This is a genomic window from Geodermatophilus sp. CPCC 205761, from assembly GCF_051383655.1.
Classification (GTDB): Bacteria; Actinomycetota; Actinomycetes; order Mycobacteriales; family Geodermatophilaceae; genus Geodermatophilus.
In genome coordinates this window covers 1-52,633 of the sequence record NZ_JALPKQ010000040.1, presented here as the reverse complement: position 1 = coordinate 52,633, position 52,633 = coordinate 1, and the positions used below count along the sequence as shown (strand labels likewise).

Annotated in this window: 54 protein-coding genes and 3 pseudogenes; 25 read left to right on the top strand and 32 right to left on the bottom strand. The window is 73.9% G+C overall.

The window, feature by feature from the left end:
* The 10 genes and pseudogenes from MY526_RS20790 to flgB form a co-directional block, all read right to left on the bottom strand.
* Nucleotides 1–421 (bottom strand): annotated as a pseudogene (locus MY526_RS20790) (hypothetical protein); the annotation flags it as partial.
* Nucleotides 418–1,362, bottom strand: a complete 945-nt coding sequence (locus MY526_RS20785; protein WP_436695551.1) for a transglycosylase SLT domain-containing protein — start codon at nt 1,360–1,362, stop codon at nt 418–420. The gene MY526_RS20785 and the pseudogene MY526_RS20790, both read right to left, overlap by 4 nt.
* On the bottom strand, nt 1,350–1,802 hold the full coding sequence (locus MY526_RS20780; protein WP_436704971.1) for a flagellar export protein FliJ: 453 nt from the start codon (nt 1,800–1,802) through the stop codon (nt 1,350–1,352). The genes MY526_RS20785 and MY526_RS20780 overlap by 13 nt, the downstream gene beginning before the upstream one ends.
* Before the next feature lie 31 nt (nt 1,803–1,833).
* Nucleotides 1,834–3,129, bottom strand: coding sequence for a FliI/YscN family ATPase (locus MY526_RS20775; protein ID WP_436704972.1), 1,296 nt, complete (start codon nt 3,127–3,129; stop codon nt 1,834–1,836).
* Between the two features lie 5 nt (nt 3,130–3,134).
* Nucleotides 3,135–3,929: a FliH/SctL family protein gene (locus MY526_RS20770; protein WP_436704970.1), complete on the bottom strand. Its 795-nt coding sequence runs from the start codon at nt 3,927–3,929 to the stop codon at nt 3,135–3,137.
* Nucleotides 3,913–4,995 carry a flagellar motor switch protein FliG gene (fliG, locus tag MY526_RS20765; protein WP_436695548.1) on the bottom strand — a complete coding sequence of 361 codons (1,083 nt, stop codon included), beginning with the start codon at nt 4,993–4,995 and terminating at the stop codon, nt 3,913–3,915. Before fliG ends, MY526_RS20770 begins: the two co-directional genes overlap by 17 nt.
* Complete coding sequence (gene fliF, locus MY526_RS20760) at nt 4,992–6,578, bottom strand: flagellar basal-body MS-ring/collar protein FliF (RefSeq protein ID WP_436695547.1); 1,587 nt, start codon at nt 6,576–6,578, stop codon at nt 4,992–4,994. The genes fliG and fliF overlap by 4 nt, the downstream gene beginning before the upstream one ends.
* On the bottom strand, nt 6,578–6,904 hold the full coding sequence (gene fliE, locus MY526_RS20755; protein ID WP_436695546.1) for a flagellar hook-basal body complex protein FliE: 327 nt from the start codon (nt 6,902–6,904) through the stop codon (nt 6,578–6,580). The genes fliF and fliE overlap by 1 nt, the downstream gene beginning before the upstream one ends.
* 5 nt (nt 6,905–6,909) lie before the next feature.
* Complete coding sequence (gene flgC, locus MY526_RS20750) at nt 6,910–7,308, bottom strand: flagellar basal body rod protein FlgC (RefSeq protein WP_436695545.1); 399 nt, start codon at nt 7,306–7,308, stop codon at nt 6,910–6,912.
* 4 nt (nt 7,309–7,312) lie between these two features.
* Nucleotides 7,313–7,660 (bottom strand): flagellar basal body rod protein FlgB, encoded by a 348-nt coding sequence (gene flgB / locus MY526_RS20745; protein WP_436695544.1) that lies wholly within the window; start codon nt 7,658–7,660, stop codon nt 7,313–7,315.
* 431 nt (nt 7,661–8,091) lie between these two features.
* On the opposite strand from flgB, the gene MY526_RS20740 reads away from it, so the two are divergent.
* Nucleotides 8,092–9,072: a hypothetical protein gene (locus tag MY526_RS20740; RefSeq protein ID WP_436704969.1), complete on the top strand. Its 981-nt coding sequence runs from the start codon at nt 8,092–8,094 to the stop codon at nt 9,070–9,072.
* 37 nt (nt 9,073–9,109) lie between these two features.
* Here MY526_RS20740 and MY526_RS20735 read toward each other — a convergent pair whose 3' ends face one another.
* From MY526_RS20735 to MY526_RS20710, 6 genes are all read right to left on the bottom strand, one after another.
* A complete protein-coding gene (locus tag MY526_RS20735) occupies nt 9,110–9,466 on the bottom strand; it encodes a hypothetical protein (protein WP_436695542.1) in 357 nt (118 codons plus the stop codon).
* Nucleotides 9,463–9,849 (bottom strand): flagellar export chaperone FliS, encoded by a 387-nt coding sequence (gene fliS, locus MY526_RS20730; protein ID WP_436695541.1) that lies wholly within the window; start codon nt 9,847–9,849, stop codon nt 9,463–9,465. The genes MY526_RS20735 and fliS overlap by 4 nt, the downstream gene beginning before the upstream one ends.
* 70 nt (nt 9,850–9,919) lie before the next feature.
* A complete protein-coding gene (gene fliD / locus MY526_RS20725) occupies nt 9,920–11,284 on the bottom strand; it encodes a flagellar filament capping protein FliD (protein WP_436704968.1) in 1,365 nt (454 codons plus the stop codon).
* Nucleotides 11,285–11,381: 97 nt separating this feature from the next.
* Entirely contained in the window at nt 11,382–12,563 is a 1,182-nt protein-coding gene (locus MY526_RS20720; RefSeq protein WP_436695539.1) for a flagellin, read from the bottom strand.
* A 161-nt stretch (nt 12,564–12,724) separates the two neighbouring features.
* Complete coding sequence (locus MY526_RS20715; RefSeq protein ID WP_436695538.1) at nt 12,725–13,798, bottom strand: hypothetical protein; 1,074 nt, start codon at nt 13,796–13,798, stop codon at nt 12,725–12,727.
* A gap of 62 nt (nt 13,799–13,860) precedes the next feature.
* Nucleotides 13,861–14,775: a sigma-70 family RNA polymerase sigma factor gene (locus MY526_RS20710; RefSeq protein ID WP_436695537.1), complete on the bottom strand. Its 915-nt coding sequence runs from the start codon at nt 14,773–14,775 to the stop codon at nt 13,861–13,863.
* A 175-nt stretch (nt 14,776–14,950) separates the two neighbouring features.
* Here MY526_RS20710 and MY526_RS20705 point away from each other — a divergent pair, with 175 nt between their 5' ends.
* From MY526_RS20705 to MY526_RS20665, 9 genes are all read left to right on the top strand, one after another.
* Nucleotides 14,951–15,436 carry a flagellar protein FlgN gene (locus MY526_RS20705; protein WP_436695536.1) on the top strand — a complete coding sequence of 162 codons (486 nt, stop codon included), beginning with the start codon at nt 14,951–14,953 and terminating at the stop codon, nt 15,434–15,436.
* Between the two features lie 73 nt (nt 15,437–15,509).
* On the top strand, nt 15,510–16,913 hold the full coding sequence (gene flgK, locus MY526_RS20700) for a flagellar hook-associated protein FlgK (protein WP_436695535.1): 1,404 nt from the start codon (nt 15,510–15,512) through the stop codon (nt 16,911–16,913).
* A 4-nt stretch (nt 16,914–16,917) separates the two neighbouring features.
* Nucleotides 16,918–17,817 carry a flagellar hook-associated protein FlgL gene (gene flgL / locus MY526_RS20695; RefSeq protein WP_436695534.1) on the top strand — a complete coding sequence of 300 codons (900 nt, stop codon included), beginning with the start codon at nt 16,918–16,920 and terminating at the stop codon, nt 17,815–17,817.
* A 16-nt stretch (nt 17,818–17,833) separates the two neighbouring features.
* Nucleotides 17,834–18,238 carry a flagellar assembly protein FliW gene (fliW, locus tag MY526_RS20690; RefSeq protein ID WP_436695533.1) on the top strand — a complete coding sequence of 135 codons (405 nt, stop codon included), beginning with the start codon at nt 17,834–17,836 and terminating at the stop codon, nt 18,236–18,238.
* An 88-nt stretch (nt 18,239–18,326) separates the two neighbouring features.
* Nucleotides 18,327–18,620 carry a carbon storage regulator CsrA gene (gene csrA / locus MY526_RS20685; RefSeq protein ID WP_436695532.1) on the top strand — a complete coding sequence of 98 codons (294 nt, stop codon included), beginning with the start codon at nt 18,327–18,329 and terminating at the stop codon, nt 18,618–18,620.
* A 201-nt stretch (nt 18,621–18,821) separates the two neighbouring features.
* Nucleotides 18,822–19,313, top strand: coding sequence for a hypothetical protein (locus tag MY526_RS20680; protein WP_436704967.1), 492 nt, complete (start codon nt 18,822–18,824; stop codon nt 19,311–19,313).
* Between the two features lie 112 nt (nt 19,314–19,425).
* A complete protein-coding gene (locus MY526_RS20675) occupies nt 19,426–20,535 on the top strand; it encodes a flagellar biosynthesis protein FliA (RefSeq protein WP_436704966.1) in 1,110 nt (369 codons plus the stop codon).
* Between the two features lie 131 nt (nt 20,536–20,666).
* Complete coding sequence (locus MY526_RS20670) at nt 20,667–21,011, top strand: hypothetical protein (protein WP_436695529.1); 345 nt, start codon at nt 20,667–20,669, stop codon at nt 21,009–21,011.
* Nucleotides 21,008–21,757 carry a hypothetical protein gene (locus MY526_RS20665; protein ID WP_436695528.1) on the top strand — a complete coding sequence of 250 codons (750 nt, stop codon included), beginning with the start codon at nt 21,008–21,010 and terminating at the stop codon, nt 21,755–21,757. The genes MY526_RS20670 and MY526_RS20665 overlap by 4 nt, the downstream gene beginning before the upstream one ends.
* A 79-nt stretch (nt 21,758–21,836) precedes the next feature.
* Here MY526_RS20665 and MY526_RS20660 read toward each other — a convergent pair whose 3' ends face one another.
* The 4 genes from MY526_RS20660 to MY526_RS20645 form a co-directional block, all read right to left on the bottom strand.
* Nucleotides 21,837–23,825 (bottom strand): NlpC/P60 family protein, encoded by a 1,989-nt coding sequence (locus MY526_RS20660; RefSeq protein WP_436704965.1) that lies wholly within the window; start codon nt 23,823–23,825, stop codon nt 21,837–21,839.
* A gap of 111 nt (nt 23,826–23,936) precedes the next feature.
* Nucleotides 23,937–24,188, bottom strand: a complete 252-nt coding sequence (locus MY526_RS20655) for a hypothetical protein (protein WP_436694848.1) — start codon at nt 24,186–24,188, stop codon at nt 23,937–23,939.
* Nucleotides 24,189–24,324: 136 nt separating this feature from the next.
* A complete protein-coding gene (locus MY526_RS20650; protein ID WP_436694847.1) occupies nt 24,325–25,641 on the bottom strand; it encodes a citrate synthase in 1,317 nt (438 codons plus the stop codon).
* A gap of 102 nt (nt 25,642–25,743) precedes the next feature.
* On the bottom strand, nt 25,744–27,162 hold the full coding sequence (locus MY526_RS20645) for a class II fumarate hydratase (protein WP_436694846.1): 1,419 nt from the start codon (nt 27,160–27,162) through the stop codon (nt 25,744–25,746).
* A 182-nt stretch (nt 27,163–27,344) separates the two neighbouring features.
* Here MY526_RS20645 and MY526_RS20640 point away from each other — a divergent pair, with 182 nt between their 5' ends.
* Both MY526_RS20640 and MY526_RS20635 read left to right on the top strand, forming a co-directional pair.
* Nucleotides 27,345–28,670, top strand: a complete 1,326-nt coding sequence (locus MY526_RS20640) for a hypothetical protein (protein ID WP_436704964.1) — start codon at nt 27,345–27,347, stop codon at nt 28,668–28,670.
* Between the two features lie 62 nt (nt 28,671–28,732).
* On the top strand, nt 28,733–29,455 hold the full coding sequence (locus MY526_RS20635; protein WP_436694844.1) for a DUF1707 SHOCT-like domain-containing protein: 723 nt from the start codon (nt 28,733–28,735) through the stop codon (nt 29,453–29,455).
* A 28-nt stretch (nt 29,456–29,483) separates the two neighbouring features.
* Here MY526_RS20635 and glpX read toward each other — a convergent pair whose 3' ends face one another.
* On the bottom strand, nt 29,484–30,530 hold the full coding sequence (gene glpX, locus MY526_RS20630; RefSeq protein WP_436704963.1) for a class II fructose-bisphosphatase: 1,047 nt from the start codon (nt 30,528–30,530) through the stop codon (nt 29,484–29,486).
* A gap of 130 nt (nt 30,531–30,660) precedes the next feature.
* Between glpX and MY526_RS20625 the strand changes: the two genes are divergently transcribed.
* On the top strand, nt 30,661–31,269 hold the full coding sequence (locus MY526_RS20625) for a DUF4245 domain-containing protein (protein WP_436704962.1): 609 nt from the start codon (nt 30,661–30,663) through the stop codon (nt 31,267–31,269).
* Between the two features lie 163 nt (nt 31,270–31,432).
* Nucleotides 31,433–31,672 (top strand): hypothetical protein, encoded by a 240-nt coding sequence (locus MY526_RS20620; RefSeq protein ID WP_436694841.1) that lies wholly within the window; start codon nt 31,433–31,435, stop codon nt 31,670–31,672.
* Between the two features lie 10 nt (nt 31,673–31,682).
* Here MY526_RS20620 and MY526_RS20615 read toward each other — a convergent pair whose 3' ends face one another.
* The 3 genes from MY526_RS20615 to MY526_RS20605 are packed head-to-tail and all read right to left on the bottom strand — an operon-like array spanning nt 31,683 to nt 34,412.
* Nucleotides 31,683–31,904: an exodeoxyribonuclease VII small subunit gene (locus MY526_RS20615; protein ID WP_436694840.1), complete on the bottom strand. Its 222-nt coding sequence runs from the start codon at nt 31,902–31,904 to the stop codon at nt 31,683–31,685.
* The gene (xseA, locus tag MY526_RS20610; RefSeq protein WP_436704961.1) at nt 31,901–33,121 is read right to left on the bottom strand and encodes an exodeoxyribonuclease VII large subunit; all 1,221 of its coding nucleotides are present in this window, start codon (nt 33,119–33,121) and stop codon (nt 31,901–31,903) included. Before xseA ends, MY526_RS20615 begins: the two co-directional genes overlap by 4 nt.
* Before the next feature lie 34 nt (nt 33,122–33,155).
* The gene (locus MY526_RS20605) at nt 33,156–34,412 is read right to left on the bottom strand and encodes a hypothetical protein (RefSeq protein ID WP_436704960.1); all 1,257 of its coding nucleotides are present in this window, start codon (nt 34,410–34,412) and stop codon (nt 33,156–33,158) included.
* A gap of 118 nt (nt 34,413–34,530) precedes the next feature.
* Here MY526_RS20605 and MY526_RS20600 point away from each other — a divergent pair, with 118 nt between their 5' ends.
* Nucleotides 34,531–35,502: a 4-hydroxy-3-methylbut-2-enyl diphosphate reductase gene (locus MY526_RS20600; RefSeq protein WP_436704959.1), complete on the top strand. Its 972-nt coding sequence runs from the start codon at nt 34,531–34,533 to the stop codon at nt 35,500–35,502.
* A 103-nt stretch (nt 35,503–35,605) separates the two neighbouring features.
* Complete coding sequence (locus tag MY526_RS20595; RefSeq protein ID WP_436704958.1) at nt 35,606–36,067, top strand: nuclear transport factor 2 family protein; 462 nt, start codon at nt 35,606–35,608, stop codon at nt 36,065–36,067.
* A 12-nt stretch (nt 36,068–36,079) separates the two neighbouring features.
* Here MY526_RS20595 and MY526_RS20590 read toward each other — a convergent pair whose 3' ends face one another.
* From MY526_RS20590 to MY526_RS20570, 5 genes are all read right to left on the bottom strand, one after another.
* Nucleotides 36,080–36,892: a DUF6542 domain-containing protein gene (locus MY526_RS20590; protein WP_436704957.1), complete on the bottom strand. Its 813-nt coding sequence runs from the start codon at nt 36,890–36,892 to the stop codon at nt 36,080–36,082.
* A 222-nt stretch (nt 36,893–37,114) separates the two neighbouring features.
* Nucleotides 37,115–38,203 (bottom strand): DNA recombination protein RmuC, encoded by a 1,089-nt coding sequence (locus MY526_RS20585; protein WP_436694834.1) that lies wholly within the window; start codon nt 38,201–38,203, stop codon nt 37,115–37,117.
* 119 nt (nt 38,204–38,322) lie between these two features.
* Nucleotides 38,323–38,856 (bottom strand): methylated-DNA--[protein]-cysteine S-methyltransferase, encoded by a 534-nt coding sequence (locus tag MY526_RS20580; protein WP_436694833.1) that lies wholly within the window; start codon nt 38,854–38,856, stop codon nt 38,323–38,325.
* Nucleotides 38,853–40,340: an AlkA N-terminal domain-containing protein gene (locus tag MY526_RS20575; protein WP_436704956.1), complete on the bottom strand. Its 1,488-nt coding sequence runs from the start codon at nt 40,338–40,340 to the stop codon at nt 38,853–38,855. Before MY526_RS20575 ends, MY526_RS20580 begins: the two co-directional genes overlap by 4 nt.
* A gap of 61 nt (nt 40,341–40,401) precedes the next feature.
* On the bottom strand, nt 40,402–40,704 hold the full coding sequence (locus tag MY526_RS20570) for a hypothetical protein (RefSeq protein ID WP_436694831.1): 303 nt from the start codon (nt 40,702–40,704) through the stop codon (nt 40,402–40,404).
* Between MY526_RS20570 and MY526_RS20565 the strand changes: the two genes are divergently transcribed.
* The 6 genes from MY526_RS20565 to MY526_RS20540 all read left to right on the top strand — a co-directional run bounded on the left by MY526_RS20565 (nt 40,694) and on the right by MY526_RS20540 (nt 45,495).
* Nucleotides 40,694–41,299 carry an ABC transporter permease gene (locus MY526_RS20565; protein WP_436704955.1) on the top strand — a complete coding sequence of 202 codons (606 nt, stop codon included), beginning with the start codon at nt 40,694–40,696 and terminating at the stop codon, nt 41,297–41,299. The two genes, MY526_RS20570 and MY526_RS20565, sit on opposite strands and share 11 nt — an antisense overlap.
* A gap of 99 nt (nt 41,300–41,398) precedes the next feature.
* Nucleotides 41,399–42,316: an ABC transporter ATP-binding protein gene (locus MY526_RS20560; protein WP_436704954.1), complete on the top strand. Its 918-nt coding sequence runs from the start codon at nt 41,399–41,401 to the stop codon at nt 42,314–42,316.
* Complete coding sequence (locus tag MY526_RS20555) at nt 42,313–43,143, top strand: ABC transporter permease (protein WP_436694828.1); 831 nt, start codon at nt 42,313–42,315, stop codon at nt 43,141–43,143. The genes MY526_RS20560 and MY526_RS20555 overlap by 4 nt, the downstream gene beginning before the upstream one ends.
* The gene (locus tag MY526_RS20550; protein ID WP_436694827.1) at nt 43,140–44,375 is read left to right on the top strand and encodes a sensor histidine kinase; all 1,236 of its coding nucleotides are present in this window, start codon (nt 43,140–43,142) and stop codon (nt 44,373–44,375) included. Before MY526_RS20555 ends, MY526_RS20550 begins: the two co-directional genes overlap by 4 nt.
* Nucleotides 44,372–45,010: a response regulator gene (locus MY526_RS20545; RefSeq protein ID WP_436694826.1), complete on the top strand. Its 639-nt coding sequence runs from the start codon at nt 44,372–44,374 to the stop codon at nt 45,008–45,010. The genes MY526_RS20550 and MY526_RS20545 overlap by 4 nt, the downstream gene beginning before the upstream one ends.
* Nucleotides 45,007–45,495 (top strand): GNAT family N-acetyltransferase, encoded by a 489-nt coding sequence (locus MY526_RS20540; protein WP_436704953.1) that lies wholly within the window; start codon nt 45,007–45,009, stop codon nt 45,493–45,495. Before MY526_RS20545 ends, MY526_RS20540 begins: the two co-directional genes overlap by 4 nt.
* 12 nt (nt 45,496–45,507) lie before the next feature.
* Here the strand turns inward: MY526_RS20540 and MY526_RS20535 are convergent, their stop codons facing one another.
* Nucleotides 45,508–46,206: a class I SAM-dependent methyltransferase gene (locus tag MY526_RS20535; RefSeq protein WP_436704952.1), complete on the bottom strand. Its 699-nt coding sequence runs from the start codon at nt 46,204–46,206 to the stop codon at nt 45,508–45,510.
* A 112-nt stretch (nt 46,207–46,318) separates the two neighbouring features.
* Between MY526_RS20535 and ychF the strand changes: the two genes are divergently transcribed.
* The 3 genes and pseudogenes from ychF to MY526_RS20520 form a co-directional block, all read left to right on the top strand.
* Entirely contained in the window at nt 46,319–47,392 is a 1,074-nt protein-coding gene (gene ychF, locus MY526_RS20530; protein ID WP_436704951.1) for a redox-regulated ATPase YchF, read from the top strand.
* A gap of 643 nt (nt 47,393–48,035) precedes the next feature.
* Nucleotides 48,036–49,058, top strand: a complete 1,023-nt coding sequence (locus MY526_RS20525) for a hypothetical protein (RefSeq protein ID WP_436704950.1) — start codon at nt 48,036–48,038, stop codon at nt 49,056–49,058.
* Between the two features lie 422 nt (nt 49,059–49,480).
* Nucleotides 49,481–49,892: pseudogene (locus MY526_RS20520) on the top strand (transposase); the annotation flags it as partial.
* A gap of 38 nt (nt 49,893–49,930) precedes the next feature.
* Here the strand turns inward: MY526_RS20520 and MY526_RS20515 are convergent.
* Nucleotides 49,931–51,649 (bottom strand): HNH/ENDO VII family nuclease, encoded by a 1,719-nt coding sequence (locus tag MY526_RS20515; protein ID WP_436704949.1) that lies wholly within the window; start codon nt 51,647–51,649, stop codon nt 49,931–49,933.
* 645 nt (nt 51,650–52,294) lie between these two features.
* Nucleotides 52,295–52,633 (bottom strand): annotated as a pseudogene (locus MY526_RS20510) (IS3 family transposase); the annotation flags it as partial.

Here is a 52,633-nt window from a genome sequence, read left to right as displayed (position 1 = left end):
CCGACTTCGCGCCGCGGGCGGCGGCCACCGGCGCGGTGGCGACCGGCGCCGGGACGACCGCGGCCGCGACCGGCGCACCCTCGACGGCGGGGGTGCCCGCCGCAGCCGGGGTGGTTGCCGCGGTGGGCGCCGTGGGCGTGGCGGCGGCACCGTGCAGGAGCAGCCACAAGCCCGCGGGCATCCCGGCCGCGGTCACGGTGGCGTCCTCGGGCGGGACGTCGTCCGTCGCCGGGGCGGCGTCGGGGGCGGTCTCGTCGGGCGCCTCGGACTCCCCGGCCGGGGAGCGGCCGGTGCGGCCCTGCCCGTCGGCGACGGCGTCGTCGAGCGCGGTGGCGAACTGCTCGCCACCGGCCGCCGGGCCGGTGCTCGCGGGCGTCGCCGGTGCGACCGCCGGCGCGGCCGGCATCACGGGACTGGTCATCGGTAGCTCTCCGCCTTGCTCATCACGGCGCGGACGTAGTTCTGGGTCTCGCTGTAGGGCGGGATGCCGTCGTACCGGCGCACCGTCCCGGGGCCCGCGTTGTAGGCGGCCAGGGCCAGCTCGGTCGAGCCGAACTGCTCGGTGAGCTGGCTCAGGTAGCGCGCGGCGCCGTCGACCGCCGAGGCCGGGTCGAGGGCGTTCACGCCCAGGCCCGCGGCCGTGGCGGGCATGAACTGCATGAGGCCCCGAGCGCCGGCGGAGGAGACCGCCGAGGCGTCGAAGCCGGACTCCTGCGAGGCGACGGCCGCCAGCAGCGCGGGGTCGACGCCGTGCTTCGCGCCGGCCGAGGTGAACAGGTTCGCGTAGGGGACGCCGGCCAGCGAGCCCGTCGCCGCGCTCGCGACGGGAGCCGACTGGGCCGGCAGCACCCGCCGGATGACCGTGGGGCTGCCGACGTCCTGCACCTTGACCGTCTCGCCGGCCTGCGGGGCGGCGATCATCTTGCCGTCGCCGATGTAGATGCCCACGTGGTCGATCCCCGGCCGGGAGGAGTGGTCGAAGAAGACCAGGTCACCCGGACGGGCCTGGGCCAGCGAGGCCACCGCGGTGCCGGCGGTCGCCTGCTGCGACGAGGTGCGGGGCAGCTCGACGCCGAGGTTGCCGTAGACCAGCTGGGTGAAGCCCGAGCAGTCCAGGCCGGTGGCGGGGTCGGTGCCGCCCCACTGGTAGGGCACGCCGAGGTACTTGCGGGCCTCGGCGACGACGGCGCTCTCCGAGGCGGTGCCCGCGGGAGCGGTCGCGGTGGCCGGCGCGGCGGTGGTGCCGGTCAGCCCCGCCGCGGCGGCGGCCGAGGCCCACGTCGACGACGAGGTGCGCGCGGTCGGGAGGAAGCGGGTCTGGATCTCGCTGATCCGGGCCTGCACGGCGATCAGTCCGTCCACGACACCTCCCCCGAGGGGGTGCGCCGGCTCGAGCGGCCGGTGACGAGGTCGTCCACGCTCCTCTCCTCGGCAGCCTGCTCGGCGATCCGCACCGTCTCGAGGTGTCGTTCTCGCAACCGCTCCAGCCCCTTGGTGCGCTGGGCGGCGGCGGTCCAGGAGGAACGGACCAGCTGGGCCTGCTCGGCGGAGGCGGTGGCCAGCGCGCGGGCGGCCGCGGCGTCCTCGGCCGCGACCCGGCCGAGCACCATCGCGGCGCGGAAGGCGCCCGAGGAGGTCGTGCCGGTCGGGACGATGGCGCCGACCGCCGCCTCCGCTGCGGTGGCCCGCGAATCGGCGTCGGCCGCGGCGCGGGCGGCCTCGGCGGCGGCGAGGGCGGCGGTGCGCTCCTGGGTACGGCGCAGCTCGAGGACCGGCTGGAGCCGGAAGGCCGCGTGCTTCACGCCACCTCCCGGCGCGGCTCAGCGAGCCGCGTCACGACCGGACGATGCGGTTCAGCCAGGCCCACGCCTCGGGGGCCGGGGTGAGCTCACCGGTGGACTGCTGCAGGAAGGACTCGATCGCCGGTGCCAGGTGCCGGGCGCGGTCGACCACGGGGTCGGCGCCGTCCTGGTAGGCGCCGATCTCGATGAGCTCCTTGACGTCGCGCAGCGCACCCATCAGCCGCCGGACCTCCCGCGCGTCGGCCATCTGCGCCGGCGGCACGACCGCGCCGGCGACCCGGGAGATCGACTCCAGGACGTCGATAGCGGGGAAGTGGCCGGTGGTGGCCAGCTTGCGGGTCAGCACGATGTGGCCGTCGAGGATGGACCGCGCGGTGTCGGCGATCGGCTCGTTGTGGTCGTCACCCTCGACCAGCACCGTGTAGAGGCCTGTGATCGACCCGGTGGTCGAGGTGCCGGCCTTCTCCAGCAGCCGCGGCATCATCGCGAAGACGCTCGGCGGGTAGCCGCGGGTCGCCGGGGGCTCGCCGGCCGAGAGCCCGACCTCGCGCTGGGCCATGGCGGTGCGGGTGATCGAGTCCATGAGCAGCAGCACGTCGCGGCCCTGGTCGCGGAAGCCCTCGGCGATGCGGGTGGCGACGAACGCCGCCTTGAGCCGCACCAGCGGGGGCTCGTCGGACGTGGCCACCACGACGACCGTGCGGGCCATGCCCTCGGGGCCGAGGTTCTCCTCGAGGAACTCCTTGACCTCGCGGCCACGCTCGCCGATGAGACCGATGACCCGGACGTCGGCGTCGGTGCCCCGGGTGATCTGGGACAGCAGCGTGGACTTGCCCACGCCGGAGCCGGCGAAGATGCCCAGCCGCTGACCCTTGCCGCAGGGGACGAGGGTGTCCAGCGCCCGGACGCCGAAGGTGAGCGGCTCGGCGACCCGGCTGCGGGAGAGCACGTGCGGCGTCTCGCTGGCCAGGTCGACGAACTCCAGGCCGGCGTCCAGCGGGGCGCCGCCGTCCACCGGCCGGCCCAACCCGTCGAGGACCCGGCCGAGCAGCGCTTCCCCGACCGGCACCTGCAGGGGCATGCCGGTGGCCCGCACGGGCGCACCGGAGTGGACGCCGGAGAGCTCGCCCAGCGGCATGCAGGTGAGCCGGTCGCGGGTGACCGCGACCACCTCGGCCAGCAGCCCGCGCGGACCGGGGTTGACCTCCACGAGGTCGCCGACGGCCGCGACGACGCCCTCGACGCTGAGGGTGAGCCCCATGGCGCCGACGACCTGCCCGGTCAGCTGCGGGCGGGCCGCCGCGCGGGCGCGGTCGAGCAGCCCCATCCCGGTCACGGGGCGAGCACCGCGCGCACGCGCTCGAGCGCCGTGCTCAGCTGGGCGTCCACCCGCGTGACACCGGTCTCGGCGACCGCGCCGGCCCGCTCGACCGACGGGTCGGCGACCACGCGCACGGTGCCGGGCAGCCCGGTCAGCGCGTCGGCCGGGATCTCGGCGAGGTCGTCGGGGTGCAGCCGGACGACGGTGGGTGCGTCGGCCGGGCAGAGCGTCAGCGCCCGGCGGACGGCGTCCATCGTGGGGGAGTCGGCCAGGGCGAGCTCGCGGCAGAGGAGGTCCTCGACCAGCGTGAGCACGATCGAGATCACCGAGTCGCGGACGTCCTCGGCGACCGGCAGCGTGGCCTGCTCGAGCTGGGTGACGGCCGAGCCGAGCGCCGCGGTGGCCGAGACCAGCCGCCGCTCCCAGCGCGCCTGCACCTCGGCCAGGCGCGCCTCGGCGGCCCGCTCGGCCTCGGCGACGACGTCGGCGGCGGCCACCAGGCCCTCGGCGTGCCCGGCTGCGTAGCCCTCGCGGTGCGCGTGCTCGCGCAGCCGGGCCAGCTCCTCGGCGTACACGTCGCCGAGCCGGAACGAGGGCCGGTTGGCCGGCACCGGCATGTCGGCGGCGCGGCGGATCGACGTCCGCCGCTCGACGACCGGCTGGTCGGCCGCCCGCGGCCCGGGGACGGCGGCGCGGTAGGGCGCCGCCGCCTCGGCGGACGCGCCGCGCAGCAGCGCGGACACCCGCCGGGGGGCGGCGTCGGGCGGTCTCCTCGCCGATCGGCCGTCGTCAGGCGACGAACTCATCGTCGCCCCCACGCGAGATGGTCAGCGCGCCCTGCTCCTCGAGCGTGCGGATGACGCTGACGACCTTGCCCTGGGCCTCCTCGACCGTCCGCGTGCGGACCGGGCCGAGCAGCTCGATCTCCTCGGCGAGGTTCTCCGCGGCACGCTCGGAGAGGTTCCGGACCACCTTGTCGCGCACGTCGGGGCGCACGCCCTTGAGCGCGGTCGCCAGGTCGTTGGCCTCGACCTCGCGCAGCACCAGCTGCAGCGAGCGGTCGTCGATGGTGACGATGTCCTCGAAGACGAACATCTGCGAGCGGACCTGGTCGGCCAGCTCCGGGTCGGTGTTGTCCAGCCACTCGAGGATGGAGCGCTCGGTCGGCCGCGGGGAGCGGTTGATGATCTCGACCAGGGTCTCGACACCACCGACGGTGCTCATGTCCTGGTGCGCCAGCAGCGAGCCCATGCGGCGGCCCAGCTCCTCCTCGACCAGCCGGACCATCTCCGGGGAGGTGCGGTCCATCGTGGCGATGCGGTGCGCGACCAGCGCCTGCTGCTCCGGGCCGAAGCCGGAGAGCACCTCGGCCGACTGGGCGGCCGTGAGGTGGGCCAGCACGAGCGCGATGACCTGCGGGTGCTCGTCCTTGAGGAACGTCACCAGCTGCCGGACGTCGGCGTTGCGCAGCGAGGAGAACGGCACCTCGGAGTAGACGACGTTCAGCCGGGACAGGATGCCCTCGGCCTTGTCCTCGCCGAGACCGGCGGCCAGGATCTCGCGGGCGAAGTCGATGCCGCCGCGCCCCACGAACCGCTGCGCGGACATGAGGTGGTGGAACTCCTCCAGCACGCCGTCCACGTCGTCGGGTTCGACGGTGCCCAGCCTCATGAGCTCGCGGGTGATCTGCTCGACCTCCCGCGGGCGCATCTGGGCCAGCAGGGCACCGGCCTCCTCCCGGCTGAGCTGGGCGATGAACACCGCGGCCTTGCGGAGGCCGGGCATGGCGGGCCGCTGCCGGATCGCCGGCAGGACGGCGGTCTGCGCGGTCGGGGAGATCCCGACCATCTGCTCCACGCTCGCGAGCGTCATGACTTGGCTCCGCTCTCGGTGAGCCAGCCGCGCAGCATGGCGGCGACCTCGTCGGGCTTCTCACTGACCATCGTGGCGATCTCCCCGCGCACCCGCTGCCGCTCGGCGGCCTCGAGCTCGGCCTGGACGTTGTCGACCTGGATCTCCCGGGTGCTCTCGATCCGGATGCGGTCGAGCTCGGCCATGACGTCCTCGGGCAGCTCGAGCGCCTCGTAGTCGTCCTCGTCCTCCCCGCGGCGGCGCGAGCGCAGCCAGACGACGAGGACGAGCAGCGCGATGCCGAGGGCGATGCCGCCGGTCTTGATCATCGACCAGAGCTGCTCCTGCTGCTCCGCCTCGCGGGCGGCCTCCAGCTCGGCGGCCGCCTGGTCGGCGGCGGTCGTGTCGAAGGCCATGGCGGCGACGGTGATGTCGTCGCCGCGGGCCACGTCGAGGCCGACAGCGTTGCCGATCAGGTCCTGCACCTGGCCCTGGTTGAGGTTGCCGGCCACGGCCTGGTCCATGACCACCGAGACGGTGAGCCGGTTGATCGCACCGGGCGCGCCCTGGACGGTCTCGACGGTCTCCCCGACGGCGTTGTTCGAGGTCGTGGACTCCTTGTTGTACGTGGAGTCCCCGGTGCCCCCCGCGTCGGTCTGGTTCTCCGGCCCGAGGACGCCGCCGACGGCGGCACCGGTGCCGGTGTAGTCCTCGGTGCTGGTGCTCTCCGAGATGGGCGGGGTGCCCTCCTGGTAGGTGTAGGTCGTCGACGTCGTGTCGCGCTGCGACAGGTCGAGGTCGGCGCGCACGGACACCTGGGCGCGGCCGGGGCCGAGGACCCGGTCGAGGATCACCTGGGCGTTGGCGGCCAGCCGGTCCTCGTACTCCTGCTCCAGCTGTGAGCGGGCATCGCCGGCGGCGGCGGTCACGCCCTGGCCGGGGGCCGACAGGACCTTGCCGGTGGAGTCGGCCACGGTGACCTGCTCGGCGTCCATGTCCTGGACGCTCGACGAGACGAGGTTGGTGACCGCCTGCACCTGCTCACCGGAGAGCGTCGTGCCGGGCGCCAGGTCGAGCAGCACCGACGCGGTCGGCTCGGACTCGTCGCTGACGAAGACCTCGTCCTCCGGCAGCGCCACGTGGACGACGGCCGAGCGGACCCCCTCGAGCGACTCCAGCGTCTTGGCGAGCTCGCCCTCGATGGCGCGCTGGTACTGCACCTGCTGCTGGAACTCGCTGGTGGTGATGCCCGACTCCTCGAGCAGCGCGTAGCCGGTCTCGGAGCCGGCGGGCAGGCCCTTGCCGCTCATCGAGAGGCGCAGGTCGTAGACCTGGTCGTTGGCGACCATGATCGTCCCGCCACCGTCGGCGAGCTCGTAGGCGACGCCGGCCGCGTTGAGCTCGTCGACGATCGCCGAGGCGTCGGTCGACGCGAGGTTGGAGAACAGCGGTGCCATCGTCGGGGCGGTGCTCCACCGGACGAAGAAGAACCCGCCGAGGAGCAGCCCGACGGCCAGCAGGCCGATGACGACCTTCTGACCGAGGCTGATCGTGGACAGCGTGGAGCGGATGCGCTCCAGCGGCCCGGCGAGGGCGGCAGGCATCAGACCGGCATCCTCATGATCTCGGTGAAGGCCTCAACGGCCTTGTTCTTGAGGGTCACGACCATCTCGGTGGCGAGCTTCGCCTCGTTCGCCGCGATCATGTAGTCGTGCACGTCGCGCAGGTCGCCGGTGGCGGCCTGGGTGGCCAGGTCGTCGGAGGCCGACTGGGTGGCCTGCAGCTCGTCGAACGACGACGCCAGCACCGAGGCGAAGTCGCCGGAGGCCGGCGACGTCGCCGCGGTGCCGGCTGCCGCGTCGGCCGCGCTGACACCGAAGGTCGGCAGCGTGGGCAGCGCGGCGGAGATGCCGCCGATGGGGGAGGTCATGGGGATCAGCCCTTCCCGAGCTGGAGAGCGGCCTGGTACGCGTTCGTCGCGCGCTCGACCACGGCGAGGTTCGCCTGGTAGCCGCGCTGGGCCATGAGGAGGTTGGTCATCTGCTCCCCGAGGTCGATGTCGGGGTAGCGGACGTAGCCCTCCGCGTCGGCCAGGGGGTGGTCGGGCTGGTGGACCAGCCGGCCCTCGGCGCTGCCGAGCTCCGCACTGGCGACGCGGACGCCGCCCTCGCCGGAGCCGTAGTCCACGGCCTGGGCGACGACGAGGCGCTCCTGGAAGGCGGCCTCGTCGGTGCTGGTGACCGTGTTGATGTTCGAGATGTTGTCCGAGACGGCGTCGAGCCACTTGCGGTGCGCGAGCAGGCCGGAGCCGGAGATGTTGAGGCTGTCGAACACCGCGTCACGCCGTCCGCAGGGCCGTGCGCATGACGGTGTACTTGCCGTCGAGCGCGTTGAGGGCCAGTTGGTAGCGCAGTCCGGTCTCGGTCGCGATCACCGTCTCGGCGTCGAGGTTGACGTTGTTGCCGTTGGTGTTCGTCGGCTCGAGCGAGCGGGCGGTGGTGCCGCCGGTGACGACCGGCGTCTGGCCGCTGGACAGGGCGCCGCGCAGACCCGACTCGAAGTCGACCCGGCCGGCCAGGAAGCCGGGCGTGTTGATGTTCGAGATGTTGTCGGCGGTGACGCGCTGCCGCGAGGCCAGGCCGGCCAGGGCGGCGTGCAGGGTCGTCGAGGTGACGTCGCCGATCATCGGACGGTGGTGCGGGCAGGGCGGCAGGACACGATCGGCCTCCGGGTACGCAGGAGACACTCGCGAGCGAGTGAGGGGTCCGCCGATCCGTGGCGAGGGCTGTGCTGTCCGTGCTCACCCCTCATCGGCGCCCCCGGCGGTCCCCGTGACCGATCTCGGGCACTCGGGTGACGGCAGGGGCGGGAGGGGACCGGCGGGGCGGGACGTGCGGATGTGACAGGTGGGGGCCGCGAGGGCGCCCGGCGTCGGGGCTGGTGCGGATGGGGTCGGTGAGCCCGCGTCTGCCCCTCGACCGGGTGTCGCGCGGGGGCCCCGGCACGCCGAGGGGTGACGCTCAGGGGGAGTCACGTTCGCCGCGGGCGCCCTGCGGGTGCGGCGGCGAACCGGGAGGGACCGGGCCGCGACGGCCGGGTCGGGAGGAAGAGCCCCGTTTGAGCATCAAGTTCGTGAAGCGCGTGACGTTCCTCTGTCCCGCCCTGCTGACGGGCGGCCCGGAGGCCGTCCACCAGGCCGCCCAGGTGCTCAACCAGGAGGGTCTGCCGGCCGACATCGCGTACTACGGCGCGGGCGGCGGCCTGCGCATCGACGGCAGCCGGCTGGAGGTCACGCCGCCGGCGGAGAACCCGTGCCTCACCGAGTTCGCCCACTACGAGCCGGTGGTCTGCCGGCAGGCGCTGCTCCGCCGCCACCACCTGGTGGTGCTGCCGGAGGTGCTGGCCGTCCAGGCCGCGTCGATCCCGGGTGCGAGCGTGGCCGTCTGGTGGCTGTCGGTCGACAACGGACTGCTCGGTGTCGGGGAGGCGGCCCGCCGGTCGCTGTTCGCCGACCGCTCGGTGCGGCACTTCCACCAGAGCGCGTACGCCGAGGACTTCCTGCGCGGCGTCGGCATCCCGGCCAGCTACCCGCTGGGCGACTTCACCGACCCGCGGTTCACCGCCGTGCCGTCCACGGGACCGAACCCGGAGCCGGCGGTGGCCTACAACCCGGCCAAGGGCGCCGATCTCGCGGCGGCGTTCTTCGGGGGCAGCCCCGGGCTGCGGGCGGCGCCCATCCAGGGCATGTCCAAGCCGCAGATCGTCGACCTGCTCGGCTCGACCATGGTGTACGTCGACTTCGGTCATCTGCCCGGCAAGGACCGCCTCCCGCGGGAGGCCGCGGCCAGCGGGGCCGTCGTCTTCGTGCGGCGGCTCGGGGCCGGCCGGTTCGCCGGGGACTTCCCCGTGCCCGACTTCTTCCGGTTCGACGAGGCGGACGTGCACTCCGGCGAGCTGGCGCGGCGGGTCGCCGCCGTGCAGGTCGAACCGGGGCGGTTCTGGGCGGAGCAGGAGCCCTTCCGGGCGCGGATCAGCGGCGAGCGCGAGGAGCTGCGCGAGCAGGTGCGCCGGCTCCGGGGACAGCGGCAGGCTGCCTGACGCGCGGAGGCCGGCCCGGCGGTGCGCCGGGCCGGCCTCAGAGTGCGCGGTCGAAGAACGAGGCCGCCGGGCGGGCCGGGGCGTAGGTCATGCGGGCCGCGACGTCCCGCTGCTTGCGGGACTGGATGATGGCCTCGACCAGTGCCTCGGCGACGGCCAGCTGGTGCTGGAGCAGGCGGGCGGCGCGCTCCCGCAGGTCGGCCGGGACGGGGCCGAGCCCGGTGGGCGGGACCCAGTCCTGGACCCGCCGTCCCCAGGCCTCGACCTCGTCGGCGCGGTCGGTGTCCATGCTCGCCTCGGCGGCGAGCACCTCGCCCTCGAGGTCGTCGAGGACGGTCGCCCACTCGGCCGACGGGACCGCGTCCGCGCCGGGGGAGGGACGGTCGGTGGTCATGCCGGGGTGGCGGCGAGCGAGGCGGCGGCCTGCCGCCAGGCGTCGCGGAGCGGCTCGACGACCTGCAGGCAGGAGGCCACCCGGTTGCGGTCGCCCTTGACGTTGGCCTGCACGAGCTCGCCGATCAGCCAGGTGTAGAGAGCGGCCAGCCGGGGCCCGCCCTCCCACGCCTCGACCTGCAGGCTGCTGCGCAGCTCGAGCACGATCTCCTGCGCGTGCTGCAGCTGCTCACTCGCCTGCTCGCGGTCACCGCCGGCGAGGGCGCTGCCGGCGCGCTCGAGGTCCAGGGCGAGCCGGTCGTAGAGCATGACCAGCAACCGCTGCGGGGAGGACGTCGTGACGGTGTCGCCCATGTAGCGGGCGCGGAGCGAGGCAGTGCTCATGGGGTGCGGGTCTCCAGGGTCAACGTCGGGGGAGCGGCGTCGGTGGGGGACGTCGGGGGGCTCAGGAGGCTCAGGAGGAGGACCAGGTCGGCAGGCCGGCGAGCTGGCCGGCCAGCCAGCTCGACTGGTTCTGCAGCGTGCCGAGAGCGGTCTCCATCGCGGTGAACTGGCGGGTGAGGGTCTCCTTGCGGAGTGCCAGCCGGGTGTCCCAGTCGGCGATGCGCGCCTCGAGGTCCTTCGCGCTGGCGTCGCTGCTCTTGGCCAGCAGGGTCAGCGTGCCGGTCGTGCCGTCCGACGCGGACTTGGCCAGCGCCTCGATCTTCGCGGCCAGGCCCACCGGCTCGGCGCTGGTCCCCGTGCCGGACGTCGCCGTCAGGAAGTCGCGGGTGCCGGCGGGGTCCTCGGCGAGCGCGGCGAGGAACGCGGCCTTGTCGAACTTGAGCTTGCCGTCCTTGGTGAGCTGGATCCCGTAGGTGGCGGCGGATTCGCCGCCGATGCCGCCGGAGACGACGTCGAGGACCCGGCCGGACAGGGTGCGCAGCGTGCTGTCGCCCTTCAGCGTCGCGGTGGTGCTGTCCTTGGCGGTGTAGTCCGTGACGACCTGCAGCGCGTTGTTGGCCGCGTCGACCAGTGCCTGCACCTTGGCGGCGGTGGCGTCGGCGTCGCGGGCCACCGCGACCGTGGCGGTCTCGCCGGCCTTGGCCACGGTGATCGTGGTGTCGGAGAGCAGGCCGGAGAAGGTGTTGCTCGACGAGCTGACGGTGTAGGCACCGGTGCCGGAGCCGATCGTCAGCTGCGCGTTGGTGCCCTTGGTGAGCTCGGTGAAGCCGGGGCCGCTGGTCACCTCGAAGACGCCGGCGGTGCCGGCGGTCTTGGTGCTCAACTGCATGCGGTACTGGCCCTCGGCGACCTGGACGACGGTGGCGGTGAGCCCGAGCTCGGTCTTGGCGTTGATCGCGGCGGCCGCCTCGGTCAGCGTCGCCGTGCCGCCGCCGTCGGTGTCGAGGGCGATCGAGGTGGTCGTGCTGCCGACCTTGATGTCGATCGAGGTGGCGCCGAAGTCGGTGTCGGCGGCGGCGGTCTTGCCGGCCGGAGCGGTGAACACGGCGGCGCTGCGCAGCGCGTGCGAGGTCGCGAGCGTGTCGACCGTGAAGGTGAGCGACCCGGCGAGCGCGCCGGCGCCGGCGGTCGCCGTCACCGTGCCGTTGGAGCTGCTGGCCCTCGCGGCGGTCCAGGTCGCGTCACTGGAGAAGGCCGCGGCCGCGCTGCTCAGCGAGTCGAACCGGAGGTTGACCGCGCGGTAGCCGCTGGCGTCGCTGTTGGTGGCGACGAGCTTGTTCTTCAGGAGGGTCTGCGGGTTGGCCTCGACCTGCATCAGCTGGCTGATGAGGGAGGCGGTGTCCATGCCCGAGATCAGGCCGACGCTCAAGCTCATGCCGGCCATACCGGGACCTCCTGGTCGTTGGGGTGCAGTGGTGCGGTGAGGGGGGAGGCCCGCAGGCCTCCCCCCTCACCAGGTGGAGCTGGGGGGATCAGCCCAGGAGACGCAGGATGCCCTGCGGAGCCTGGTTGGCCTGGGCCAGCATGGCGGTGCCGGCCTGGGTCAGGATCTGGGTCCGGGTGAAGTTGGTCATCTCCTGGGCCATGTCCGTGTCGCGGATCCGGCTCTCCGACGCCGAGAGGTTCTCGACGGCGACGTTCAGGTTGCTGATGGTGTGCTCGAACCGGTTCTGGATGGCACCCAGGTCGGCCCGCGTGTTCGACACCGTCTTGATCGCCGCGTCGATCTTCTTGAGGCCCTCGCTCGCACCCGTGGACTGGGTGAAGGTGAGCTGCGCCTTCGCCAGGTTCTCCGTGGTGGCGTTGGCTCCCGGGTTGTTGCCGGTGATGACCAGCTGGCCACCGGTGACCGCCGCCTGGATGTTGGCGGCACCGAAGGCGTTGTCGAGCGCGGTGTTCAGGGTGGCGAGACGGGTGGAGGCGCTGTCGCTGTCGCCGTAGACGACCGACGACAGGTCGAGGGTCTTGCCGTCCTTCGTGATCGACCCGTTCAGCTTGGCGAAGTCCTCGGCCAGGGCCGGGTTCGCGGTACCGGAGGCGATCGTGATGGTGGACGCGCTTCCGGCAGCCGAGGCGGTGGCGGCGGCGACGACGGTGGCGGAGATGCCGGCGGCCGAGGCCGTGACGTCCACGCCGTCGACGCTGAGGCCGGTGGCGCTCATCGCGGTGCCGACCTTGACCTTGATGGACTCGCCGACGTTGGCGCCGACCTGGAAGCTGCCGTCGTAGTTGCCGTCGAGCAGCTTCGTGCCGTTGAAGGTCGTCGTGTCGGCGATGCGGGTCAGCTCGTTCTTGAGCTGGCCGATCTCCGACTGGATGTTCTTCTTGGCGTCGTCGTTGAGCCCACCGCCGTTGCTGGCCTGGACGGTCAGGTCGCGCATGCGCTGCAGGATCTTGTGCGTCTCGGTGAGCGCACCTTCAGCGGTCTGCACGACCGAGACGCCGTCCTGGGTGTTGCGGACGGCGACCTTGAGGCCACCGATCTGCGAGCGCAGGCCCTCGGAGATGGCCAGACCCGCGGCGTCGTCCGCCGCACGGTTGATGCGGAAGCCGGAGGAGAGCTTCTCCAGCGACTTGCTCATCTGCCCGTCGGTGATCGACAGGTTGCGGTACGAGTTCATCGCCGCGATGTTGTTGTTGACGCTGAGACCCATGGTGTTCCTCCTTGGAAGGGGTCTGGTTCATTTCCCGCTGCATCCGTGCTGCGGGGCCCTACGGGGTTCTCTACGGCCGGGTGCGCACCGGACTTGAGGCGAACCGCGAGGAATTCCGGCGGTTCTCACCCGTCCGTGCCGCTCGCCTCCTCGAGGTGGGGTCAGGCGTACCTGCGCCGGCTGCTCGCCCGGTGGTCCAGCGCCCGCTGCCAGGCGGCCACCCAGCGCTCGGCGGTGTGCTCGGTCAGGTGCCCGGCCAGCACGGCCTCGCGGTTCGCGATCGCCTGCTCGCGGCGCCGGTCGGCGTCGTCGATGGCGGTGGTGAGGGCCTTGGCCCAGTCCTTGGCGTTGCGGGCGCGCCGGCCCAGCCCCAGCCGCTCGTACTCGGGGCTGGGGGAGCGGGCGAACCAGACGCCGCGCGCGGCGTACTCGATGGCCTTCAGCCAGCTCTTGGAGGTGTTGAACCGGTCGATCCGCAGGGGCGCGATCCCGATGTCGAACAGCTCGCCGACGGCGGTGCTGTACTCGTCGACGCCGTCCACCCACGGCAGCTCGCCGGGTGCCTCGGAGAGCCCGAGCCGCTTCTGCACGTCCCACGCCCCACCGATGACGGTGAAGCGGCTGCGACCCCGGGTGCGGTCCAGGGCCTGCTGCAGGCCCGATCCCACCTCCTGCAGGTCGTACGGGTGGGTCACCACGCTGCCGGTCCAGCCCACCGTCACCACCTCGGGCCGGCGCTCGCAGGCCGGCGGCAGCTCGGCGATCCGCCGCGGGACGGCGTTGGGGACGACGGCACCGCGCCCGTGCGGGGCGTACTCGGCCAGCAGCGCCGGTGTCGTCGTCGTCACCAGGTCGGCCTCGCGGGCGCACTCGGCGGCGCGACGGCCCATGCCCTTGCGGACCAGCGCCTCGTGGCCGAGGTGTCCGTAGGGGACGGCGGAGAGCAGGTCGTCCATCTCGACGACGACGGCGACGCCCTGGTCCTGCAGGACGCGGATCGTCTGCAGCATCGCGACCGTCTTGGGCAGCTGCAGCACCACGACGTCGGCACCGCGGGCGTCGGCGTCGTAGACCTCGCCCTCACCGCCGTCGGGGTCCGGGCGCACCATCGTCTCGATGCCGCGAGTCGTCTCGATCTCGACGCCGAGTCCGGCCTCGCGGATGGCGCGGATGGGCTCGCGGACGCGGTAGTAGTCCTGGGCGTCCTGCCCGGCGTGCATGACCAGCACCTTCATGGATGGTCTGACCTTCCCGAGGCGGCTGCCTCGACGTCGCTGGGATGGCGGTGGGGCCCGGCTCAGGCCGGTCGGGCCGCCCGGTAGCGGTCGCCGACGGCCCGCATGTCGCGGGGGTGGGGGAGGGGCGGGGCGTTGCGGCCGGCGACGCGGTCGACGTAGGAGCGTTGCTGGTTGCGGGCGCGCACCCCGCCGTCGGCCGGGACCGCCTTGCCCTCCCACACCTCGCTCATGGCGGCGTGCAGCAGGGTGAGCGCGCGGGCCCGCATCTGGGAGACGCGGGAGAGGGTGACGCCGAGGTCGGCGGCGATGTCGGTGAGCGACTCCCCGCCGAAGAAGTTGCGCTCGACGACCTCGTCGAGCCGGTCGGGCAGCGCCCGGATCGCATCCTGCAGGTACCGGGACCGCTCGCTGCGCAGCAGCGCCCGCTCCGGGGACTCCCCGGTGTCGGGCAGGTCGAGGCTGGTGCCGTCGGGCCCGGAGTCGGCGTCGATGCTCACCATCACCGCGCGGTGGACGTCGACCTGCAGCGACTCCAGCTCGCTGCGCGGGACGCCCAGGCTGGCCGCGAGCTCCTCGCGCGTCGGGGGGCGACCGAGCGACATGGCCAGGGCGTCGGCCGCGGCGTCGGTGCGCCGGGCGGCGGCCCGGACGCTCCGGCTGGCCCAGTCGCCCGAGCGCAGCTCGTCGAGGACGGCGCCCTGGAGGCGGGCCAGGGCGTAGGTGGCGAACGAGGCCCCCGCCTCGGGATCGAACCGGCGCGCCACCTCGACCAGCGCCACCTTCGCGCAGGACACGAGGTCCTCGCGGCTGACGTGGCTGGGTAGCGAGATGCGGGAGGCCACTGCGTTGACGGCGAACGCGGCGAGCGGCAGGTGCTCGGTCACGAGGGCGTCGACGTCCCTGCCCGGCACGCCGCGCACGGGGGGCCGGGGGGCCGGGTTCCGCTCGGTCGCCGGGGCACTCGATGGTGTCACGCCTCCTTCCTCGGCAGCCCGGAGCCCGGACGGGACCTACCCCGTCGGCACGTTCTCGCCCCGACTTGAGTGCCTCGGCTTGAGGCCTCCCTCCGGGGTGCCGATGGCAGGAGCAAGAACCCGCTGGCAGCTCCGACGTCTGCCACGGGGAGAAGACGGAAGGACGGTGACGGGCGTGGACTACCAGCACCTGTCGACGTTGCTGTGGCGGGAGCAGGAGCTGCTCGACCTGCTCCTGTTCAAGGCCGAGGAGAAGCAGTACCTCATCGTCACGGGCAAGACCCGCTGGCTGGCGCGCATCGCGCACGAGATCGAGGTCGTCCTCGACCAGCTGCGCACCCTCGAGGTGGAGCGCGCCGCCGTGACCGAGGTGCTCGCCGCGGGTCTCGGGGTGGGTGCCAATCCGTCACTGCGAAAGCTCGCCGAGGCCGCGCCCGCACCGTGGAACGACCTCTACGCCAAGCACCACGAGGCGCTGCTGGTCCTGGTCACCGAGCTCCGCGGCCTCTCGGACGCCAACCGCGAGCTGATCGAGGGTGGGCTGGCCGCCATCGGCGAGGCGCTGCTGTCGGTGAAGTCCCCGTCGGCCGGCACCTACGGCGCCACCGGCCGGACGACGGCGCGGTCCGCCCGCGCGGTCACGCTGGACGGCGCACTGTGAGCGAGCGTGCGAGCTCACAGGTTGAGCACAGCGGGCTGCGAACGCAGACGACGAGCGCCAGCGAGGAGTCCAAGTGAGTACCTTCTCGGGGCTCAACACGGCGACCACCGCCCTCTGGGCGCAGCGCCGCGGGCTCGACGTCACCGGCCAGAACATCGCCAACGTCAACACCGCGGGCTACTCGCGTCAGCGGGTCGACCTGCAGGCGGTCGGCGGCACCCCCGTCCCGGCCTTCTACTCGGTGAGCAGCGGCATCGGCTCCGGTGTCTCGGCCGACCAGGTCAACCGCATCCGGGACGCCTTCCTCGAGGGGCGCGCGCACGCCGAGTACGGCAAGACCGCGCAGCTCACCGCCGAGGCCAACGCCTACGGGCTGATCGAGCAGGCGCTGCGCGAGCCGGGTGACACCGGCATCCAGAGCCAGCTCTCCGACGTGTGGGCGGCCTGGGGCGACGTCGCCAACCACCCCACGGACGACGCGGCCCGCAGCCAGCTGCTGCAGCGGATCGGCACGCTGGTCAGCGGCTTCCAGGCGGCGCGGTCGGCGATGGACGGCCAGTGGGCGCAGAGCCAGGAGAACCTGGTCGCCCTCGTCGACGAGGTGAACGCCGTCGCCGGCGACGTCGCCAAGCTCAACGACTCGATCCTGCGGGCGACCCTGGACGGCAAGCCGGCCAACGAGCTCGCCGACCAGCGCGACGTCCTCGTGCTGCAGCTCGCGGAGTCCGTGGGGGCCACGGTCCGCCCGGCCGACGACGGTTCCCTCACCGTGTTCGTCGGCGGGGTCACCCTCGTCTCCGGTGCGACGGCCACCAGGCTGGCGGTCGAGGGCGCGCGCGAACCCGACGCGCTGACCGCCGACGGCGCCCCCCGGGTCGTCACGGCGTCCGGTGGCACCACGCTGGGCGTCGGCGGGACCGCGGCGGGCCAGATCACGGTCCTCGCCGACATCCTGCCGACCGCGCGCCAGCAGCTCGACGACGTCGCGAGCCTGCTGGCCACGCAGGTCAACGCCGTCCACGTGACCGGCCACGGCGTCTCCGGATCGACCGGCCTCCCGCTGTTCGACGCCGCGCCACCGGCCACCTCGGTGACCGCGGCGAGCATCCGGCTGAACCCGGCGATCGGGCCGGACGAGGTCGCCGCCGCCCAGGAGGCCGGGAGCACCGACGCGGAGATCGCCGACCTGATCGCGAACCTGCGCACCGATCCGGCGAGCGCCGACGCGCTGTACCGCAAGAACATCGTCGCCTTGGGCGTCAACGCGGCGGTCAGCAGCCGGAACCTCGACATCCAGACGGTCATCACCACGAACGTCGACGCCGCCCGCGAGTCGGTGGCCGGCGTGAACCTCGACGAGGAGATGTCGAACATGCTCCAGTTCCAGCACGCCTACTCGGCGGCGGCGCGCATGGTGACCGCGATCGACGAGTCGCTCGACGTGCTGATCAACCGCACCGGCGTCGTGGGGCGCTGACCTGATGCGCATCACCCAGCGCGCCGTCGCGCTCACCAGCCTCCAGGGGCTCAACCGCAACCTGGACGCGGTCGGCCGGCTGCAGCAGCAGCTCACCTCCGGCCGGCTGATCAACGCGCCGTCGGACTCGCCGACCGGCACCAACCGGGCCATGCAGACCCGCGGGGACATCGCGGCCACCGACCAGTACGGCCGCAACATCACCGACGCGAAGACCCAGCTGCAGGCCAGCGACTCGGCCCTCACCACCATGCTCGACCAGGTGCGCCGGGTGCGGGACCTCACCGTGCAGGGCAGCAACGCCGGCGCCCTCGGCGCCTCCTCCCGGGAGGTCATCGCCACCGAGGTCGACCAGCTGAGGGCGAGCCTGCTCGACCTGGCCAACCAGAAGCTGCAGGGCCGTCCGCTGTTCGGCGGGGTCACGACCGGGTCGATCGCGTTCGACGACAGCGGCGTCTACCAGGGCACCGGCAAGGACGACCTGAACGTGTGGCGCCGGGTGTCGGACACCGAACGCGTGCGTGTCGACATCACCGGCGCGGAGGCCCTCGTGACGGAGTCCGGCGACAGCCTGTTCCAGGTGCTCGACGACATCTCGGCGGCCCTGCGGTCCGACCCGCCGAGCACCGACGACCTCGCCGACGGGCTCACCGCCCTGGACGGGGTGCGCGACACGATGCTGGCGGCGCTGGCCGACGTCGGTGCGCGGGCCACCCGCATCGAGAACGCGGCCCAGGTGACCACCGACCGCTCGCTGACCCTCTCCAGCCGGCTGGCCGAGACCGAGAACGTCGACCTGCCCAAGACGATCATGGAGCTGTCGATGCAGAAGGTCGGCTACGAGGCCGCGCTGTCCGCCACCGCCAAGGCGCTGCAACCGTCGCTCGTCGACTTCCTGCGCTGACCGGGGGACCGCCGTCATGACCCTCGCTGCCGTCGCCACGCTGCCGCTGCTCGGCCTCACCGAGCCCCTGGCCGGCTTCCCCGGACACCGGGACTACGTGCTCGTCACCGCCGACGGCGACGGGCGGCTGTTCTGGCTGCAGTCCATGTCGCCCGACGGGCCGCGGTTCCTCGCCATCGACCCGGGCATGTACTTCCCGGACTACGCGCCGGCGTTGCCGGCCGCGGTCTGCGCCGACCTCGGTCTCGAGCACCCCGCGGAGGCCCGTCTGTACTGCCTGGTCACCGTGCCGCCGGAGGGTCCGGCCGCCGCGACGGCCAACCTGCGTGCCCCGCTGGTGGTCAACCCGGCCAACTGGCGGGCGGCCCAGGCGGTGCTGACCGACGCAACGCATCCGATCCGGCGCCCCCTGCGCCGATAACCACTGGGGCGGCCTCAAGCGGTCCGCTCCGGCCGTCTTCCCATCCACCAGCCACGGACGGCACACCCACACCCATGGAGGGGTTCACGTGCTCACTCTCACCCGCAGCGTCGGCGAGACCATCCGCATCGGCGACGACATCGAGGTCCACGTCGTCGAGGTCCGGGGCGGCACCGTCCGCCTGGGCTTCAAGGCCCCCCGCGAGGTGACCATCCACCGCGAGGAGGTCTACCGGCAGATCGCCGAGGCCAACCTCCTGGCCGCCCAGGTCACCGCCGACACCCTGGGTGCACTGGCCGCGTTCGCTCCGGCGCCGGCCGACACCCCCGAGGCAGTTGCCCCCGCGGATCACGGAACGGTCACGGAGGGCGCCGCCGGCTGACACATCTGGTCGGGAGCGCACCCCCCGGCACTGGCGAGATGTGCCGACGACCGCATCCGTGGTCGTCGGAAGGCCCACGACACGGGCAAGACCTGCCGAAGAGGCCGCCCGACAACTGCGTACCGCACAGCGAGTGTTGTGCCCTTTCCGGGCACTCGATGCGCGACAGTTGCCCCAAGCACGTCACAGGGGGCGATGAACATGCAACACAGCGCAGTCAACGGGTCCGGCACCGACGCCACTCCGACCGCCGCCACCGAGGACCAGGAGACGGTGGTCGTCCACGTCCAGCTGCGGCCGCGTCGTGGCTCGACCCGGCGGTGCCTGGCGGCGCTGGCCGAGCTGGCCGGCGGTCACCCGGACGTGTCGTTCGAGCTCAGCGGCGTCAGCAAGGACGACCGCGTCGTCCGCGTGACGATCGGCGTCGAACTCGGCCCGCGCGCCGCCGTCGCCCGGTTCTCGCCGCAGGCCCAGGCCGCCTACGCCTTCGTGAGCGAGCTCTTCACGTCGCTGTACGACCACATGCCGGTCTACACCGTCGAGCCGAGCGGTGCCGAGCGCGCCGCCGCGGCCGACCTCATGGCCCGCCTGGTGTCCGGCCCCGCCACCGGCGCCGCGCCGGCGGCCGGCGTCCTGGCCGCGGCCCTGCCCGCGCCGCGGCAGGCCCGCCCGGCCGAGCAGATCCTCGCCTGACGAAGGACCCCGTCCTCCTCACCGCTCGCAGGCTCGCGGCGAGCCTCGGGACGGGGCCGGGCCCCTGGACGGGGCCGCCGTCTGTCTTCCCCACAGTCGCTCAGGAGTTCCGGTGCCCCAGCTCGTCCCCACCACGATCGACGCCCCCGCCGACCGCGCCGCCGCCGCGCGCAACCGCGCACCGCTGGTGTTCGGCGGCATCCCCGAGGCCGAGGGCTGGATCCTCGCCCCGATCACCCCCCGCGACCGGGTGCACTTCCGGGTCGACCGGGAGCTGCCGCTGGCGGAGTTCCGCCGCGACCTGCCCGACGGCGTCACGGTCAGCTTCGACCAGGGCGAGGGCCTGTACCGGGTGGACGGCGCCTGCGGCTCGGCCCACGTGCTCGCCGACTGGATCCGCGCCTGGTGCGCCGGGCGCGGCTGCACCACGGTCGGCCTGCGCGCCGAGACCGACGTCCGGCGCCGGGCGCCGCGGGACCTGCCGCCGGCGTACCTGGACGAGCTGTGCCGGCACTACCTGCCGGTCAGCCTCAAGCGACTGCAGCGGAACATGAGCACCATCCGGCTGCACCTGCCCGACCCCGACGACCTCACCCAGCAGGTCAGCGAGTGGATCCTCAAGGCGGTCGGGCAGTACGACGAGACCAAGGGCGTCCCCTTCGGGGCCTTCCTGGCCACCCAGCTGTCGAAGTGGGTGCACGACCTCGGGCGCAACGCCCACGGCCGCACCGCCGCCGACACCGAGCACAAGCAGCAGAAGGCGATCGCGGCCTTCCTCGTGGAGCACCAGCGCAAGCCCAGCGAGAAGGAGCTGGCCGCCTACATGGGCCAGAGCGTGGCCACGCTGCGCCGCAACTCGCAGACGGTCGCGACGCTCAACGGGCTGCGCAACCTGCAGTCCCTCGACGGCGGGCCGGACGCGACGGAGATCATGCTGCCGGACACCAGCGAGGCGCCGGACGAGATCATGGGCGAGGCGGAGCAGACGCTGCTCTCGCACGCGCTGACCGTCGCCTGCGCCCCGGACCCCACCGCCCGGCCGGACCAGCGGGCCGGCCAGCCCAACGTCCTGGGCTGGGCGACGTGGTACCTCACGACGTGGGGCGGGAAGACCAAGACCCAGCTGTCGGCCGACCTCGGCACCTCGGTGCGCAACATGAACGTGCACGCCGACCGGGTGGAGCGCGTCCTCAAGCAGCGGCTGTCCGAGCTCGCGGACTGAGGCGTTCCGTCGGTGGAAAAGCGGGCTCGGACGGGTCGATTGCCCTCCGCGCCTGCCGATATCACTGGCGTGATGGGTCGCACGGGTCGCCACCGGAACCGCGGACCCGTGCGTGATCCGCGAGGTGTCCGGTGAGCGCGCTCACCGCCGGTGAGCCGGCCCCCGACGTCCTGGTGCCGCACTGGCTGGCCGGGGCGGACCGGGGACAGCTGTCCTCGGTGGTCCGGACCGCGCTCGACGACCCTGGCCTGCACCCGGTCGCGGCCATCCACCTCTCCGACGTGCTGACCGAGCTGCACGTGGCGACCGTCCGCGACACGGTGTGGCCGGCCCCCGCGGCCCGGGTCCGCCGGGTGACCGGCTGGGACCCCGACGTCCTGCCGGTGCGGCTGTCGGCAGGGGAGCTGGCCAGCGTGCTGGCGCTCCCCACGCTGCCGCCGGCGCTGCGGTCGGCCCTCCTCGGAGGCCGTTCGTGAGGCCGGGCGCCACGGGACTGCTCTCCCGGCTGCGCCCGGCGCCGGTGACCGTGGCCGACCTGCGACGGGCCGCCGACGACGTGCTGCCCGCGCTCACCACGCCCACCCTCGCCGTCCGCGTGGTCGAGGACCGCGCGGACGGCCCGGTGATCGTGCTGGAGGAGGCCGAACGGCGGCTCCGCACGCCGCTGCGCGACCTGGCCGAGGACCTGACCGACGCGCGGGTCCCCGCTACGCCCGAGGCGGTCGCGCTCGCGCTCGCCGGTTGGGTCGAGGCCCGCCCCGTGCCGGACGCCGCGGCCGCGGACGCCGGCGTCGCGGTGCTCGACTGGACCGACGGCAGCGAGTCCGCGGTCGGCTGGCGGGTCGTCGTCCGCCGGGGCCCCCTGGCGCTGCCGTGGACCCCGTCGGCCGGCCTCGGGCGCTCCGGTGTGGACGCCGTCCGGACGGCGTCGGTCACCCGCGCCGGTGCGGTGGACGGCGTGCTGCGGCTCGAGGGCCCGGTGGCGCTGTGGTCCCACCCCGAGGTGCCGCTGCTGGCCTCCGCGGCGCTCGCGATGCCCGAGCGGCTGCTGGTCCGGCTGGTGGGCGCCGGTCTCGACGTCAGCGACCTGCACGTCGTCGTCACCCCGCGCTCGCCGGTGGCGTGTGCCCCGTCCGCGGTCGCGGCCCGGCTGGCCGGCGAGACCGGGGAGCCGTGCCTGCGGCTGCCGTGGTCCCGGCTGGCCGACCTGCGCTGGATCTGAGCCCAGCGCGGACTCTCGGCGCCGAGAGTGCGCGCCGGGTACGGACTTTCCGCGCCGAGAGTCCGATCGGCCGGTGCGCTCAGGCCAGCAGGCCGAACTCCCAGTGCCACGGCTCGGGCTTCTCGCCGCCCGGTCGCGCCCAGTCCGGCTGGACGAACCCGAACAGGCCCGCGTTGGCAGCCATCCAGGCCGACTGCGGCGTCCCGGCGACGTTGATCCCGCCGCACAGGTCGACCGCGAGCGCCCACCCGTGGTTCGACGTCCCCGGGACGGCGGCCAGGCCCGGCTTCGTCCTGAACGCGGTGACCTGCGCGGGCAGGGACCGGTAGGAGTCGGTGATGCACAGCGTGCGGCCGAACACGGTCTCGAAGGCGGCCGCCAGCCCGGCGTAACCCGCCGCGGCGTCGCAGCGCAGGGCGTGGCCCCGGGTGATCGAGCAGAGCGCCGCCAAGGGGATGGTCCCGTTGGACCAGCCGCCCCACGCCGGGCTGACCGGCCCAGCGGGGACCGGCGGTGCCGCGCAGGAGCCACGGCCCGCGGTACCGGCCGGGAGCGCGGCGTTGGGCTGCGCGGGAGCGGCCAGGGTGACCCGCACGGCGCCCACGGCGTCGGGCATCGAGCGGACGCCGACCTGGTACGTGGCCGCCGAGGCGGCCACGACCTGCCCCTCGCCGAGGTGGATCCCGACGTCCGTGCCACCGTCGGCGAACACGAGGTCGCCGACCTGCAGTTGCGAGAGGGGGACGGCCGCCCCCCGGGCCCACTGGTCGGCCGAGCCGGCCGGCAGGGCGTGCCCGGCGAGCAGCCAGGAGGTGGCGGCCAGGCCGCCGCAGTCGTAGGTGTCGGGACCGGTGCCGCCCGGCACGAAGGGCTTGCCCACCTGGGCGAGCGCGCTGCTCACGGCGGCCACGGTCTCCGCCGACAGCACGGTGACCGGCCGGTTGCCCGCGATCGCCCACGCCACGCCGGGGACGGGCCGGCCGGCGCCGTCCAGAGCGGGGGCGAGGCCGGTCGGCAGGCCGGCGGGGTCGGCGAGCGACGCCGCCGGCGGCGGCTCGATCCCCGCTCCGGCGAGGACGCCGAGGTACTCCTGCCAGCGGCGCACGGCCTCCTGGTTGATCTCCACCTGGGCGGCGGTCGCGGGTGCGGTGCCGAGGGCGGCCAGCTGGGCGGCGACGTCGGGGCGCAGGCCGGCGGTGACGTCCCGCGCGTCGGCCAGGACGGCGGTGGCCCGCTCCTCCACGGCGGCGACGGCGGCCGCGGCGACGGCGACCCGCCGGGTGGCGAGGTCGAGGTCGCGCTCGGCCCGTGCGGCGCGGACCACGGTCGACTCCAGCTCGCCCTCCCCCCGGTCGGCCAGCGCCGCGCGGTAGAGCACGTCGGAGGTGGCCAACGGCGTGCGCACGCTCAGCCCGAGCAGCGGGTCCCGCTGCTCGGCCGGAGCCCGGTAGAGGTCGGCGGCGCGGGTCCCGACGGCGGCCTGTTCCGCGGCCAGCCGCTCCCGCGCTGCCGCCTCCGCCGTCCGGGCGACCTGCAGCTCGGCCCGGCGCGCGGCCAGGTCCCGCTCCAGCGAGCGGTAGCGGTCGGCGGCGTCCAGGAGGGTGCCGTGGGCGGCCAGGGCGAGGCTGTGCGCGTCGCTCGGCTCGGCGGCCGACCCGACGGGCTGGGTGGCGGGCCAGAGCAGGCCGGCCACCAGGGGCAGCACCAGGCCCAGCGCCGCGAGGGACCCCCGCAGCCGCCAGCGCGTCCCTTGTCCGGCCGCGAGCCGCCGCCGGACGGTCCGCTCGGCCGGGCGGCGACGCGGAGGCGGAGGGCGGCGGCGACCCCGGGCCGCGCCCGGTGCGCCGGATCCGGCTCTCCGGGCCGCGAGGACGGCGCGCAGCGCGGCGGCCTCCTGCGGGGTGACCGGGGGTCGCGGTGTGCCGGTGGGGGACCGGCGGGTGGCCGCGGCCTCGCGGGCCGCGGCGATCAGCGCCGCCTGGCGGGCGGCGGCCGAGGGGGCGCTGCGGTGCGGCGCGGCGCCGCGCGCGGGCGAGGGACGGGGGGTTCGCGTGCGTGGTGCAGGCACTCGTTCCCCCGGCGGTCTCGTCCTACGTGGCCGGCTCCGCGGTGGACGCGGAGCGCTCAGCCGTCGTATCGACGGACGGGGGAGGTCCCCGGAGAGGCCCGGGGGCCGGGGTCACCCCTGGGGGTGAGGGTGATCTGCGGGGTGCACCCGATCGGTGGACCGCGTGAACCGGCGGTCGGCCGGCGCCCACCAGGCGCCGTGGCGGTGCTCGAGGGTGAGGCGGAACTCCTCCCCGTCCTCGGTCGACACCACGAGCTCGACCCGCGCGACGCCCCGCTCGACGCCGTCCACGGAGACCACCCGGCCGGTGGCCAGGGGCACCGGTGGGAGGACCAGGTCGTCCTCGGCGGAGGACTCGGCCATGGGACTCCTTCCCGGTCGGCGCCGCTGGTCCGGCAGCGGCGGCGGAGCGTGTGCGTCCGGCGGCGACCATGCTGCCCGAGACGCCGAGGTCCCGTCGTCCGGAGCGGACGACGGGACCTCAGCTGAGCACCGCGCCTCAGCGGTCGTTGATCTCCACGAACGAGCGCTCGGTGGCCCCGGTGTAGACCTGCCGCGGGCGGCCGATCTTGGTGGACGGGTCGGCGATCATCTCGCGCCACTGGGCGATCCAGCCGGGCAGCCGGCCGAGGGCGAAGAGCACGGTGAACATCGGGGTGGGGAAGCCCATCGCCCGGTAGATGAGCCCGGTGTAGAAGTCGACGTTCGGGTAGAGCTTGCGCTGGATGAAGTAGTCGTCGCTGAGCGCGACCTCCTCCAGCTGCCGGGCGAGGTCGAGCAGCTGGTTGTTGCCGCCCAGCTTGTCCAGCACGCGGTCGGCGGTCTGCTTCACGATCGCCGCGCGCGGGTCGTAGTTCTTGTAGACCCGGTGCCCGAAGCCCATGAGCTTGACGCCGGGCTCCTTGTTCTTGACCCGGTTGACGAACGACGGGATGTCGCCGCCGTCCTGCTGGATCGCCTCGAGCATCTCCAGCACCGACTGGTTCGCCCCGCCGTGCAGCGGGCCGAACAGCGCGTTGATGCCGGCCGACACCGACGCGAAGAGGTTCGCGTGCGAGGAGCCGACCAGCCGCACGGTGGACGTCGAGCAGTTCTGCTCGTGGTCGGCGTGCAGGACGAACAGCATGTCCAGCGCCGCGGCGACCTCGGGGTCGACCTCGTAGGGCTCGGCGGGGAAGCCGAAGGTCATCCGCAGGAAGTTCTCGACCAGGCCCAGGGAGTTGTCCGGGTACAGGAACGGCTGGCCGACCGACTTCTTGTACGCGTACGCCGCCAGGGTCGGCAGCTTGGCCAGCAGCCGCAGCGTGGAGATCTCGACGTGCTGGGGATCGAACGGGTCCAGCGAGTCCTGGTAGAAGGTCGACAGGGCGCTGACCGCCGACGAGAGCACCGGCATCGGGTGCGCGTCGCGCGGGAAGCCCTTGAAGAACTGCTTGAGGTCCTCGTGCACCAGCGTGTGCCGGCGCAGGCGGGAGTCGAACTCGCCCAGCTGGTCGGCGGTGGGCAGCTCGCCGTAGATCAGCAGGTAGCTGACCTCGAGGAAGCTGGACTTCCCGGCGAGCTGGTCGATCGGGTAACCGCGGTAGCGCAGGATCCCGGCGTCACCGTCGATGTAGGTGATCGCCGAGGTGCACGACGCGGTGTTCACGAAGCCGATGTCGAGGGCCACCTGGCCGGTCGTGGCCAGGAGCTTGCTCGTGTCGAGGCCGTCGGACCCCTCGGTGGCCGGCACCACACGCAGGGGCAGTTCTCCACCGGGGTAGCGCAGCTGTACGTCGGAGTTGCCGGCCGCGGGTGCGCTCGCTGTCTCGCTCATCAGCAGTGGACGCTACTCAGCTTCTGCCGAGCGCGCGGCCCGACCCCCGCCGCGACGGCGGGGACGGCCGCCGGGAGCGCGCCGTCCCCCTCCGCCGACGGATCACGGATGGGTCATCGAGAGGACGTCGAGCGCCTCGTCGAGCTGGGCCTCGGTGAGCTTTCCCTGCTCCACGTAGCCGCGCTCCACGACGACCTGGCGGATGGTCTTCTGCTCGGCGAGCGACTGCTTGGCGACCTTGGCGGCCTCCTCGTAGCCGATGTACTTGTTGAGCGGCGTGACGATCGACGGCGAGGACTCGGCCAGCTCGCGGCAGCGCTCGACGTTGGCCGTGATGCCGTCGACGCAACGGTCGGCGAGCAGCCGGCTGACGTTGGACAGCAGCCGGATCGACTCCAGCACGTTGCGCGCCATCAACGGCAGCGTCACGTTGAGCTCGAAGTTGCCGGTCGTGCCCGCGAACGCCACCGCGGCGTCGTTGCCGATGACCTGCGCGGCCACCTGGATGGTCGCCTCGGGGAGCACCGGGTTCACCTTGCCCGGCATGATCGAGCTCCCGGGCTGCAGGTCGGGCAGGAAGATCTCGCCCAGGCCGGTGCGCGGGCCCGAGCCCATCCAGCGCAGGTCGTTGGCGATCTTCACCAGGCCAACGGCGATCGTCCGCAGCTGGCCCGACCCCTCGACGAGCGCGTCCCGCGAGCTCTGCGCCTCGAAGTGGTCCCGCGCCTCGGTGAGCGGCAGGTCCAGCTCGCCGGCGAGCTTCTCGATGATCGCCGCGGCGAAGCCGGGCGGGGTGTTGATGCCGGTGCCGACCGCGGTGCCGCCCAGGGGCAGCTCGCCGATCCGCGGCAGGGAGGACTGCAGTCGCTCGATGCCGTAGCGGACCGCCGCGGCGTACCCGCCGAACTCCTGGCCGAGGGTGACCGGGGTGGCGTCCATGAGGTGGGTGCGGCCGCTCTTGACCACCTCGGCGAACTCCTCGGCCTTGCGGGAGAGCGAGGCCTCGAGGTGCTGCAGCGCCGGGATGAGGTCGCGCACGATCGCGCCGGTCGCGGCCACGTGGATCGCCGACGGGAAGACGTCGTTGGACGACTGCGAGGCGTTGACGTGGTCATTGGGGTGCACCGGCGAGCCGAGGGCCTCGGTGGCCAGGGTGGCGATGACCTCGTTGGTGTTCATGTTGCTCGACGTCCCCGAGCCGGTCTGGAAGACGTCGATGGGGAAGTGCTGGTCCCACTCGCCGCGGGCGACGGCGCCGGCGGCGGTGCCGATCGAGTCGGCGACCTCCTGCGGGAGCACGCCCAGCGAGGCGTTGACGGCCGCGGCCGCACCCTTGATGGCGGCCAGGGCGCCGATCAGCTCGCGCTCGATGGGCGTGCCGGAGATGGGGAAGTTCTCGACGGCGCGCTGCGTCTGCGCCCGCCACTTCGCCCAGGCGGGGACCCGCACCTCGCCCATGGAGTCGTGCTCGATGCGGAACTCGGTGCCGTCCTGCCCTGCGCCGTCCTGCTGTGGGGCCACGCTGCGCTCCCGGTGGTGTGTGATGACAGTGCTCCGTCCCAGGACCCTAGATGCCGCGCAGGTCCCGGCCCGGACCACTCCGGCGGGGAACCGGCTCCGCGGCGGGCCGTGGTCCCTGGTCGTGGCACCGGGTGACACCTACCATGCCGACCGCCGGCCCCGTACCCGAGGAGCTCCCCAGGATGTCGCAGCCGCCGTACCCGCCGCAGGGGAGCCAGGGGCCCGCGGGCCAGCAGCCCGAGCCGAGGGGCTGGCGGAAGGACGAGCCGGACCCGGACGAGCCGACCCAGGATCTCGGTCAGCCGGCCACGGCTCCGCCCGACCGGCCCGGCGGGGCCGGTCAGGAGCCCGGTGCGCCGGTCTGGAGCACGCCGGGCGAGGACGACGTGACGCAGCAGCTCGGCTCCCCGGGCGGCAGTACGCGGCAGATCCAGCCCGGGCAGCTGCCCCCGCCGCCCCCGGGCGAGCGTCAGGACACCCGCCAGTTCGAGCAGCCGCACTTCGGGCAGCAGCCCGGGTACGGCCCGCCGCCGGGTCCGCCTCCGTACGGCCAGCAGGCCCCGGGGCAGCCCGGCTACGACCCGACCCGCCAGTTCGGGCAGCCGCCCTACAGCCAGCAGCCCTACGGCCAGCAGGCCTACGGACAGCAGGCCTACGGACAGCAGGCGCCGGGGCCGCCGCCCTACGACCAGCCCGGCTACGGCGGTCCGGGCTACCCGGGTCCGGGCTACGGCCAGCCCGGTCCGGGCTACGGCGGCCCCGGTTACGGGGCTCCGGGTTACGGCGGTCCGGGCTACGGCGGTCCGGGTGGCCCGGCGGGGCCGCCCGCCGGTGGCAGCAAGCGCGGCAAGCTGATCGCGCTCGTTATCGCCGCGGTCGTCGTCCTGGCCGCCGTCGGCGTCGGGCTGTTCCTCCTGCTCGGCGGCGACGACGACCCCACGACGGCGCGGGAGACGACCGCGGCCACGTCGTCCGCGGCGCCGTCGACGTCCCCGTCCCCGTCCCCGTCGGCGTCGTCCACGTCCGCCTCGCCGTCGGACGAGGGCGACGAGGTGCCGGCGGGGCAGCCGCCGGGCGCGCTCGGCGACGACCCGGTCCTCGACGGTCTGGCGGACGCCTGCTTCGAGGTCGACTGGGCGGCCTGCGACACGCTCTACTTCGACAGCGAGATCGGCTCCGAGTACGAGAGCTACGGCGAGACCTGCGGCGGCCGCAACGAGCCGGTCGCGGGCGGCTGCCAGGAGCGGTACGCACCGGGTCAGGGCGACGCCGGCGCGATCCCCGCGGACCTGCCGCCGGCCACGCCCGCCCCGACCGGGATCGGCGACACCGACGTCCAGGCCGTGGCCGACGGCTGCGAGCAGGGCATCGTGGCCTACTGCGACATCCTCCGGCTGGCGGCGCTCGAGGACGATCCCGCGCTGGCGCCCTACGCGGACTACGGCCTCACCTGTGGTGGCCGGAACGAGCCCACCGAGACCACCTGCGTCGAGCTCTACCCGTCCTGACTCTCGCGCGCAGGCGCCCGGACCGTTCCGGCCGGCACCCGCGCTCGATACGGTCGGGCGCTGTGAGCACCGACGCCGATCCTGCCCGCCCGAACGACGTCCGCGTCTCGGACGCCGACCGCGAGGTGACCGTCACCCGGCTGCAGAAGGCGCTGAGCGAGGGCCGGATCGACCTGCACGAGTTCGGCGAGCGGGTGGAGGTCGCCTACGCCGCGGTCACCCGGGCGGACCTCGACACGGTCGTCGCCGACCTGCCGGTCGACGCGCCGCCGCCGGTGGAGATCGTCGGCACCCGGGTGCCCCGGTCCCTGACGTCGGTGTTCGGGGACGTGAAGCTCGAGGGGACGGCGGACGTGCCCCGAGAGGTGTCGACGGTGTTCGGCGACGTGCGGCTGGACCTGCGCAACCTGCGCACCGACGCCGACCGGATCGAGCTGGTGCTCGGCACGGTCTTCGGGGACGTCGACGTGATCGTCGCCGAGGGGGTCGACGCCGAGCTGCAGGGCTGGACGGTGTTCGGCGACAAGAAGACCCAGCTGGCGCCCGTGCCGCGGGTGGCCGGCACGCCCCGCGTGTTCGTCCGGGCACGGGCGGTCTTCGGCGACCTCAAGCTCCGCAGCCTGGCGCCGGGCGAGTCGCCGAGCCGCTGGCGGGCGGTCATGGACCGGCTGGCCCAGCGGCACCTGGCACCGCCCCCGCCGCCGCCCATCCCGCCGGTGCCCCCGCCGCCGCCCGTCCCGCCGGTGCCCCCGCCGCCGCCCGTCCCGCCGGCTCCGCCCGCCTGACGGCGGCCTCCCTGTGGGGAGGTCCTCCTCAGTCGGTGCGGTCGAAGGGCACCGCGGAGTAGTGGCGCAGCTTCTGCAGCGAGTGCAGGCTCTCGATCGACCGGATGGTGCCCGAGCGCGACCGCATCACCAGGGACTGCGTGGTGCAGCCGCCGGCCCGGTACTGGACGCCACGCAGCAGCTCGCCGTCGGTGATGCCGGTGGCCACGAAGAAGACGTCACCGCGGACCAGGTCGTCGATGTGCAGCACCCGGTCGAGGTCGTGGCCGGCGTCGAGCGCCTTCTGCCGCTCGTCGTCGTCCTTGGGCCACAGCCGGCCCTGCAGCGCCCCGCCCATGCACTTGAGCGCGCAGGCGGCGATGATCCCCTCCGGGGTGCCGCCGATGCCGAGCAGCAGGTCGACGCCGGTGCCCTCGCGGGCGGCGGCGATCGCGCCGGCGACGTCGCCGTCGGTGATGAACTTGATCCGCGCACCGGCCTCGCGGACCTCGTGCACCAGCTGCTCGTGCCGGGGGCGGTCCAGGATGCAGACGGTGACGTCCTCGGACGCGGACCTCTTGGCCTTCGCCACCCGCTGGATGTTCTCCGCGACCGGGACGGTGATGTCGACGACGTCGGCCGCGGCCGGGCCGGTGGCCAGCTTCTCCATGTAGAAGACCGCCGACGGGTCGTACATGGCCCCGCGGTCGGCCACCGCCATCACCGCGATCGCGTTCGGCATGCCCTTGGCCATCAGCGTGGTGCCGTCGATCGGGTCGACCGCCACGTCGCACTCGGGACCCTTGCCGTCGCCGACCTGCTCGCCGTTGTAGAGCATCGGCGCCTCGTCCTTCTCGCCCTCGCCGATGACCACGACGCCGTTCATGCTCACCGTGCCGATGAGCGCGCGCATCGCGTCGACCGCCGCGCCGTCACCGCCGTTCTTGTCCCCGCGGCCCACCCAGCGGCCGGCCGCCATCGCCGCGGCCTCGGTGACGCGCACCAGCTCGAGCGCCAGGTTCCGGTCGGGGGCGGGGCGGTCGGAGCGGAAGCTGCTCCCCGCGCGGGTGGGGCCTTCGGGGAGGGGCAGGGACACGGGACCTCCTGGTTCGACCACCGGTCGGTGGTGCCCCACCCGACGGTCGTACCCGGCCGGCGGGGCGGCCGGCGGGGCCGCGCGGGCGCGGGGCAGCGGGGCTGGGGAGTGGTGCTGCGATCCTAGGGGTATGACCGGACCCGGCCCGACGAGCCAGCGCCCCCAGGAGTCGGCCCCGACGCCGCCCTCCTCGCCCGCGGTCCAGCGGGCGAACCGGATGAGCGCGGCCAACATGATCCGGTCGCTGGCCCCGCTGGTGCTCATCTGCCTGCTGATCGTCGCCTGGGTGAGTTTCCGGCAGTCGGCGGTGGAGCCCGTCCGCGGTATCGACCCGACCAGCACCGTGCAGCTGGCCGCCGCCCGCGCCTCCTATCCGCTGGTCGTGCCGACCGCGCTGCCCGACGGCTACCAGCCGACCAGCGCCCGGACCGACGCCGGCCAGGCCGAGGCGGGCGACCCGGTCACCCTCGAGATCGGCTACCTCACGCCGGCGGAGGAGTTCGCCGGCTTCGTGGTCAGCGACGACGCCCGGGTCGACGCGGTCACCGGCGTCCTCGGCGGTGCGGAGGAGGAGGGCACGGTCGACCTCGACGGGGAGACGTGGACGCGCGGCACGACCCAGCGCGGGGAGACGGCGCTGTGGCGCGAGGCCGACGGGGTCACCGTGCTGGTCACCGGCTCGGCGGTGGACGACGAGCTGGAGACCGTGGCGGCCGGGGTGGAACCCTACACCGGCTGACCCGGCCCGCCTCCGTTGCGATCGCATGACGGAGGTCACGACCTGGTGTCCGTCCGGTGCCGCAGCGGTGCGTCGGCGGGCGCCGGCCTCCGGGCGGGGCGACGCTGAGCGCCCCGGCCGAGCACGGCACCCGTGACGGCCCCGGCCTGCGAGGAGCCTGGCGATGATCGGACGCGCCTGCAGCGGCGGCGACCACCGGCCACCGCCCGCGGGTGGGTCGTGCGCCTGCGGGATGGTCACGCGCATCCCGGCGCGGCGGCCGGAACCCGGGCCCACGGTGCGCGACCTGCTCGTGCGGTCGCTGGCCGGCGTCACCGACCCCGCCGAGACCGCCGACCGGTTGCTCGCGGCGCTCGCCGCAGCCGGCCTGGCGGTGGGGCCGGGCACGCGGCAGTCGGCCTGAGCCCGCCGGCTCAGCCGCGGTCGCGGTCCTCGGCCGGGGCGGCCGCCGACAGCCGTTCCCGGGCCCGGTCGAGCCAGTGCTGGCACAGCTCGGCCAGGTGCTCGCCGCGCTCCCACAGGGTGAGCGACTCCTCGAGGGTCAGCCCGCCGGCCTCGAGCCGGCGGACCACGTCGGCGAGCTCCTCGCGGGCCTGCTCGTAGGTGGTCGTGGGCTCGGCGGGGGTCTCGCTCATGGCTGGCCATCCTCCCTGGCGACGCGGACGGGCAGCCGGCCGCCCGCCACCCGCACCGAGAGCCGCTCGTCGTCGGCGACCTCGGCGGGGTCGCGGACCAGGGCGCCGTCGGCCCGCTGCACGACGGCGTACCCGCGCTCCAGCGTCGCGGCGGGGGAGAGGGCGGCCACCCGAGCGCGGGCGTGCTCGAGGTCGCGCTCGGCCCCCTCCAGCCGGTGGGTGAGCGTGCGCCGGGCGCGGGTGCGCAGCTGCTGCACGTCCTCCTCGCGGCCGTGCAGCAACCGGTCGGGCGAGGCCAGCACCGGCCGGCTGCGGACGCTCTCCAGCCAGCGCTCCTGCTGCTCCAGCCGGGCGGAGAGCAGGTGACGGGCGCGGGCGCGCAGCCCGTCGACCAGCCGGCGCTGCTCGCCGATCTCGGGCACCACCCGGTGCGCGGCGTCGGTGGGCGTGGCCGCACGGACGTCGGCGGCGTGGTCGACCAGCGTCGTGTCGGTCTCGTGCCCGACGGCGGTGACGACGGGGGTGCGGCAGACGGCGATCGCGCGCACCAGGCCCTCGTCGGAGAAGGGCAGCAGGTCCTCGACCGAGCCGCCGCCGCGCGCGATGACGATGACCTCGACGGCCGGGTCGGCGTCCAGCCGGCGCAGCCCGTCGATCACCGACGCCGCGGCGCTCGGCCCCTGCACGAGGCTGTGGTGGACGGCGAAGCGGACGGCCGGCCAGCGGCGGCGCGCGGTGACCAGCACGTCCCGCTCGGCGGCGCTGTCCCGCCCGGTGACCACCCCGACCACGGCGGGGGCGAACGGCAGGGGCCGCTTGCGGGCCGGGTCGAACAACCCCTCCGCGGCCAGCAGCCTGCGGATCCGCTCGATGCGGGCCAGCAGCTCACCGAGGCCGACGGCGCGGATCTCCGTGGCGCGCAGGGAGAAGGAGCCGCGCGCGATGTAGTAGTCCGGCCGGGCCCGCACGATCACCCGGGCGCCCTCGGTGAGCTCCAGCCCGGGCCGGTCGGCGACGTCGCGGGCGCAGGTCACCGGCACCGAGAGGTCGGCGGCCGGGTCGCGCAGGGTGAGGAAGACGGTAGCCGCGCCCCGCCGGGACAGCTGGGCGACCTGCCCCTCGACCCACACCTCACCCAGCCGGCCGATCCACTCGGCGACCTTGCGGGCCACCGTGCGGACCGGCCAGGGGGCTTCCGGGCTCGAGGGGGCGGTCATGCCCCGAGACTGCCAAACCGGTGCGACGTCCCCGTCAGCCCGCCTGCTCCTGCTCGATCTTCTCCAGGCGGTTGCGGAGCATCGTGAGGTACTGCGGGCGGGCCCGCGTCGCCTCCTCGTAGGAGAGCAGGTCGCGCACCGTCACCGGCTGGTAGCCGCGCAGCCGGCCACGCAGCTGGGCGATGGTCATGCTGTCGTAACCGTCGACCGGTGCCGCGCCCGGCTCCCCGCCGTCCCCGCCGCCGGTCGCCTCGGCCACCGGGGTGCCGCTCTCGTCGGTGGCCACCACGGTGTCGCTCCCGGCGTCCCCGGCGGGCGCGCGGTCCCCACCGTCCTCGCCGTCCGCGCCGCCGAGGGCGTCGTCCACCCGTTCGCCGCCGGGGGTGACGACCTCGTCGCCCCAGCTGGTCGTCCCGGCGCCGGGGGTCGCCTCGGCGACGCCTGTGCCGGGCCGGCTGTCCGCGTCGCTCGCCTCGCTGCCGAGGGCCTCGTCGACCCGTGCCTCATGGTCGGTCACCACGTGCGCGGCCGCGGTGGTTCGGGCCCCGGGACCGGTCTCGGGCGTCTCGGGCGCGGCCACGCCCTCGTCGGTCACCGTGCCCTCGACCGTCGCGATGCCGCCGTCCGGGGTGAGGACGTCGATGTCGGTGGCGACGTCGGCGGCGACGTCCTCACCCGGTGCGGCGTCGGCCTCGGTGACCGGGGCGGGGGACTCCGCGATGTCGTCGGCGTCGACGAGCCCGGCATCGGCGGTGCCGCCGTCGACCAGGGCGCTGTCGGGGGCGCCGTCGGCCTCGAGCAGGGCGGTCTCCAGGGCGTCCTCGGTGGTCAGCCCGGGCTCGACGAGCCGCAGGTCGGCGGCGGTGACCTCGTCGGTGATGTCCTGCAGCGCCTCGACGACCTCCTCGGGCGCCGGCTCCGGCGGCAGCCCGGAGACCTCGTCGTCGATGAGCGCGGCGACCTCCTCCGCGACCTCCTCGTCGGGGACGACGTCGGCCGCCCGGTCGAAGGCCGAGGTGCGCAGGCCGTTGCCGTTGGCCGAGGCCGGGAGGTCCTCGTCGAAGGTCGCCAGCCCGGGTTCCTGCTCGCCGCGCAGCCCGGTGAACACCTCGTCCCCGCGGGCCACCAGGCCGGTGTAGTGCTGCTGCAGTTTCATCGTGGCCTGCATGGCGAGGCCGATGACCCGCACCGGCAGCCCCGGCAGGGTCCGCGGCAGCCGGAGGACCTCGTCGAGCACGGTGGCGGTCAGGCCGGCCACGGCCCGGATGGCCTGGGGGATCTCACGCGACATGGGCCTCACCCTGCCCCAGAACGCCGTCCGCGACACCCCTGTCGGGTGCCGCTCCACCCGGACGTGGCCCACGTCTCGTCCCGGGGGCGCGGGCCGGCGCCCACCTACGATGGGAGGCATGGCTGACCCGCGCGGACGCGTCCTGCTCGCCGACCCCCGGGGCTACTGCGCCGGCGTGGACCGGGCGGTGGTCGCGGTCGAGCGGGCACTGGAGATCCACGGCGCCCCGGTGTACGTCCGCAAGCAGATCGTCCACAACAAGCACGTCGTCGCCACCCTGGAGCGGCGCGGGGCGGTCTTCGTCGATGAGACCGACGAGGTGCCGGAGGGCTCGGTCGTCGTCTTCAGCGCCCACGGGGTCTCCCCGGCGGTGCACGAGGAGGCGGCGAACCGGCAGCTGAAGACCATCGACGCGACCTGCCCGCTGGTGAGCAAGGTGCACCAGGAGGCCAAGCGGTTCGCCAAGGAGGACTACGACATCCTCCTCATCGGCCACCGCGGCCACGAGGAGGTCGAGGGCACCGCCGGCGAGGCTCCGGCGCACATCCAGCTCGTGGACGGCGCCGAGGACGTCGACCGCGTGCAGGTGCGCGACCCCGAGAAGGTCGTCTGGCTGTCGCAGACCACGCTGTCGGTCGACGAGACCCTGGCGACCGTCGACCGGCTCAAGACCCGGTTCCCCGGCCTGCAGTCCCCGCCCAGCGACGACATCTGCTACGCCACGCAGAACCGGCAACAGGCGGTCAAGCAGATGGCCGGCCAGTGCGACCTGGTGATCGTCGTCGGCTCGACGAACTCGTCGAACTCGGTGCGCCTGGTGGAGGTGGCGCTGGAGGCCGGCGCCCGCGCCGCGCACCTGGTCGACTTCGCCTCCGAGATCGACCCCGCCTGGCTCGAGGGCGTGGCGACCGTCGGGGTGACCAGCGGCGCCTCGGTGCCGGAGGTCCTGGTCGGCGAGGTGCTCGACTTCCTGGCCGAGCGCGGCTATCCCGACGTCGGGACGGTCAAGGCCGCCGAGGAGAGGCTGGTCTTCGCGCTGCCGCACGAGCTGCGGGTCCGCCGGGGCGAGCCGGCCGCCGACCCCGCCTGAGCTGAGCCGGGCGGCTCCGGCGGGTCCTAGGACCCTCGCCGTCCCCACCCGGCAGCGCCACGATGCCCCCGCAGTGTCGTCGCTCGCCCGGGAGGGGATCGCCATGACCAGCAGCCAGGCCACCACCGGCTCGGCGACCGCGACGGACAACGCCGCGACCGTCGCCGGCATCTACGCCGCGTTCGGCCGGGGGGACGTGCCGGCGATCCTCGGCGCCCTCGCCGACGACGTCCGCTGGGAGGACTGGGCGGACAACTCGGCGCAGCGCGCCGGTGTGGCGCACATGGTGCCGCGGCGCGGGCCGGCCGAGGTCGCCGCGTTCTTCCAGGTGGTCGGGTCCTGGACGATGGAGCGGTTCGAGGTCCTCGACCTGATCGGGAACGGCCGGCAGGTCGTCGGGGAGATCAGCCTGGCGGCGCGGCTGCCGGACGGGACGCGGCTCGAGGACGAGGAGCTGCACCTCTGGACGTTCGACGACGCCGGGCGGGTGACCCGCTTCCGGCACTACGTCGACACGGGCAAGCACATCGCGGTGACCGGCGGGACGGCTCCGCGGGGGGAGTGACTCCCCGGCGGCTCAGCGGCGGGCGGCCCAGCGGACGAGCGCGAGCGCCAGGGAGGCGCCGGTCGCGATCGCCATCGCCGGGAAGCCACGGATGAGCAGCGTGGCGACCGCCGCGAGGTTGAACGTCGAGAGCACCGTGCTGGCGGCGACGCCGGAGACGATGAACACCAGGGGCGGGGCGATGACGGTGCTCACCAGGTCGCTGCGGCGGACCAGCAGCGTGGCCAGGACGCTCGAGGTGGTCAGCGCGACCAGCGAGATGAAGCCCAGCCCGCCGCCGAGGTAGAGGTCCGCGGCGGTGCCGGCGAGGGTGACGAGCAGGACCACCGTGACCGCGGCCCAGCCGCGCAGCTTGCCCTGCTCGGGCTGCGGGGCACCCCGGCCGGCGGCGCGCGCCTCGGCCGGACGGGCACCTCGGCGCCGGCCGTCGGCGGAGTCGCGGCCATCCGCCCGACGGTCGTACTCCACCGGTCGACTGTCCTCCAGGGCATCGTCGAGCTCCACCGGGATGCTGCGCTCGACCGGACGGACGGCCGCGGCGGCGCGGGCCGGCGCCGGCCGGGGCGGCATCGGTGCACGGGCGACCGGCGGGCGGGTCGAGGAGAGCTCGTCGTCCGCGGCCCGCGCGCGTCCGGCGCGGACCAGGTGCTCGGGCAGCGGCGGGATGTCGGTGGACCGCATCCGCGGCGCCGGGCGCGGGGGCACCGGCGGGCGGGCGATGCGCGGACCGTCGGCCGCCTCCGGGCGGGGCGACCGGGGGTTGGAGCGCCGTTCCCGGCGTGCTCCGGTCTCCCGCCAGGTGTCGGCCGTGCTCGCCGAGGCCATGGCGCACCTCCCCGTCTCCTCGCCGTGGACCTCCCGGAAGAGGCCCGCTGTCGAAGACGACGGTAGCTACGCCGACCGTGCTGGCGCGTGAGGACGGCACCGATCCAGGGTGTGCAGAAGTGCCAAAACCTCCGCCCCGATCGAGCACCCCGTGGAACGGCCGGTGCGGCTGTGACGAACCGGTGCTGCAGGGGTGCCTGGGGCGACCGCGGCCGCTCCGGGTCAGCCGGTCGTGCCGTCGCGCTCGTGATCGACGGCCGGGATCCCCGGGGCGGGCGGCGGCAGCTCGGCCGGTCGCAGGGTGCGGACCGTCGCCTCCACCGGCTGGGGTTCCGGCACCGGGGTCTCGGCCACGCCCAGGTCGTCGAAGCGGCGCGCGGCGACCAGCACGGAGCTCTCGTAGGAGCCGACCGTCTCGTTGTAGCGGGCCGTCGCCGAGCTCAGCGCCGATCCCAGCCGGGTGAGGTGACCCGACAGCGTGGTCAGACGGGCGTGCAGCCGGCGGCCGACCTCCAGCACCTGGTCGGCGTCGCGGGCCAGCCGCTCCTGCCGCCAGGAGTAGGCGACCGTGCGCAGCAGCGCGAGCAGCGTGCTGGGGGTGGCCAGGACGATGTCGCGGGCGAATCCGTACTCGAGCAGCCCGGGCTCCGCCTCCAGCGCGGTGGTGAGGAACCCGTCGGAGGGGACGAACAGGACGGTGAACGGCGCCGCGGGGCGGAACGCCGTCGGGTAGCGGCGGGCGGCGAGCGCGTCGACGTGGGTGCGCAGCTGGCGGGCGTGCGCGGCGACCCGCTCGGTGCGGACCGCGACGTCCTCGGCCTGGACCGCCTCGATGTACCCGGTGAAGGGCACCTTCGCGTCGACGATCACCTGGCGCCCGTCGGCCAGGGTGACGACGAGGTCGGGCCGGACGCCGGCGCCGGCGTCGTTGGTGCTGCTCGGCTGCTCGACGAAGTCGCAGTGCTCGAGCAGGCCGGCCACCTCGACGACCCGCCGCAGCTGCACCTCGCCCCAGCGCCCCCGCACGTGCGGGGTGCGCAGCGCCGTCACCAGCGCGGCGGTCTCCTGCCGCAGCATCGACGACGCCTGGCCCACGGTGCCCATCTGCTCCCGGAGCTCACCGTGCGCGGTGGCGCGGGCCCGCTCCATGCCGGCGAGCAGCCGGTGCATGTGGTCGAGGGACTCGTGCAGCGGCTCCAGCCCCTCCTCGGCCGGCCGGCGCCGGGCGACCAGCGCGACGACGCCGAGCGTGACCGCGGTGGCCAGCAGGGCGCCGAGGAGGAGACCGGTGAGCAGGGAGGCGGCGTGCACGGCGCGGAGCCTGCCGGACGGGTCCGACAGTTCCGTGGAGCCCCGCGGATCACGAGGCATAGGAAGCAATACCCACGTCAGGTGCCGGGGGACGTGGGTATTGCTTCCTATGCCTCAGTTCAGGCGGCGACGGGGGCGTGCGCCGCCTCGTGGTCGAGCAGCCAGCGCTTCACCGGCGTCCCCCAGCGGAAGCCGCCCAGCCCGCCGTCGGAGCCGAGCACCCGGTGGCAGGGGATGAACAGCGCCGCCGCGTTGCGGGCGCAGGCGTTGGCCGCCGCCCGCACCGCCGCCGGCCGCCCGCACCGCGCCGCGAACGCCGCGTAGGTGTCCGGTTCCCCGGCCGGGACGGTGCGCAGCACCTCCCAGGCGTCCTCGAGGAACGGCCCGGACCGCTGCCGGACCTCGACGTCGTCGATGGCGGCGACCGCACCGGAGACGAAGGCGTCCACGGCGTCGAGCACGGGCAGCCGGTCGGTCTCCTCGACCCAGGTCGGCCGCAGCGAGCGGTGCACGAGGGGCAGGAGGGCGGCGACGTCGTCGGTCCAGCCGCTGGCGAGGACGACGTCGCGGCCGTCGTGCTCCCGGGTGACCACGACGGTGAACGGCCCGGGTGGGGTGACCGTGGTGGCGAACCGGGCGGGCGGCGGGGTCATGAGGCGCTCCGATCGGAGAGGGGGCTGCGGGTGAAGAGGCTGGGGACGGCGAGCGCCCACAGGTGCACGACGGCGTAGGAGCGCCAGGGCCGCCACCGGGTCGCGGCGTCGGCGTCGGAGCTGCCGACCGCGGCCAGTGCGCGGCGGACGGCGAGGTCGCCGGGCAGCCACACATCGGGGTCGGCGAGCCCGCGCAGCGCGACCAGCGCCGCCGTCCACGGGCCGATGCCCGGCACCGCGCGCAGCGCCCGGGTCGCCTCCTCGCGGTCGGCGCCGGCGTCCAGGGGCACCGAGCCGTCGGCGAGGGCCGCGGCGAGGGCGTGCACCGTGCGCCGGCGGGACCCGGTCAGCCCGACCGCGGTCAGGTCGGCGCCGGCCAGCGCGGCCGCGCGGGGGAAGGCGTGGGTGAGCGTGCCGACCGGCTCGGGCAGCGGCGTGCCGGCCGCGGTGAGCAGCCGGGCGGTCAGCGTGCGGGCGCCGGCCACGGACACCTGCTGGCCGAGGACCGCCCGCACGGCGAGCTCGTCGGCGTCGGGGGAGGCGGGGACCCGGCGACCGGGCGCGCCGGCCACCACCCGGGCGAGGGCCGGGTCGGCGGACAGGACGTCGTCGACCGCGGCGGGGTCGGCGTCGAGGTCGAGCAGCCGCCGGCAGCGGGCCACCGCCACCCCGAGATCGCGCAGCCCGGTGAGCCGCAGCCGGGCGGTGACCGCCGGGCCGCCGTCGGCCGCGGGGGAGAGCCGGACGACGGCGGGCCCGTGCGGCAGGTCGAGCACGCGGGCGAACGTCGTCCCGTCCCACTCCTCGAGGCCGGGGACGGCGTGCGCGCCGAGGAAGAACAGCACCTCGGCCGCGTCGTAGGGGGCGCGGGCGGCCAGCCGCAGGGTGAGCTCGCCCGGTGCGCCGGCAGGCGCTCCCGGGGCGGTGCGGCGCAGTTCCGTCGGGGTGGCCGCGAAGACCTCGCGCACGGTGTCGTTGAACTGCCGGATGCTGGCGAACCCGGCGGCGAAGGCGACGTCGGCCAGCGGCAGCCCGGTGGTCTCGATGAGCAGCCGCGCGGTCTGGGCGCGCCGGGCGCGGGCGAGGGCGAGCGGGCCGACGCCGAGCTCGGCGACGAGCAGCCGGTGCAGCTGCCGCTCGGAGTAGCCGAGCCGGGCGGCCAGCCCCGGGATGCCGGAGCGCTCCACCTCGCCGTCGCCGATCAGCCGCATCGCCCGGGCCACGACGTCGGCGCGCACGTCCCACTCTGGGGAGCCGGGCACGGCGTCGGGCCGGCAGCGGCGGCAGGCGCGGTAGCCGGCGCCCTGGGCAGCGGCCGCGGTGGAGAAGAAGGAGACGTTGCGGGCCAGCGGGGTGCGCGCCGGGCAGGAGGGGCGGCAGTAGATGCCGGTGGTGGCGACCGCGGTGAAGAACCAGCCGTCGAACCGGGCGTCGCGGCTGGTGACCGCCCGGTAGCAGCGCTCGGGGTCGAGGGACCGCGTCATGGAGCGAGCATGGCAGTCGCGGGTGAGGGGTGACTGGCGGTTTTCGGACGTCGCCGTCGCCCTACCGGGGCCGGCCGTCGTCTCCCACCACCCGCAGGTGCGGGCCGGTGTGGACGTCGGCCCGGACGTCGTGCACCAGCGGCAGCCCGACCGCCCGCCGGACCCGGTTCTCCGGCACGTCGATCGCCAGCGCCAGCGCCGCCGCCAGCCGCTCGCTGACCATCCCGGAGTGCCGGCCGTGCGCGATGCGGGCGATGGTCTCGGGGGCGACGGCCCAGCGGGACCGGCGCGAGGCGTCCTCGGCGGTCTCGCACAGTTCCAGCAGTCGTCGCTGCACCAGGTGCTGCAGCTCGTTGGCGGCCACCCCGGCAAGGCTAGGTCGCCGCGGCCCCGCCAGACAGCCCCCCGCCGACGAGGACGCCGATCCCGTCGAGCAGCCGTGCCAGCCCGAACTCGAACGACTGCTCCGGGTCGTAGGCGCCGAGCTCCTCGCCGGCGACCGGGCCGACCTGGGCTCCTCGGTGCTCGGCCTGGCGATGCTGGTGGCGGCGGCGTTCGCGATCGGCTGGCGCCCGGGCGGCGGAGCCGAGCTGCTGGCCGCCGTCGGGCTGCTCCTCCTGCTGCGGCTGGCCTTCCTCTGGATGGGCGTCCACCTCGGCCTGCTGACCCGGGACCCGGCGACGGTGACGGCGGTGCAGATCCTGGTGTGGCCGTTCGCCATCCTGTCGAACGCCTTCGTCCCCGCGTCGACGATGCCCGGGTGGCTGGGGACGGTCGCCGAGTGGAACCCGCTGGCGGCCACGGTCACCGCCGTCCGGGACCTGTTCGGCCAGCCGGGGGACGCCGGAGGCGGCTGGGCCACCGAGCACGCGCTGCTGCTGGCCGTCGTCTGGCCGGTCCCGCTCACCGCGCTGTTCGCGGCGCTGAGCGTCCGGCGGTGGCAGACGCTGAGCCGGTGAGCGACCCGGTCGGTCGACCCCGCCCGTCCACCGACCGGTGGACGGCGGACCAGCGGTTCGGCGGTCCCGGCGCGACCGCCGCCCGGCGAGGGTCGTGTCATGACAGCGACCCAGCCGGCGCCCTCCCGCATCGGGACGGCGACCGAGGACCCACCGGCCGTGCGCGTGCGCGGGCTGGTCAAGCGCTACGGCGGCAAGGCCGTCGTCGACGGGCTCGACCTCGACGTCCGGCCGGGCGAGTGCTTCGCGCTGCTCGGCCCCAACGGCGCCGGCAAGACGACGACCATCGAGATCCTGGAAGGAGTCCGGCGCCGCGACGAGGGGACCGTGTCCGTGCTCGGCGTGGACCCCGCCGCCGGCAGCCGCGGCTGGCGCGCCCGGATCGGGGTGGTGAGCCAGGCCGAGTCGGCCGGCCAGGCCCTCACCGTCCGCGAGGCTCTCGACCACTTCGCCCGCTACCACACGGCGCCCCGGCCGACCGGTGAGCTGCTCGCCGTCACGGGTCTGGAGGAGAAGGCCGGCACCCGCGTGTCGGCGCTGTCCGGCGGGCAGCGCCGTCGACTGGCGGTGGCCCTGGGTGTCCAGGGGCGCCCGGAGGTGGTCTTCCTCGACGAGCCCACCACCGGCATGGACCCGGTGGCCCGCCGGCAGTTCTGGGAGCTCGTCCGCGGGCTGCGGGCCGGGGGTGTCACGGTGCTGCTCACCACGCACTACCTCGACGAGGCCGCCGAGCTCGCCGACCGCGTCGGCGTGATCGCCGACGGCCGGCTGGTGGACGTCGCTCCGCCGGCCGAGCTCGGCGCCGATCTGCGGCGCCGGGCGACCGTCAGCTGGCTCGAGGCGGGCGCCCGCCGCGAGGTCGGCACCGAGAACCCGTCCGCGGTGCTGCGCGACCTGCTCGCCGCGCACACCCGGGACGAGGTCCCCGGCCTCACCGTCACCCGGCCCGGCCTGGAGGACGTCTACCTCCAGCTCGTCGGCGCCGTCCCCACCCGAGCCGAGGAGTCGCTCCGATGACCGCCGTTCTGACCCCGTCGACCGTCCGTTCGACGCCGTCCACCCTGGCCGTCACGTGGGCGCGGATCGGCCTGGAGCTGCGGCTCTTCTCCCGTGAGCGGCAGCAGGTGGTGTTCTCGTTCGCCTACCCGGTCGTGATGATGGTGATCTTCGGCGCGGTGCTCGGCGGTGACGTGCTGCCCGGAGACGTGCCGTTCCCGCAGTACTTCCTGGCGGGCATCGCGGCGACCGGCATCATGCTGAGCAGCTTCCAGGCGGTCGGCACGTCGATCGTGACCGAGCGCGAGACCGGTCAGCTGGAGCGGCTGCAGCTGCTGGGCACGCCGCCGGTGGCCTACTTCGGCGGCAAGGCGGGGCAGGTGCTGGTGACCACGGCGGCCCAGCTCGCGCTCCTGCTGCCGGTCGCCCGGTACGGCTACGACGTGCCGATGCCGGTGGACCTGGCGCACTGGCTGACCTTCGGCTGGGTCGCGGTCCTGGGCGCCCTGGCCGGCACGGTGCTGGGCATCGCGGTCTCCGCCCTGCGGGGCAGCGCGACGTCGGTGACCACCGGCATCTCGGCGTTCGCGATCGTCCTGCAGTTCTTCTCCGGGGTGTTCTTCGCCTTCGGCGAGCTGCCCGGCTGGATGCAGCAGGTGGCCGCGGTCTTCCCGCTGAAGTGGATGACCCAGGGCATGCGCTCGGCGTTCCTGCCCGAGCAGGCGGCCGTGGCCGAGGCGGCCGGCAGCTGGGAGCACGGCCGGATCGCCCTGGTGCTGGGTGCATGGGTGATCATCGGTGCCGTGGTGTGCGTGCGCACGTTCCGCTGGCGCCGGGCCGACGGATGACCCCCTTCGTCGGGCCCCGGGCCGCCGTCGATCCTCCGCACGAGGAGGACGACGGCGGCCCGCCGCTGTCCGAGCGCGGGTGGCGGATCACGGTCGTCGGTCTGCACGTGGTCTTCGTGCTGCTGCTGGCGGTCGCGGTGGTCACCATCGGGCTCTCGCCGGTGGACGGCTCGAAGCCCGCGCTGCTGGCCGCGCTCGGTGTGCTCGCGGTCGCCTATGCGTTGCTCGGCGCGCCGGCCCTCACCAGCCGCGACCAGCGCCGGGCGACCGCCTACCTGGCGGTCCTGGTCCTGGTGTTCGGCGTGCTGGCCGCGCAGGAGCCGTCGCTGCTGTTCCTGCTGTTCCTCGGCTATGCGCAGGTGTGGTTCCTGTCCGAGTCGGTGCCTCGGGGCATGCTCTGGACGGTCGCCCTGGCCGCGGCGAGCACGATCGGCCCGTTCGTCGCCTGGTCGCGCGGCGACGAGCCGATCTCCGGTCCCGCGCAGACCCTCGTGGGCCTGGTCTTCAGCCTCGCGATGGGTCTGTGGGTCTTCCGCGTGCTGGAGCAGAGCCGGCAGCGGGCGCTGCTGATCCGCGAGTTGGAGCGGACGCGCGCGTCGCTGGCCGCCGCCGAGCGCGAGCGGGGAGTGCTCGCCGAGCGCGAGCGGCTGGCCAGCGAGGTCCACGACACCCTCGCGCAGGGCTACACCAGCATCGTGGTGCTGGCACAGACCGCGGCCGCCCAGCTGTCGGCCGACCCGGTCGCCGCGCGGGAGCGGTTGGCGCTGATCGAGGAGGTCGCCCGCGACAACCTGGCCGAGGCGCGGGCGGTGGTCGCCGCGTTCCGGCCGGTGGGCCTGGACGGCTCGACCCTCGTGGAGGCCCTGGAGAAGCTGGCGGACCGGTTCGCGCGGGAGACGGGCCTGGCGGTACGGGTCGACGTCGCGGCGCTGGGGGAGGGGGCGTCCCTGCGGCGGGACGAGGAGGTCGTGCTGCTGCGCGGGGCCCAGGAGGCGCTGACCAACGTGCGGCGGCACGCGGCGGCGTCGGCGGTGGTGGTCCGCCTGTCGCGGGTCGCCGGGCAGGTGTCGGTGCACGTGGAGGACGACGGCGTGGGGTTCGACCCGGCCGCGGCGCACGGCGCCGGGCTGGAGGGATTGCGCGGCCGGGTGGCGCAGGTCGGCGGCTCGATGGACGTCGCGTCGTCGCCCGGGGCGGGGACGCGGGTGACGGTGCGGGTGCCGGGCTCGTGACCATCAGGGTGCTGGTGGTGGACGACCACCCGGTGGTGCGCGGCGGGCTGGTGGGCTGGCTCGACGCGCAGGAGGACCTCACGGTCGTGGGGGAGGCCGGCGACGGGCTGCAGGCGCTCGCGCTGGTGGCGGCGGAGCGGCCGGACGTCGTCCTCATGGACCTGCGGATGCCGCGGATGGACGGCGTGACCGCGACGGAGCGGATCGGCGCCGCGCACCCCGGCGTCCGCGTGCTGGTGCTGACCACCTACGACACCGACGCCGACATCGTGCGGGCCGTCGCCGCCGGGGCGACCGGCTACCTGCTCAAGGACGCGCCGCTGCCGCAGCTGGCCGACGCCGTCCGGGCCGCGGCGCGCGGGGAGACGGTGCTGGCGCCGCCGGTGGCCGCGCGGCTGGTGTCGCACCTGCGGGCGCCGGCCGCGGAGGCGCCGACCGCGCGGGAGCTCGAGGTGCTGGCCGGGGTGGCGCGCGGGCTGACCAACGCCGACATCGGCCGGGAGCTGTTCATCGGCGAGGCGACGGTGAAGACCCACCTGCTGCGGGTGTTCGCCAAGCTCGGGGTGGACGACCGCACCCGGGCGGTGATGGTCGCCGTCGAGCGCGGGCTGCTGCCGGGGCCCGGGACCGCGTGACCGTCGTCGTCCGGGCCGCGCGGCCGGCGGATGCGGCCGTGCTGGCCGCGGTGAGCCGGGCCGCGATCGAGGAGTCGGCCGCCGGGCACTACACGCCGGCCCAGCTGGCGGTGTGGGCGGCCCGGCGGTCGGAGGCAGCGCACGCGCGGTTCGTGGAGACGACCACGGTGCTGGTGGCGGAGGTGGACGGTGTGGTGGCCGGGTTCGCCTCGGTCGCACCGGCGGCGGTCGACGGGCTGGTGCCCGGCGAGGTGGACCAGCTGTTCGTGGCGCCGTCGGCCGGTGGGCGGGGGGTGGCGCGGGCGCTGCTGACCGCGGTCGAGGCCGCCGCGCGGGCGGCGGGCCTGCCGGCTCTCGTGACGCACGCGTCGTGGCGGGCGGCGCCGGTGTTCGAGCGGCTGGGGTACCGGCGGGTCGAGGTGGAGAGCGTGACGCTGGACGGCGAGACGCTGACGCGGGCCCGGATGGTCAAGGAACTCGACTGAAGGCCGGGCCGGTCAGCTGGTCAGCCGGACCAGCACCTGCTCGTGGAGGCTGTTGTAGGCGAGGTACTCGAACTCGTGGCCGGTGCGGTCGATGAACTCCATGAACGCCTTGTGCTCGTGGTGTTCCCAGCCGGGGAAGTTGAAGTACTCGTCGAAGAGCAGGACCGTGCCCGCGACGAACCGGTCCTCGCCCTCGCGGAGGATGGTGACCGTCGAGCTGTAGAGGTCGGCGTCCATGTGCGCGAAGGCGATCGGGCCGGAGTGCTCGGCGAAGAAGCCGGGCAGGGTGTCCTCGAACCAGCCGACGTGCATGGTGGCGCCGGGGACATCGGGCACGTGCTGGGCGAATGCGCCCTTCGCGAAGCCGGTCCGCCAGTCCTCGGGGAGGCCCTCGAACGAGTCGAACCCGTGCGCCGGGCACCGCTTCGCCGTGACCCGGCGCAGGGTGTCGCCGGTGGCCACCCCGAACTCCAGGACGAGCCCGTCTGCCGGTGCCAGGTCGACCGAGTGGTCGAGCAGCTTGTACTTCGCCTCGAGCGGGGAGTCGCCGCTGAACGACAGGGCGGTGGGCATGTGCTGCTCGATGAAGTCGGCCGTGCGGCGCAGGGCGGCCCGCTGCCGCTCGTCGTCGATGCTGTACATGGACCGCACGTGGATGCTGTTGGCCTGCTGGAGCACCAGACGCACCAGCTCGTCTCCCCGGGCTTGCATGGGATCGACCCTAACCGCGGGACGACCGTCGCCCGGACCGTGTCGGGTCCGGCGTGGCGGGGCTCGTGCGCGCTGGAGTAGGGGGCCGTCCGGGGCCGTACCCTGGACTCCCGTGAGTCTCACCATCGGCATCGTCGGGCTTCCCAACGTCGGCAAGTCGACCCTGTTCAACGCGTTGACCAAGAACGACGTCCTGGCCGCGAACTACCCGTTCGCCACCATCGAGCCCAACGTCGGCGTGGTCGGCGTCCCGGACCCTCGCCTCCACAGGCTGGCGGAGATCTTCGGTTCGCAGAAGACCATCCCGGCGACGGTGTCGTTCGTGGACATCGCCGGCATCGTGCGCGGCGCGTCCGAGGGGGCCGGGCTCGGGAACAAGTTCCTGGCCAACATCCGCGAGAGCGACGCGATCTGTCAGGTCATCCGCGTGTTCACCGACCCGGACGTGGTGCACGTCGAGGGCAAGGTCAACCCGGCCGACGACATCGAGACGATCAACACCGAGCTCGTCCTCGCCGACATGCAGACGCTGGAGAAGGCGATCCCGCGGCTGGAGAAGGAGTCCCGGAAGGACAAGGAGCGGGCGGCTCTGCTGGCCGCTGCCCTCGACGCGCAGAAGGTGCTCGACGAGGGCCGGACGCTGTTCGCCGCCGGCGTCGACCCGGAACCGCTGCGCGAGCTGACCCTGCTGACGACGAAGCCGTTCCTCTACGTGTTCAACGTGGACGAGGAGGAGCTGACCAACGACGCGCTCATCGCGGAGCTGCGCGCCCTGGTCGCGCCGGCCGAGGCGATCCTCATGGACGCCAAGGTCGAGGCCGAGCTCGCCGAGCTGCCCGAGGACGAGGCCGCCGAGCTGCTGGCCGGCATCGGCCAGGACGAGCCCGGCCTGCACCAGCTGGCCCGCATCGGCTTCGCCACCCTCGGCCTGCAGACCTACCTGACCGCCGGGCCCAAGGAGTCCCGCGCCTGGACGATCCCGATCGGCGCGACCGCGCCGCAGGCGGCCGGCGTCATCCACACCGACTTCCAGCGCGGCTTCATCAAGGCCGAGATCGTGTCCTTCGACCAGCTCGTGGAGGCCGGGTCCATGCAGGAGGCCAAGTCCCGCGGCTGGGTGCGCATGGAGGGCAAGGACTACGTCATGCAGGACGGCGACGTCGTGGAGTTCCGTTTCAACGTGTGACCGGCCCTAGCGCCGGAGCTCAGCGGGTTGCTCAGTGGCCCCGGTCCACGTCCAGTCCGCACGATTCCGTGAGTAGGGCCTGTGCGGTGGCCCGCGTGCGGGCCCGGCGCTCGGCCAGAGGTGCGAGTAGGTCGACACGGTGGCGGACGTGCGGTTGAACCGCGCGACCTCTCATCGGTCCACGTGAGATGGCGGTGACGCGCCCGCCTACGCGTTCGTGACGGATGGGTGACGCGAACTGCCGACGATGGGCCTCGACATCGGAAGGCGCCCTTCCCAGGGGTCTGCCGTCCATGACTGCCTGGCTGATCACCGGAGGTCGCCGCCGTCACCAGTTCTCGTCCGTCCTCCAGCTTCGGGCCAGATCGCCCGGAGGAGCGCAACGGGTCGGTCAGGCGTTCGGAGGGACAGTGCAGTCTCCCTCAGCTGCTCCACGTCTCATGCCAGGTGCGGACTGCGCGCCTCCTCCCTGCCGAGAAGGGCGGTGGATGTCGAGTTCATCGATCGACGCACAACTGCCTCGCCACAGCGATCCAGGTCTGGCGCCATGGCACTGACTGCAATGGTGCCTGAGCCGGTACGGCGACGGGGAACTCGCGAGTAGACGAGCCATTCACGACGACAAGACCCCTGCGCGAGAGGTGTGACGCTGACGATGGAAGCCAAGGATCCCCTGACGAGTCTCGCGGTGGATGTCCCGTACCTCTCGGTCAGGACCCGCAACGCGCTCGCCGACAGCATCTTCTACGACGTCGGGAGCCTGACGGCCGAGGAGCAGGGGCAGCTGTCCCCGTTGAACGACCGCGAGGGCAGCATCGTGGTCGTGCCACCCAGCGGCAGAGGAAGGATCCGGCACTACCGGAGTGCCCTGCGCTTCATGCACGTCGAAGGTGACCAGATCCGGGCGCTGGCCGTGGCCGGGGTCGGCAGCTCGGTCGTGGGCACGGTCGCGCTGGCGCGCAACGTCGCCGACGCGATGGATTGCGACGTCGCCGGCGTGGTGACCGGTTACGGGCTCACCGATCTGGTCGCGGAGGCTCTGGGCGGCTGGTTCCTGTTCGGAGCCGCAGACAGAACGCGCATGCGGGTCGAACAAGTGGTGGAGACCTCGAGAAGCGTGCTGGGGGGCGTGCTGCCGGCGGCAGCGGTAGGACGAAACCCGCAAGCGGTCAGCCTCAGCGCCCGCCCGGGGCCGGACGTGGCGACCATCCTCGACATCCTCGTGGCCCGTCCCAAGAACCTGAACCTCGTGGTGGGGCACAGCAAGGGGAGTCTCATGCTCGACTACGCGATGGAGCAGTTCGTCCGCGACCTCGACGGCGACAGTCACCCTCTCTTCGACTCGTTGCACGTCGTGACGTTGGGGGCGGTCGTCGACTTCCCGGATCAGTTCAAGCACGTCAAGCAATTCATGGGTTCATGGGACTGGTTCGGCGGCCTGAACTCACGTCGTGGACTGGAGCGTTCGGTAGTACCGAAGGCCTGGCACCACCTCAATCGCAAACTCCCACATCATCTCGATGCGGTCGCGGTGCTGAAGGAGTATCTGGATGAGAACGGCCTGACGGCCAAGGCCGCGGTAGCAGTTGTGGACGGCTCGAAGCGCGCCGAACCGACTCCGGCACCGAGGGAACGACCTGCGGCGGAGGAGTGGTCGAAGGCCTGATCCCCACCCGGAGCCCTGGCCCGAACTCGTTGCTGGCCGCAGTTGGCTCTGCCTTGCCGCGGAGTAGGACAGCGCCCGTGGGGGCGGCCGCCTCGCGGCAGCCGTGTCGCGTCTTGGACGCCGCGACGCTCCCGCTGACTGCCGTGGCCCCCGATCGGCTTCTCCAGGGTCACCACGGTGTCGGTGTACCGGCGGGGACGTCGCCGATGCCGACCCCGACTGGGGAAGCTGGCACTACGACACGCCCGCGCCGGCCCTCGACCAACTCTTCTCGCTCATCCACGAGGCGGTGGTGACGTCCCAGGAAGTGGTGTAGCTGGTCGGAGGTCCTGAGCTCGTCGGCGAAGTGCTGGCGTGCGAGGGGCCACCGCGTGGATCTTCTGTGTGTTCCCGCCAAGGTTCACTCAGAGAAAGGCCACGCGATGGCCCTGGACCAGTCTGCCCTGCTCGAGCTCCTGGAGGCACTGAAAGCCGCCGACGTCGACGACCGCATCCGTGCCGCCACCGAGACGCTGTACCAGGCGTTGATCGAGGCCGAGCTGACCGCGGTGATCGGCGCCGGTCCGCACGAGCGCACCGAGTCCCGCACCGCCCAGCGCAACGGCTCCCGACCACGAACCCTGACCACCACGGCCGGAGATCTGGAGCTGCGGATCCCGAAGCTGAGCGCCGGCTCGTTCTTCCCCTCGCTGCTGGAGCCGCCGGCGGATCGACCAGGCGCTGTTCGCGGTGGTGATGGAGGCCTATCTGCACGGCGTCTCCACGCGGAAGGTCGATGACCTGGTGCGGGCGCTGGGCGCGGACACCGGCATCTCCAAGTCCGCCCGCGACCGGCGTCGATCTGCTGGCCGTGGGGCTTGGCGGCTCGCTTGTCACTTCAGGTTCAGGAGGCTCCGGGCTCTCGTCACCCAGTAGCGCGCCCGCTGCTCGCCGAAAAGCGTGCGGTCGATCTGGCTGTCCAGGCCGGCCTCGTGCAGCCGCAGTTGGCGATGCTCGGTGGCCGAGTACTCGTCCAGCCGCGACATCGGCCCGCGTGTCCGGTGGTGGAGGTTGAGCGGCTCGCCGTCGCGGCCGATCGGCGGGCGGCCGTCGAGCATTCGCTGGAGGTTGCTGTCGTTCTGGTCCAGCAGCTTGTTGCGTTGCATGCCGAGCGGCGGGTCGTCGGCTAGGCGGCCCTCGTAGCCGCGGTCCGTGAGCTTTCCGCCCGCCGGGCCCGTGACCGTCCGCGGGTCGCGGACGACCTTCAGCGGCGGTTCCCACGTCGAGTCGCCAGCGCGCTTACGCTCGAGCTCGGCCCGCGATCGCTTGAGGTCATTGCGTGCGGTCTTGGCCCGCAGCGTGGCCTTGGCCTGCGCCTTGCGGGCGTCGCGAAGCTCGCCTTCCGCCTTGTCCAGCGACCTTATTGCCCTCGCCTCGGCGCTCGCGGCCTTCTTGGCGTCGTTGCGGGCCTGCGTGGCCTGCTTCGCCGGGTCGGAACCGCGCTTGGCGCCCTCGGCCCTGGCTTGCGCCTGCTCGGTCGCCTTCTGCGCGCGCTCCGCCTCGGCCCGGGCGTCCGCGTACCGCTGCCGGCCGGTCGCGACAGCGCGCTCCGACTGCTCCACGCGGCGATGAGCCTCGCGCACTGCTCGCGTGGCGTCGCTCACCTTTTCCTGGCGGCGGACGACAACCCCCTCCTGCTTGGCCACCGGGTCGGCCGAGGCCGGCGCGGGCCGGTCCGAGGCGGACTTCGCGGGGAGCTGCTTCATCGGCGAGGCCGTCGTCGCCGTGGTGGCCGGCTCGTCGCGCGCCGTGGCGCGGGGCGGGGCCGCCCTCGTCACGGGCTCGTCGCCCGTCTTCGATTTCCCGCCCCCAAAACCTTGTGAGGCGGCGCGACTCCTCGGCGGTGCCCTGAAGGACTGGCGCAGCCCACCCGCAACGCCGGCAACAAGCACCATGATTCCCCGAAGTCGGAGGGCATCGCTCGCGTATTCGTTGATCTGATCGAGAGTCAGGCTCTTCTTATGCTGTTCGGCTGCCGACAGGATGTGGTGGACGTCGACGACGGCACTCACCATGGCCGCCGCTTGACTGTATTGCCGTTGGTACTCACTGCATTTGTCGTCCGGGACATGGCGTGCGCAGCCACCCATATTGTCAACGAAGTTGTTCACAAGGTTGTACTTGTCAGCCCAATAGAGCGTCCAGATTCGGAGAACCTGACGCTTCCCCAAACCATGGTCTGGTGTCGAGATCGCTTGGATCAGGGCCGCCTTGCGTCCGCCACGCCAGAAGGCGTCTATCTGAGAAGCATCTCCTCCGGAGAGATTCGCTCGCCACCACGCATCGTTCACTTCAGCCGCGCCCTCGAGGCGAACCTGGCGTGTCGACTCGTAATACGCGCGTTCAGCTTCACGCTCCTTGTCATCTCGCTGCAGCCGTCGCACCGTGCGGTCGTGACCGGCGCCGAGAAGACGGTTGACGGCCGCGTTGCCCGCCTGGCGCTGAAGTGCCAACACATGCTCGACCGTGGGAGGTTTCGCGACAGGCTCGCGGCGCTGGGCCTCTCGTGGACTCGCCGCAGACTCGCGTCCGATAGCGCGGCTGGTCCGCATCTCATCTCCTCGTTAAAGTGCGCAGAGATTTTCCCATATTCAGGCAGCGGAGGGAACCGTCTGGTACGCCGAGCGGAGGCCCGCCCAGCGGACCTTGAGGTACCAGCTCGACGTCGTCAACGGTCTTCCAGGGTCCGCGGCGGCGGATGAGTTTCGGTCTCAACAGGCCGCTGGAACTCGGCCAGGGCGTTGCTCAGCGCGTCACCGACGCTGCCGACGCTGGGTGCGACGCCGGCCGTGGCAAGCCGTTCGGTAAACGCGATTGAGGTGACTGGACGGATTGTTGCCTCTCCGTCGACTGACGGTGGTCTTCCACCTGCTTCGTGGCTGACGCGACAGCCGGCCCCGTTCGGTCGGCTGCTCGAGCGAGCGGGGGCGCCCTGGGGCTGTCCCCGGCTACCCTTCTCGACCCGAGGGTGCCGCTGCTTCAACGGTCCGTCAGTTCCAATACGGCGAGCAGGTCGAGGAACCAGCCGGGTGGCACCTCGGTCATGCGCCCGCCACGGCGGCGGCGATGGCCTTGTCGTGATTCCGGGGTCGGTCATATCGCGACCTTGGGGCAGAGACAGACATAAGTAGGGAGTGCTGTGGCCGCGGTGTGGTCGCGCACTGCCCGTCACACGGGCCGACTGAACCGCCCCGGGCTCAGTGGAGGCTCGGTTCTGCCGGTAGGTCCTCGGTGAGGCCGGCGATCGAGCGGCAGCATCGGTCCTCGAACTCGACCGGTGGGATGTCGCCGCAGGCGCCGTGCAGCCGGCGGTGGTTGAACCAGTCGACGTACTCCAGGGTGGCCAGCTCGACATCGTCGAGGCCCTTCCACGGGCCGCGGCGGCGGCGTTGTCGTAGGAGTCGCCCCTGCTGCCCACGGAGCGGACGGCCCCGGCGGCGTCGAGCCGGTCGGTGTAGCGCACGGACAGGTATTGCCTGGCCTCAACCGGTGGTTGCAACACCTGCCTGGTGCAGTGAGCGTAGGTGCTCGTCCAG

Excerpts from the sequence above, each read along its gene's own strand:
- fliE (WP_436695546.1), bottom strand. The coding sequence starts at position 6,904 with ATGACCTCCCCCATCGGCGGCATCTCCGCCGCGCTGCCCACGCTGCCG.
- fliS (WP_436695541.1), bottom strand. The coding sequence starts at position 9,849 with ATGAGCACTGCCTCGCTCCGCGCCCGCTACATGGGCGACACCGTCACG.
- MY526_RS20595 (WP_436704958.1), top strand. The coding sequence starts at position 35,606 with ATGACCAGCAGCCAGGCCACCACCGGCTCGGCGACCGCGACGGACAAC.
- MY526_RS20655 (WP_436694848.1), bottom strand. The coding sequence starts at position 24,188 with ATGGCCGAGTCCTCCGCCGAGGACGACCTGGTCCTCCCACCGGTGCCC.
- MY526_RS20640 (WP_436704964.1), top strand. The coding sequence starts at position 27,345 with ATGTCGCAGCCGCCGTACCCGCCGCAGGGGAGCCAGGGGCCCGCGGGC.
- MY526_RS20625 (WP_436704962.1), top strand. The coding sequence starts at position 30,661 with ATGACCGGACCCGGCCCGACGAGCCAGCGCCCCCAGGAGTCGGCCCCG.
- MY526_RS20720 (WP_436695539.1), bottom strand. The coding sequence starts at position 12,563 with ATGGGTCTCAGCGTCAACAACAACATCGCGGCGATGAACTCGTACCGC.
- MY526_RS20590 (WP_436704957.1), bottom strand. The coding sequence starts at position 36,892 with ATGGCCTCGGCGAGCACGGCCGACACCTGGCGGGAGACCGGAGCACGC.
- MY526_RS20515 (WP_436704949.1), bottom strand. The coding sequence starts at position 51,649 with ATGCGGACCAGCCGCGCTATCGGACGCGAGTCTGCGGCGAGTCCACGA.
- xseA (WP_436704961.1), bottom strand. The coding sequence starts at position 33,121 with ATGACCGCCCCCTCGAGCCCGGAAGCCCCCTGGCCGGTCCGCACGGTG.
- MY526_RS20775 (WP_436704972.1), bottom strand. The coding sequence starts at position 3,129 with ATGGGGCTGCTCGACCGCGCCCGCGCGGCGGCCCGCCCGCAGCTGACC.
- MY526_RS20715 (WP_436695538.1), bottom strand. The coding sequence starts at position 13,798 with ATGAAGGTGCTGGTCATGCACGCCGGGCAGGACGCCCAGGACTACTAC.
- flgL (WP_436695534.1), top strand. The coding sequence starts at position 16,918 with ATGCGCATCACCCAGCGCGCCGTCGCGCTCACCAGCCTCCAGGGGCTC.
- flgB (WP_436695544.1), bottom strand. The coding sequence starts at position 7,660 with ATGATCGGCGACGTCACCTCGACGACCCTGCACGCCGCCCTGGCCGGC.
- MY526_RS20550 (WP_436694827.1), top strand. The coding sequence starts at position 43,140 with ATGACCCCCTTCGTCGGGCCCCGGGCCGCCGTCGATCCTCCGCACGAG.
- fliW (WP_436695533.1), top strand. The coding sequence starts at position 17,834 with ATGACCCTCGCTGCCGTCGCCACGCTGCCGCTGCTCGGCCTCACCGAG.
- fliD (WP_436704968.1), bottom strand. The coding sequence starts at position 11,284 with ATGAGCTTGAGCGTCGGCCTGATCTCGGGCATGGACACCGCCTCCCTC.
- MY526_RS20620 (WP_436694841.1), top strand. The coding sequence starts at position 31,433 with ATGATCGGACGCGCCTGCAGCGGCGGCGACCACCGGCCACCGCCCGCG.
- MY526_RS20605 (WP_436704960.1), bottom strand. The coding sequence starts at position 34,412 with ATGTCGCGTGAGATCCCCCAGGCCATCCGGGCCGTGGCCGGCCTGACC.
- fliG (WP_436695548.1), bottom strand. The coding sequence starts at position 4,995 with ATGACGCTCGCGAGCGTGGAGCAGATGGTCGGGATCTCCCCGACCGCG.
- MY526_RS20770 (WP_436704970.1), bottom strand. The coding sequence starts at position 3,929 with ATGAGTTCGTCGCCTGACGACGGCCGATCGGCGAGGAGACCGCCCGAC.
- MY526_RS20555 (WP_436694828.1), top strand. The coding sequence starts at position 42,313 with ATGACCGCCGTTCTGACCCCGTCGACCGTCCGTTCGACGCCGTCCACC.
- MY526_RS20535 (WP_436704952.1), bottom strand. The coding sequence starts at position 46,206 with ATGCAAGCCCGGGGAGACGAGCTGGTGCGTCTGGTGCTCCAGCAGGCC.
- MY526_RS20575 (WP_436704956.1), bottom strand. The coding sequence starts at position 40,340 with ATGACGCGGTCCCTCGACCCCGAGCGCTGCTACCGGGCGGTCACCAGC.
- fliF (WP_436695547.1), bottom strand. The coding sequence starts at position 6,578 with ATGCCTGCCGCCCTCGCCGGGCCGCTGGAGCGCATCCGCTCCACGCTG.
- MY526_RS20650 (WP_436694847.1), bottom strand. The coding sequence starts at position 25,641 with ATGAGCGAGACAGCGAGCGCACCCGCGGCCGGCAACTCCGACGTACAG.
- MY526_RS20600 (WP_436704959.1), top strand. The coding sequence starts at position 34,531 with ATGGCTGACCCGCGCGGACGCGTCCTGCTCGCCGACCCCCGGGGCTAC.
- MY526_RS20615 (WP_436694840.1), bottom strand. The coding sequence starts at position 31,904 with ATGAGCGAGACCCCCGCCGAGCCCACGACCACCTACGAGCAGGCCCGC.
- MY526_RS20560 (WP_436704954.1), top strand. The coding sequence starts at position 41,399 with ATGACAGCGACCCAGCCGGCGCCCTCCCGCATCGGGACGGCGACCGAG.
- MY526_RS20680 (WP_436704967.1), top strand. The coding sequence starts at position 18,822 with ATGCAACACAGCGCAGTCAACGGGTCCGGCACCGACGCCACTCCGACC.
- MY526_RS20580 (WP_436694833.1), bottom strand. The coding sequence starts at position 38,856 with ATGACCCCGCCGCCCGCCCGGTTCGCCACCACGGTCACCCCACCCGGG.
- MY526_RS20735 (WP_436695542.1), bottom strand. The coding sequence starts at position 9,466 with ATGACCACCGACCGTCCCTCCCCCGGCGCGGACGCGGTCCCGTCGGCC.